Source organism: Stieleria sedimenti, from assembly GCF_025060895.1.
GTDB classification, from domain to species: domain Bacteria; phylum Planctomycetota; class Planctomycetia; order Pirellulales; family Pirellulaceae; genus Stieleria; species Stieleria sedimenti.
This window is the reverse complement of sequence record NZ_JANZKV010000062.1, coordinates 81,275-136,626: the sequence shown is the minus strand read 5'-3', so window position 1 is coordinate 136,626 and position 55,352 is coordinate 81,275. Positions and strand designations below refer to the sequence as shown.

45 protein-coding genes and 1 pseudogene (1 of these 46 cut by a window edge) are annotated in these 55,352 nt (G+C 57.2%); 24 read left to right on the top strand and 22 right to left on the bottom strand.

The window, feature by feature from the left end; genetic code table 11:
• The first annotated feature begins 382 nt into the window (after positions 1–382).
• The gene (locus NZK35_RS09855; protein WP_259632365.1) at positions 383–1,651 is read left to right on the top strand and encodes a XylR family transcriptional regulator; all 1,269 of its coding nucleotides are present in this window, start codon (positions 383–385) and stop codon (positions 1,649–1,651) included.
• Positions 1,652–1,713: 62 nt separating this feature from the next.
• Here the strand turns inward: NZK35_RS09855 and NZK35_RS09850 are convergent, their stop codons facing one another.
• The 5 genes from NZK35_RS09850 to NZK35_RS09830 all read right to left on the bottom strand — a co-directional run bounded on the left by NZK35_RS09850 (position 1,714) and on the right by NZK35_RS09830 (position 5,473).
• Positions 1,714–2,259 (bottom strand): mechanosensitive ion channel family protein, encoded by a 546-nt coding sequence (locus NZK35_RS09850; RefSeq protein ID WP_259632364.1) that lies wholly within the window; start codon positions 2,257–2,259, stop codon positions 1,714–1,716.
• Positions 2,260–2,273: 14 nt separating this feature from the next.
• A complete protein-coding gene (locus NZK35_RS09845; protein WP_259632363.1) occupies positions 2,274–2,414 on the bottom strand; it encodes a hypothetical protein in 141 nt (46 codons plus the stop codon).
• A 376-nt stretch (positions 2,415–2,790) separates the two neighbouring features.
• A complete protein-coding gene (locus NZK35_RS09840) occupies positions 2,791–3,171 on the bottom strand; it encodes a sulfatase-like hydrolase/transferase (protein WP_259632362.1) in 381 nt (126 codons plus the stop codon).
• 397 nt (positions 3,172–3,568) lie between these two features.
• Positions 3,569–5,083, bottom strand: coding sequence for a leucine-rich repeat domain-containing protein (locus tag NZK35_RS09835; protein ID WP_259632361.1), 1,515 nt, complete (start codon positions 5,081–5,083; stop codon positions 3,569–3,571).
• Between the two features lie 12 nt (positions 5,084–5,095).
• Complete coding sequence (locus tag NZK35_RS09830) at positions 5,096–5,473, bottom strand: BlaI/MecI/CopY family transcriptional regulator (protein ID WP_259632360.1); 378 nt, start codon at positions 5,471–5,473, stop codon at positions 5,096–5,098.
• Between the two features lie 91 nt (positions 5,474–5,564).
• Here NZK35_RS09830 and NZK35_RS09825 point away from each other — a divergent pair, with 91 nt between their 5' ends.
• Entirely contained in the window at positions 5,565–6,125 is a 561-nt protein-coding gene (locus NZK35_RS09825) for a DUF1587 domain-containing protein (protein ID WP_259632359.1), read from the top strand.
• 161 nt (positions 6,126–6,286) lie between these two features.
• Entirely contained in the window at positions 6,287–6,943 is a 657-nt protein-coding gene (locus tag NZK35_RS09820) for a DUF1552 domain-containing protein (protein ID WP_259632358.1), read from the top strand.
• A 13-nt stretch (positions 6,944–6,956) separates the two neighbouring features.
• On the opposite strand, the gene NZK35_RS09815 is transcribed toward NZK35_RS09820, so the two are convergent.
• Positions 6,957–16,328 (bottom strand): VCBS domain-containing protein, encoded by a 9,372-nt coding sequence (locus NZK35_RS09815; RefSeq protein WP_259632357.1) that lies wholly within the window; start codon positions 16,326–16,328, stop codon positions 6,957–6,959.
• A 738-nt stretch (positions 16,329–17,066) separates the two neighbouring features.
• Here NZK35_RS09815 and NZK35_RS09810 point away from each other — a divergent pair.
• Positions 17,067–17,246: pseudogene (locus NZK35_RS09810) on the top strand (ECF-type sigma factor); the annotation flags it as partial.
• A 19-nt stretch (positions 17,247–17,265) separates the two neighbouring features.
• Here NZK35_RS09810 and NZK35_RS09805 read toward each other — a convergent pair.
• Positions 17,266–18,264 (bottom strand): ADP-ribosylglycohydrolase family protein, encoded by a 999-nt coding sequence (locus NZK35_RS09805; RefSeq protein ID WP_259632356.1) that lies wholly within the window; start codon positions 18,262–18,264, stop codon positions 17,266–17,268.
• A gap of 314 nt (positions 18,265–18,578) precedes the next feature.
• On the opposite strand from NZK35_RS09805, the gene NZK35_RS09800 reads away from it, so the two are divergent.
• The 4 genes from NZK35_RS09800 to NZK35_RS09785 all read left to right on the top strand — a co-directional run bounded on the left by NZK35_RS09800 (position 18,579) and on the right by NZK35_RS09785 (position 23,373).
• Positions 18,579–18,788, top strand: coding sequence for a hypothetical protein (locus tag NZK35_RS09800; RefSeq protein ID WP_259632355.1), 210 nt, complete (start codon positions 18,579–18,581; stop codon positions 18,786–18,788).
• Positions 18,789–19,389: 601 nt separating this feature from the next.
• Entirely contained in the window at positions 19,390–19,983 is a 594-nt protein-coding gene (locus NZK35_RS09795; protein WP_259632354.1) for a hypothetical protein, read from the top strand.
• Positions 19,984–20,607: 624 nt separating this feature from the next.
• Positions 20,608–21,774 carry a glycosyltransferase gene (locus NZK35_RS09790; protein WP_323379629.1) on the top strand — a complete coding sequence of 389 codons (1,167 nt, stop codon included), beginning with the start codon at positions 20,608–20,610 and terminating at the stop codon, positions 21,772–21,774.
• Positions 21,775–21,954: 180 nt separating this feature from the next.
• Positions 21,955–23,373, top strand: coding sequence for a DUF3160 domain-containing protein (locus tag NZK35_RS09785; protein ID WP_259632352.1), 1,419 nt, complete (start codon positions 21,955–21,957; stop codon positions 23,371–23,373).
• A 275-nt stretch (positions 23,374–23,648) separates the two neighbouring features.
• Here NZK35_RS09785 and NZK35_RS09780 read toward each other — a convergent pair whose 3' ends face one another.
• The gene (locus NZK35_RS09780; RefSeq protein ID WP_259632351.1) at positions 23,649–24,371 is read right to left on the bottom strand and encodes a hypothetical protein; all 723 of its coding nucleotides are present in this window, start codon (positions 24,369–24,371) and stop codon (positions 23,649–23,651) included.
• 347 nt (positions 24,372–24,718) lie between these two features.
• Here NZK35_RS09780 and NZK35_RS09775 point away from each other — a divergent pair, with 347 nt between their 5' ends.
• Entirely contained in the window at positions 24,719–25,087 is a 369-nt protein-coding gene (locus NZK35_RS09775) for a hypothetical protein (protein WP_259632350.1), read from the top strand.
• 93 nt (positions 25,088–25,180) lie between these two features.
• Positions 25,181–26,785, top strand: a complete 1,605-nt coding sequence (locus NZK35_RS09770; protein WP_259632349.1) for a hypothetical protein — start codon at positions 25,181–25,183, stop codon at positions 26,783–26,785.
• A 1,033-nt stretch (positions 26,786–27,818) separates the two neighbouring features.
• Here NZK35_RS09770 and NZK35_RS09765 read toward each other — a convergent pair.
• Complete coding sequence (locus tag NZK35_RS09765; RefSeq protein WP_259632348.1) at positions 27,819–28,373, bottom strand: phosphoribosyltransferase domain-containing protein; 555 nt, start codon at positions 28,371–28,373, stop codon at positions 27,819–27,821.
• A 133-nt stretch (positions 28,374–28,506) separates the two neighbouring features.
• Between NZK35_RS09765 and NZK35_RS09760 the strand changes: the two genes are divergently transcribed.
• Positions 28,507–29,133 (top strand): metallophosphoesterase family protein, encoded by a 627-nt coding sequence (locus NZK35_RS09760; protein WP_259632347.1) that lies wholly within the window; start codon positions 28,507–28,509, stop codon positions 29,131–29,133.
• A gap of 272 nt (positions 29,134–29,405) precedes the next feature.
• A complete protein-coding gene (locus NZK35_RS09755; protein WP_259632346.1) occupies positions 29,406–29,618 on the top strand; it encodes a hypothetical protein in 213 nt (70 codons plus the stop codon).
• A 92-nt stretch (positions 29,619–29,710) separates the two neighbouring features.
• Here the strand turns inward: NZK35_RS09755 and NZK35_RS34900 are convergent, their stop codons facing one another.
• Positions 29,711–30,187, bottom strand: coding sequence for an LVIVD repeat-containing protein (locus NZK35_RS34900; RefSeq protein WP_407699785.1), 477 nt, complete (start codon positions 30,185–30,187; stop codon positions 29,711–29,713).
• Between the two features lie 1,002 nt (positions 30,188–31,189).
• Positions 31,190–32,470 (bottom strand): CARDB domain-containing protein, encoded by a 1,281-nt coding sequence (locus NZK35_RS09750; RefSeq protein ID WP_259632345.1) that lies wholly within the window; start codon positions 32,468–32,470, stop codon positions 31,190–31,192.
• A gap of 422 nt (positions 32,471–32,892) precedes the next feature.
• On the opposite strand from NZK35_RS09750, the gene NZK35_RS09745 reads away from it, so the two are divergent.
• Complete coding sequence (locus NZK35_RS09745) at positions 32,893–33,573, top strand: hypothetical protein (protein WP_259632344.1); 681 nt, start codon at positions 32,893–32,895, stop codon at positions 33,571–33,573.
• A 55-nt stretch (positions 33,574–33,628) separates the two neighbouring features.
• On the opposite strand, the gene NZK35_RS09740 is transcribed toward NZK35_RS09745, so the two are convergent.
• From NZK35_RS09740 to NZK35_RS09730, 3 genes are all read right to left on the bottom strand, one after another.
• The gene (locus tag NZK35_RS09740) at positions 33,629–34,033 is read right to left on the bottom strand and encodes a hypothetical protein (protein ID WP_259632343.1); all 405 of its coding nucleotides are present in this window, start codon (positions 34,031–34,033) and stop codon (positions 33,629–33,631) included.
• A 2-nt stretch (positions 34,034–34,035) separates the two neighbouring features.
• The gene (locus NZK35_RS09735) at positions 34,036–34,824 is read right to left on the bottom strand and encodes a hypothetical protein (protein ID WP_259632342.1); all 789 of its coding nucleotides are present in this window, start codon (positions 34,822–34,824) and stop codon (positions 34,036–34,038) included.
• Positions 34,825–35,146: 322 nt separating this feature from the next.
• Entirely contained in the window at positions 35,147–35,686 is a 540-nt protein-coding gene (locus tag NZK35_RS09730; protein WP_259632341.1) for a Uma2 family endonuclease, read from the bottom strand.
• Between the two features lie 345 nt (positions 35,687–36,031).
• On the opposite strand from NZK35_RS09730, the gene NZK35_RS09725 reads away from it, so the two are divergent.
• Complete coding sequence (locus NZK35_RS09725) at positions 36,032–36,586, top strand: ester cyclase (RefSeq protein WP_259632340.1); 555 nt, start codon at positions 36,032–36,034, stop codon at positions 36,584–36,586.
• Positions 36,587–36,708: 122 nt separating this feature from the next.
• Entirely contained in the window at positions 36,709–38,202 is a 1,494-nt protein-coding gene (locus NZK35_RS09720) for a serine/threonine protein kinase (RefSeq protein ID WP_259632339.1), read from the top strand.
• 55 nt (positions 38,203–38,257) lie between these two features.
• Here the strand turns inward: NZK35_RS09720 and NZK35_RS09715 are convergent, their stop codons facing one another.
• From NZK35_RS09715 to NZK35_RS09700, 4 genes are all read right to left on the bottom strand, one after another.
• The gene (locus tag NZK35_RS09715; protein WP_259632338.1) at positions 38,258–38,845 is read right to left on the bottom strand and encodes a hypothetical protein; all 588 of its coding nucleotides are present in this window, start codon (positions 38,843–38,845) and stop codon (positions 38,258–38,260) included.
• The gene (locus NZK35_RS09710; protein ID WP_259632337.1) at positions 38,818–40,665 is read right to left on the bottom strand and encodes an OPT family oligopeptide transporter; all 1,848 of its coding nucleotides are present in this window, start codon (positions 40,663–40,665) and stop codon (positions 38,818–38,820) included. The genes NZK35_RS09715 and NZK35_RS09710 overlap by 28 nt, the downstream gene beginning before the upstream one ends.
• 73 nt (positions 40,666–40,738) lie before the next feature.
• On the bottom strand, positions 40,739–41,941 hold the full coding sequence (locus NZK35_RS09705) for a PP2C family protein-serine/threonine phosphatase (protein ID WP_259632336.1): 1,203 nt from the start codon (positions 41,939–41,941) through the stop codon (positions 40,739–40,741).
• On the bottom strand, positions 41,938–44,958 hold the full coding sequence (locus tag NZK35_RS09700) for a protein kinase domain-containing protein (RefSeq protein ID WP_259632335.1): 3,021 nt from the start codon (positions 44,956–44,958) through the stop codon (positions 41,938–41,940). Before NZK35_RS09700 ends, NZK35_RS09705 begins: the two co-directional genes overlap by 4 nt.
• Positions 44,959–45,112: 154 nt before the next feature.
• On the opposite strand from NZK35_RS09700, the gene NZK35_RS09695 reads away from it, so the two are divergent.
• A complete protein-coding gene (locus NZK35_RS09695) occupies positions 45,113–45,433 on the top strand; it encodes a cupin domain-containing protein (protein ID WP_259632334.1) in 321 nt (106 codons plus the stop codon).
• 42 nt (positions 45,434–45,475) lie between these two features.
• Positions 45,476–45,637 (top strand): DUF2256 domain-containing protein, encoded by a 162-nt coding sequence (locus NZK35_RS34895; protein ID WP_407699784.1) that lies wholly within the window; start codon positions 45,476–45,478, stop codon positions 45,635–45,637.
• Here the strand turns inward: NZK35_RS34895 and NZK35_RS09690 are convergent.
• On the bottom strand, positions 45,615–45,830 hold the full coding sequence (locus NZK35_RS09690) for a hypothetical protein (protein ID WP_259632333.1): 216 nt from the start codon (positions 45,828–45,830) through the stop codon (positions 45,615–45,617). The two genes, NZK35_RS34895 and NZK35_RS09690, sit on opposite strands and share 23 nt — an antisense overlap.
• Before the next feature lie 317 nt (positions 45,831–46,147).
• On the opposite strand from NZK35_RS09690, the gene NZK35_RS09685 reads away from it, so the two are divergent.
• Positions 46,148–47,695, top strand: a complete 1,548-nt coding sequence (locus NZK35_RS09685) for a right-handed parallel beta-helix repeat-containing protein (protein ID WP_259632332.1) — start codon at positions 46,148–46,150, stop codon at positions 47,693–47,695.
• Positions 47,696–47,849: 154 nt separating this feature from the next.
• Here NZK35_RS09685 and NZK35_RS09680 read toward each other — a convergent pair whose 3' ends face one another.
• The gene (locus tag NZK35_RS09680; protein ID WP_259632331.1) at positions 47,850–48,428 is read right to left on the bottom strand and encodes a hypothetical protein; all 579 of its coding nucleotides are present in this window, start codon (positions 48,426–48,428) and stop codon (positions 47,850–47,852) included.
• 366 nt (positions 48,429–48,794) lie between these two features.
• Here NZK35_RS09680 and NZK35_RS09675 point away from each other — a divergent pair, with 366 nt between their 5' ends.
• The 4 genes from NZK35_RS09675 to NZK35_RS09660 all read left to right on the top strand — a co-directional run bounded on the left by NZK35_RS09675 (position 48,795) and on the right by NZK35_RS09660 (position 51,849).
• Positions 48,795–49,403, top strand: coding sequence for a hypothetical protein (locus NZK35_RS09675; RefSeq protein WP_259632330.1), 609 nt, complete (start codon positions 48,795–48,797; stop codon positions 49,401–49,403).
• Positions 49,404–49,607: 204 nt separating this feature from the next.
• Positions 49,608–49,955, top strand: a complete 348-nt coding sequence (locus NZK35_RS09670; RefSeq protein ID WP_259632329.1) for a hypothetical protein — start codon at positions 49,608–49,610, stop codon at positions 49,953–49,955.
• A gap of 6 nt (positions 49,956–49,961) precedes the next feature.
• Positions 49,962–50,537, top strand: a complete 576-nt coding sequence (locus NZK35_RS09665) for a nitroreductase family protein (RefSeq protein WP_259632328.1) — start codon at positions 49,962–49,964, stop codon at positions 50,535–50,537.
• 22 nt (positions 50,538–50,559) lie between these two features.
• Positions 50,560–51,849 carry an alpha/beta hydrolase family protein gene (locus NZK35_RS09660; RefSeq protein ID WP_259632327.1) on the top strand — a complete coding sequence of 430 codons (1,290 nt, stop codon included), beginning with the start codon at positions 50,560–50,562 and terminating at the stop codon, positions 51,847–51,849.
• 84 nt (positions 51,850–51,933) lie between these two features.
• Here NZK35_RS09660 and NZK35_RS09655 read toward each other — a convergent pair whose 3' ends face one another.
• On the bottom strand, positions 51,934–52,269 hold the full coding sequence (locus tag NZK35_RS09655; protein WP_259632326.1) for a YunC family protein: 336 nt from the start codon (positions 52,267–52,269) through the stop codon (positions 51,934–51,936).
• Positions 52,266–52,733: a VOC family protein gene (locus NZK35_RS09650; protein WP_259632325.1), complete on the bottom strand. Its 468-nt coding sequence runs from the start codon at positions 52,731–52,733 to the stop codon at positions 52,266–52,268. Before NZK35_RS09650 ends, NZK35_RS09655 begins: the two co-directional genes overlap by 4 nt.
• Positions 52,734–53,191: 458 nt before the next feature.
• Between NZK35_RS09650 and NZK35_RS09645 the strand changes: the two genes are divergently transcribed.
• Both NZK35_RS09645 and NZK35_RS09640 read left to right on the top strand, forming a co-directional pair.
• Complete coding sequence (locus NZK35_RS09645) at positions 53,192–55,060, top strand: pentapeptide repeat-containing protein (RefSeq protein ID WP_259632324.1); 1,869 nt, start codon at positions 53,192–53,194, stop codon at positions 55,058–55,060.
• Between the two features lie 5 nt (positions 55,061–55,065).
• Positions 55,066–55,352 carry the 5' portion of a hypothetical protein gene (locus tag NZK35_RS09640; RefSeq protein WP_259632323.1) on the top strand. It continues 856 nt past the right edge of the window, so 287 of the gene's 1,143 nt are visible here — the first part of the coding sequence; it begins with the start codon at positions 55,066–55,068; its stop codon lies off the right edge, out of view.

Below are 55,352 nucleotides of genomic sequence, written 5' to 3'. Positions count from 1 at the left end.
CCTACCGCGACAATGATGGGTGGCGGAATGATGGGGGCAAGACGATAGATGGCAGCCGGGGTTCCGCAGGTCTTGTTCCGATCGATCGCTCCGCCCCAGTCTCCTTGTCTCCCAGCCTCCCTCTTCATCATTCTGCCCCGAATCATTCTGCCTTCCTTCCCATCCACCTCCCGCAACAAAGCACTCAAAGAATTGTTCCCAATCCTGCCGAGGCGGATTTCTTCAGGAACAAGCGAAAAAACCGATTGTTTATCGCTTCGTCGGCGGACAAAACGATTGCGTCGGGGGCTGAATTGAGAGATATTCCGCAGAGAAAGGATCTGCTCGGGCCAGAAATCCCCGTCCGTTTTGCAACTCTGATTCACCGATATCCGGCTCCGCGATGCCCGTCCCGCCTTCCAACGCCGCAGCAAACGGCCTCCCCAAACACAGGGCCTCTGAGGCCGGCAAGGTCTCGGGCAGCGGCCAAGCACGCCCCAAGGTTTTGTTGCTGGTCGAAACGACGATGGCGTTCGGACGCAGCGTCTTGGAAGGGATCAGCCGTTACCGCATCGAACGACAACCCTGGTCGGTGCAACTGGACTTGCGCGAATTGATGGCCGGACCGCCGGCCTGGTTCCGCTCTTGGGACGGCGACGGCATCATCACCCGCGACACGACTCCCGAGATGATCGAGATCATTCGCGAGACGGGGATTCCGACGGTGAATCTGGGTGACATCCGTGACGACCAAAGTCTGCCTTCGGTGATCAATGACCACGAAGCGATCGGCCGACTCGCCGCATCGCATCTGGCCGACAAGGGAATCGAGCATTTCGCGTTTGCGGGATTCAGCGACCACCATTGGTCGTCTCAGCGACTGACCGGATTCCTCGCCGGACTTGCCGAACGAGGCGTCGAGGATCCGGAGCGGGTGCACGTGCATCAATCCGGATGGTCCTCGGCCAGCCAAGGCGGATGGCAGCAGCAACAAGACCAGATCGTCGCCTGGGTCAAGAGTCTGCCGCGTCCGATCGGGATCCTGGCCTGCAACGACTTTCGCGGGCAACACATCCTGGAAGCCTGTCAAACGGCCAAGGTGTCGGTTCCTGATGAGATCGCCGTGCTGGGCGTCGACAACGACCATGTCCTGTGCGATTTCTGCGACCCGCCGCTTTCGAGCATCATCCCGGCGGCCGAACGCATCGGCTATCAAGCGGCCGTGATGCTGGACCAAATGATGCGTGGGCAGACGCCGGACAAACCACACGTCCAGATCGCACCGTTGGGGATCGCCGAGCGGTTGAGCACCGATGTGATGGCGATCGACGATGAAGACGTGGCCGCAGCGATTCAAATGATTCGTTTCCGAGCCTGCGAAGGTCTAACGGTCTCGGATATTTTGGCCGAAGTTCCGATCGCGCGCAGTAGTCTCGAGCGTCGCTTTCGCCAATACCTGGGGCGTTCACCGCAAGCGGAGATCCGTCGCGTTCAAATCAAACGCGCCTGCCAGTTATTGCGTGACACCGAACTGAGCCTGGTCAAGATCTCACGTCTGACGGGCTTCAAGCACGCCGAGTACTTCAGCGTCGTCTTCAAACGCGAAGTCAATCAGACGCCAGGCCGCTACCGAGACGCCAGCCGCGCGAAAGCCAGGAAACCGTTCGGATGATCGTGACAATTTCAAAAAGCGAAGTTCAGCATGCCTGTTCTGCGCCGCCGTCCTGCTCGTTTTCATTCGTCCGGTCCGCGCCGAGACGGTTGATGAGTCGACGATCCGGCCGTTGATTCAGAAATATTGTTTCGGCTGCCATGGCGGCGATATTGGCCGGGGGACCTGCCTATGTTATTGGCAACCTTTGAACCCTGCGTCTGCCCCTCGTCGTGCGGTTCACTGATCGTGGACAGCCTGGCATCGAGATCGGGCAGGTAGGCTCGCAAGACCATGGTCACAGAACTGTCGGCGAATTGCTCGAATGTTGCTATGGGAGCGGGATCGTCCAATACGTTGTTATGATCTTTGGCCACTGCCAAAAGGATCTCTCGAGCGTGCTCGGTATCACTGCCGTAGGCAATGCCAACCGGAATCACGATGCGGTTCAGCGGGGCACTCAATGTCCAATTCAGCAGTGTGTTGGTGATCAGCGTTCGATTCGGGACCACAAACTCCTGGCGGTCCCAATTGGTGATCGTGGTCGCACGCAGGTGGATCTTTTTCACGGTCCCGGTGGTCGATTCGACGGTGACAATGTCCCCCGCGCGGATTGGACGCTCGAGCAACAGGATCAGTCCACTTACACCACATCGGCAAACGCAATGATTCCAATCGCGATGGCGACGTATTGACAGAGCGTATAAATGGCCAGTCGAGTTCCCGGTTGGACATTGTTGGATCGAAAGACGACCAATTCGAGAAATCCAGGGAGATTCTTCACCACGACGAACGAGACTGCCAAAACCAAGTTGGCAAGCAACAGGGCGGCACCGCAAGCGAGGCTTCAAACGCGTGACTTTGGCTCGATCACAAGGCCTGCCAAGCCGGCATAAGCCAAGGTTAGGATAATCTTGCACTACACGTTCGCGTCAAGGTGTTGGCGGAACGCTCCTGAAACCGTCTGATCAATCACCAGAGGAATTCATTGATGAAACAGGAGGAGCTTTTTGCGTCCCGAAGTTGCCCTGCAGGTCGCCCAGCGCTGTCGCGGGTTCGGTGTTCAGTCCTTCGGGGCCAAATTGTTGGAAAGAAATCCCACGCCGCGCAAAGATGATCGGATTCTCTACCGGCCGGAACGACCGTCGGCCAGTAGGCGATCAGGGGCGAACGCTGCCTCCTTCATAGAGATCACGTTTCCCACCCCGCAAATCCCCGTTGCTGTTGAAAAACTCCGTCACCGGGTGGCCTCGCATCGGACCATTGTCGCTGCAAAACAGAATCAAGGTCTTGTCTTCGATTCCGGCCGACTTGATTGCTTTCACGATCTCTCCGATTCCCGCATCCAGATAGGAGATCATGGCCGCGTAGTCCTTCTGCTCCTTGGTCCAGGGTTTGTCGGCATAAACCCCTTGGCTTGGAACCTCAAACTTCATGTCCTTCAGTTGTTCCCCGTTTTCATGGGGGATCGTCAATGGCAGGTACAGGAAGAACGGCTTGGGTTGCTCAGCGGCATTGACTCCGGTCAGAAAAGTGTGCACCGCGTGGTGCCCACACTCCTTCGCTTTCGGGAATCAACAACAAGGAACGTGGATCGATCACCGTGCTGGGAGATTCACGTTCACCAGGCTGAGCAAATCGCACGTCACCGTGAAGACCTTCGATTCCAAATGAGCTTTTCCACGTCTGCTGGAACGGCGTTGTGTCGTACGAGATCGATTCCCGTGGCGTCCCGCCTGCTTGGCTGAGCCGCACGGCGCTACCCGTGACGACGCGCTGCCGCAACTCGCGATCGCCAAGCTCGACTTCGCCCTCAAACACAGTGACCCAGGACTCCCGACACGTTCGACAGATTGAACTCCATCGCCTTGTGTTCCGCATCCCAAGTAACGCCCTAATCCGCTGCAAAGTGCGTCCCCGACGCAGAATGGTACATGGTCATTTCGTAGGTCCGCCCCGTGAACACAAAAGCGTCGCTGGGATTCTTGCTGTTTTGCGAGATGATCTGGCAAAAGAAGGACAGCTTTCGTTCCTCGTCGGACGAATTCTGGATTTTGATGACTGCGTGCAAAGGAGCCCACCTTCCATGCACCGGTTTCCGTTACGTCGCAGCGTCCAACTATCTTCTGTTAGTGTGATCGTTTCATCTTCTCCGAATTCACTTGGCTTTCCTTCATAAGTCGCTGACACGTATTCCCACGTCCCCAAAAGTTTCAAAATTTCCTTTGGGTCATTCCTCTTGCTGAGGGCCGGCGAACTCACTGCCCGTTCCTCCAAATCGTTCAACTTGTCGAGGTGCTTGAGGCCTTCAGCAGTGAAGTGGTCGGATGCGATCGAAAGAGACTTCAGTTTCTTGCATCGATCTGCGATGAGTCGAAGTGATTCGTCCGTCAGTTCCGCCGAATTTAGGGACAGGACTTCTAAGTTGGACAGACCCTCGGTGATTTTCGCGACAAACTTGTCCGTGAACTGCCCATCGTGGATCACCAGGCTTCGAAGTGTCTTTACGGAGCGAAGATGTTCGGCGCAGCGATCCGTGCAAATTGGTGCTCCGTCATACCCATTGTCCGCGTTGAATTCGAGAGTGTGGATCTTGGGTAATAGGGCGATGAATTTGAGGTCATCGTCATTGATTCCGTCTTTGTTTAAATGGACGTCCTTCAGGTTTTTCAATCGCCCAAGCTTCAGAAGATCGCCTTCAATGGTGACGTATTCGGAGTCGACTCCCACATATCCCATAACGATTCGAGTGAGGCTCGTACAGTTGGAGAGTCGATCGACCTCCCTGGCCGTCAATTCCGTCCCGTAATCGAATGTGACGCTCTCAGGTTTTTCGTTCTTGAACGTCCACGCTCCCTTGGAGAGGGGGTGCTGTGAAAAGGCCGTCGGTGACTGGTTTACTAGCTTGATTTTTGCAACCTTCAACATGACTGATTTCTCGCCTTCTTGGGGCGCCTCATAAAAGCTGGCCCAGAGGTGCCCGTCATGTTCAGCCATGCCCACCGGCTGTCTGATGCCGCCGGTCGGAAATCGCAGAAGCTCGGTCATTTGACCCGTCGATGGGTCAATCCGACAAAGCACGCTATGCGCTTCGTCACCTTCGATGAATACGGACGAAACAACACTCGCGTCTTTCAGAACCAGGAGGTTGGGATAACCAAATTTCAGGTTGGTTGGCGTCCATGTCCACTCGGTATAGGGAGCCTTCGAAACACCGATTCTCCCCGTGGCATACTTTCCGCTCGGGATCAACCAACGGCGCACCTTATCGAAGTTGTAGGCCTTGAAGCTGAGCAGGCAGAACGCTCGGTCCTTGGTAACCACAAGCTGCGATTCGCGTGGCCCTGTTAGCCGAGACCGCAGCAGTCGCTGCAAAAGCAGGACGACCAGCACCAGAAGCGACGCTCGAATTGAGGAAGCGAGAACCCAGCTGAAGATTGGAATCATTGACATGCCCGCTCACGCTTAGGATTTGAGTGATTCGTCGAGGGTTCGCTTTAGCTCCGCAACTTCTTCCGCTGTGAGGCGGCTGTTTTGAGCAAAATGCATGATGAGAGGTTTGGCCGCTCCCCCGAAGATGCGCTGAGCGAATGAATCGCTCTCAGCTTTGACGCATTTCTCTCGCGAGATAGAGGGCCGAAACGTCTGCGTGCCGGACTTATTTTTGCCGATCTTCAATGCCCGCTTTCTCACCAGTCGGGTGAGGAGCGTGCGCACGGTGTTTTCGGCCCAGTTGGTGGATGGACTCAGAGCTCGAGTGACCTCGGACGCTGTCTGTGGCGAGGCTTCCCAGAGCACCTCCATGACTGCCCATTCGGATTCAGAGATATTTGGCTCGTTCATGAAAAACATACTACATGTGTAGTGGTTGCGAGTCAACTACGCTTGTAGTGGACATTGAAAGAACGCTGTTGTGAGACACCCATTCGGACCGGTGACTGCCGGTTATGGTGAAGGCGTGAGTTGCCCCAAAGAAAGACTGACGTCCTCCGTTGAGAGTCAGTCACCTTGGAACTGTATGTCACGATGGACTGATGCTGGCTCATCCTGGGCCGAAACCAGTAAGCCCTTCCGTTTTGCAGTCTTGTCGCGGGATTTGCGCGGGTATCCAACGAGATACGAATATGCGAATGCGATGCGTGATCTGTTGGGAGTCGATCTGGACTTCGCCCGCAACCTGCCACCGGATCCGATCTCGCCGAAAGGATTTCTGAATGATGGTGCGACCCTGGAAATGTCGCCTACGCAAATCGAGATGTACCTGGACATTGCCCGCCGCTCGTTAGCGGAAGCCATTGTGATAGGCGAACGTCCAAAATTGCACGAATTCTCCCAGACGACGACGGCTATCGGCGATTTACCGAAGAAGAAAGTCGCTGGTCACCAACCGGTTAAGCCGGAGTTCATTTTGGACTTGAAGGAATTTCCTCGACACGGTGAGTTTGAACTGAAAACAACGGCTTCCTCTCGCACGCGGAAGCGTGAAGGACCGTAACCACGTCATGAAAAAATCCTGGCAACTCAGTCGGCGCAGCGTGTTCCGAGCAGCGGGAGTCAGCATGGCGCTGCCGTGGCTGGAGGCAATGGGCGCACCCAGTTCTGCTGAGCAGCGACTGCTGCCCCGGCGGATGTGCGCTATCCTGTTTCCTTTCGGAGTTGCGATGCCGAACGACGACGCTTTCATACACCGATAAGGGGCAACCCATACCCGCGCTGTCGGATCCCAAACAGGTCTTTGAACGCTTATTTGGCCAGGATGGTGCCAGCAAACAAGACCGAAGCAAACTGCAGAACTCCGAGAGCATTCTCGACTTGGTGATGGATCAATCGAAATCCCTGCGTCACAAGCTGGGCGTCGCTGACCAGCGGAAGATGTCCGAGTTCGAAACATCCGTGCGAGAGGTGGAACATCGCATCCAGCGGTCAAGCAGTTGGCTGGACATTCCGCTTCCACACGTCGACCGTGATTCCATCGCGCTCGATGCGACCGTCGATGCACCCAAAGAATATTTGAAAGCGATCTACGACCTTCAGTTCCTCGCCTTCCAGACCGATTTGACGCGGATTTCCACGTATCAAATTGGAAGCTATGGTCCGTCGCGCGCAAGAGCGTTTCCTGGTGTCCTGGGGTTAAAACCCGACTGGCACGGATTGGCGCACGCCGCGGGAAAGAAAGGTGGTCCCGAGAATATTGGTCGCTTTGACCAGTTCCTCGTGGAAAACCTGGCACGATTCCTGACGAGATTGAAAGACACTCCCAAGGGGGACGTAACCCGACGCTTCGGCTTAGCACCGAACGCGGCAATCGCGTAGGCCCGTTCCAAAATTAGTTACTTGCGAACCATTGCAACTCGAGATCGGTGAATACCTCGTCCTTGCTTGAATGAATGGAATCTTCGTCCTCGCTGGCGAGGAACCAATCCATTCCACCTCCACCGACAAGCATATCTCGTTCGTTATCACGAAAGGCCGTGTTCTCACTCAAAACGACATTGCCGTTCAAGCCACCACCGTTCCTAAGATGGTTGACGCGTAGGGCGTAGTCTGTCGATGAAAGCCATTCGGCCATGATGCGATTGACCGCTGCGACGTTGGGATCGTGGACGGTTCGTCCCGCAATCAAGATGTCGTCGTCGTTGTTGCCGAGAATCTTATCGGCTCCGACCCCACCCACGAGCAAGTCACGACCGATATGGCCGGCGACATGATCATTTCCGGCCCCGCCAAAGATCACGTCGTCACCGGCGCCGCCGCGGATTTGGTCATCTCCGTCGCCGCCGTAAATCCAGGCCGGGACCGTTGTGTTCGCAAGCACTTTAATCTTGTCATCGCCTGACAACCCCAAGACATAGAATCGCGTGATGGCGGCATCGATCTGAAAACTTTGGTTGGCGGCCCCATCGGAAGCAAGGTCAATCCTGAACAGCCCCTCGCTGTCGATTCGAATGTCGATCTCATCACCGACTTCGGTTCCTTTGACCACGGCGGCTTGGCCGACCACGCCCCGGTCGAAGTAGGATACGCGGTTGACGGTGCCATTTGCCTGCTGTTGGACCGTCACGGTGACCCTGCCAATCGACGTGAGACCCGAATCATCCACGACTTGATACTCAAAGCTATCGATTCCGCTAAATCCCACCTCCGGAAGGTAAACAAAGCTGCCATCGCTCGCGAGTGCCAGGGTCCCGAAGGACGGAGGCGAAACGGGGGCCTGATCGACTGATAAAGTTCCTCCGCTGTCTGGATCCAGGTCGTTCGCTAACAACCCAGCGGACGCATCGATGACCAAGGCGCCAAGTTCATCCACGGTGAAAGCGTCCGCAACCGCCTGCGGTTGATCGGCCCGGCCGTTGATCCAGATCGTTACTTGGGATGCCGAGCCGTCAACTGACTTGATCGTGTACACGTCACTCACTTGATCCAAAGCATTCAAGTTTTGGACGGATGGCAAGTCGAGTGCAAATGTCCATTGGCCGCTAGCCGCCAAACTGAATAGGCCAAACGCCCCCACGCTGTTCGTTTGCGCGATGAATACCGATTCCCCTTCATCCGGGTCGGCGACGGTGAGTTGGCCGGTGATTGCCTCCGATGAATCTTCATTCGTGGTTCCCGTTGTCACTCCGCCGATCACTGCGGCGTCGTTACGCCCTGCAATTTGAATCAGAACTTGTTGCGTGGCGGTACCGTCGAATGACCGGGCGACAAATGCATCTGTCACCTGATCGCCTGCATTGAGGGTCTGGACGGCCACGGGATCAAGGGAAAAGCTCCATGTGCCATTCTCCGCGATGCTGAAACGTCCGAACGAACCCGCAACGTCCACCTGAGGTTCGAATTCTGACTCGCCATCATCGGGGTCAGCAACGATCAGAATGCCGTTAACCGGTGCGTCGCTGTCTTCATTGGTTGATCCGGAAGAGATTCCACTGACCGTGGCAACATCGTTACGACCGTGGATTCGAATCACGACACTCTGTGTTAGTTGACCGTCGACCGAGGCGACTGCGAACGTGTCCTGTACCTGATCACCCGCATTGAGATCTTGCAGGACGGATGCATTCACGGTGTAAATCCACTCGCCATTCGCTGAGAGAGTGAAGAAGCCAAAGTCGCCCCCCACATCGGTTTGCGGAGAGAACGCGATATCGAGTTGATTGCCGCTGGCGTCCACGACAATCAGTTCTCCGAAGACTTGGCTCGCGTCTTCGTTTGTTGTTCCGGTCGGCCCCAAGAAAACGTTGGTTCCCCCACCTTCGACAAAGGTATCCGTTCCCGAGGGATCGACGACATCGTTGATTCCACCGCCGTCTACCAACGTGTCATCACCCTCGCCGCCGATCAGTGTGTTGGATCCGGCACCTCCGATCAACTCGTCGTCACCGGCCCCGCCGTCGATGCGAGTGACGCCTCCGCCGCCCTGGATGATGTCCTGGCCGTCACCCCCTGACAATTCAGTGGTATTGGTGACCGATGCATCAATCGTGATCACATCGTCGCTGCCTTCGCCGTTGACTTGAATCAACGCCAGGTTGGGCAGATGAATCGTCGCAAAGATGGCGTTTTGGAAAGCGACTTCAACGAGACCGCCGGAGGAGGGCGAGGTCAACGAGATTTGATCTTCACCCTCGGTGCCGCGAAGGCTCAGTTCATCGCCCGTAAAGGTCGGCGAACCTGCGTCTTGAGATAAGTTGACGCCAAGATCAATTCGAATCGCGCCAGAGGCGGTCGCTTCGATCACTCCGGAACCGACCGTTTGGATGAAATTGCTACCGGAATCGGTGACGATCAGATCGGTTCCCGCATCGAGCACGACCTTTCCATTTCCTCCGGTGGTCAAAATCGAAGCATTAATCAGCAGGTCATCGTCTTGCCCACCATCATTGGTGGAGACCAAGCGAATGTCTCCGCCCCCGGTCTCGCCGACGTTGGCCAGTACTGAAAGCGGACTGTGTGTGACGGTCGTGATGCCACCACCATTGGTCGTGATCCCCTCGATACCGTTGACCGTGCCGATGGTCAGTGGACCGTTGTTTTCGAGGGTAAATCCAGCGTCCGCGCCCGTTACCTGCGCCGCGACGACTTGAATCGAGTTGCCGCTGCCACTCGTGGCGTTGTCGAGAACGACAGAATCGACCGATCGAATTCCAAGGCTCGGGACAATCAAAGCTCCGGCTGGCCCGTCATTGATCCCGGAGGCAGTGCGCAAGCTGAGTGTATCGATGCCGGTGGGCGCCATCACGTCGCTGATCTGAATCTCGCCCGTGCCAAAGCGACCCACTTCGACCAGCGGTGCGACCACGCGGTTCAATTCTGCGTTGGAGATCTCTAAGACGTCGGACTGGGTATCACCCGTCGCGCCAAGGTCGACCGCGTCGAGCGTGCGAAAGTTTACGGCAGAACTGGCGTGTACGTTGCCCATCAATTCCACATCATCGATCCTAAAATCGATCACGTTACCACGAATCACCGCTCCCGCATCGAGCGTCAACGATGCATCGTTCTGGAGCCCGATGAAGAGGATCGTCTGTGATGCGGAGACGTCGTCGGCTGCCGAAGTATTGGTGACGGTAATGACACCGGTGTTGGCAATCAGTGAGACGCTGCCAGCAGTCGAAACGCCGGCTTGGCCAGCCACTTCGCCCACGGTGAAACTCGTGCCGTTGGCAAGATTGACGTTTCCGCCCGAGCTGTGAAGGGAGATCGTGCCAACTTGATTGGCTCCCGAACCCAATGCGATATCACCTCCCGCTTCAATGGCAAGACGATCTTGTTGAACCCCACTTCCAGTTTGTGTTACGGAACCGCCAGTGCGAAGCCGCAGATTCTGGACACTGTTGGCCGAGATCTGATCACTGATCGAGATCGATGCGTTTGAGGAGCGTCCAAATTCAACAACCGGTGCAGTCACGCGATTCAGTTCGTCGTTGGAGAACTCAAGCACGCCCGCCGTCGTGTCACCGACCGCGCCGAGATCGATCGAATCGTTGGTACGGAAGTTGACCTGAGTTCCCGCGACTACCGACCCGGCCAGTTCCACTTCGTCGATTCTAAAGTCGACGACATCGCCCGACACCCGCGCGGAAGCGGCGATCGTGGCGGTGGCATTGTCACCGCTTCCCGTCAGGATGACCGTCGAGCCTGAATCGACGTCATTCAGGGCGGATGAGTTGTCGATCGTGAGGTTCCCGGAGAAGGCCGTCAACGCCACGCCTCCTGACGCGGAGGCGCCGGCCACGCCAGCGACTTCCCCGACCGCAAAGCTCTGGCCGTTGCCAAAATTGACGTTACCGGATGCACTGCGCAGCGCTACAACATCCACACGATTGGCAGAAGCACCGAGTTGGATTTCACCGCCGGCATCAATGGCCACGCGATCCTGAAGCAGCCGCCCCGCTCCCGTCCGAGTCACCGTACCGCCGGCCTGTAGTAGCAGCTCTTGAACTGTTGCCGAACGAACCGTTTCGCCAATCACAAAGGATCCGGCAGTCGTGTCGCCCAGCCGTACCTTGGCCGCGGTGATTCGATCCAAATCCGCATCGCCAACCGCAAAGCCGGTGGCCGATCCCAATGTCATGTCGGCACCGGCCATCCACGGTCCAAACCAGGCGGTACCGGTCCCAAGATCGGTCGCGGCACTGACGTCCACGTCGTCACTGGCAACGTTGAGGTCGGCGTCGTAGCCGCTGCCGACTCCTTGGATGGTGACCACGTCGCCGCCGCCACCCGCGTTGACAATTAAAGCGGAAGTCGGATTCAGGAAATTTATCGTTGCGCCGGCCCCCGAGGAAATCGACGTTTTGCCAATTCCACCGTCGCCGACCACGACGGAATCCGCTGCACCCCCGTAGTTGAAGCTTAAAGAACCGATGGCAAAAGCAGTCTCGATCGGTTCGACATCCACAAACTCAATCGGTCCGTAGCCGTCGATGGTGAGAATGCCGGCTGATGGGGTTGTCAGGTCGAAGCTTGCGGTGGCGACCGTGCCGGCACCTTCGACGAAAAGCTGGTCTCCCACTCCACCGACCGATTGGGAGCCTCCGTCCACGCGGACGGGGAACGGCAGGTCGCCGCCGGCGAGATCGACGGTGAGCGCATCATCTCCGCCGAGCAGATCGAAAACGATGGAACCGGTAATCCCCGGGTTTTGCGACGGGCTGATCGTCACGGAATTCGTACTGCCGCCGGTACCGACCACCGACGAATCCAACTGAATGATCTCGCTCGGACTGCTGATCACGAGATCGCTGCCGTGCTTCTGGACTCGCAGGTCGTTGTTGCTGGCACTGCCGCCTGTCTCGGTGACAAGAAGATCGGCACCATCGAGACGCACGATCAGTCCTGGCTGGATGGCGGGGGCACCTGGATCGGTGATGGTGCCGTTGGCCGTCAGGTCGCTGTCGCCGCGCTGGCCATCAACGTAGTGCAGGGTGATCTGTTGGCCGTTGATGACGGCGCCGGTCTGACCGTCAAAGGCGAATTCGTACCAATGCGGGGTCGGATTGTCGGGAGTCGCACCGTAGTTGTACCAAGTGCTCGCAGTGGTGCCCGTCGGCAAAAAGACGGTCACCGTGGTTGATGTCGTACCCGGAGCCAGCTGAACATTGAAGTCGAAGAAACCGACTGGAAACTGCGCGGTTGGAGGTGCATCGGCCGGGGATGGGTTCGGCTGAGCTAAGACAGATTCGAGTGTCGTTCCGGGTTCCGAGGCCAGTGTCACGTACTGCGCATTTTCCGAATTGGGCAGCGAGGCGACATTCTCCTGGTCGCTGTCAAGGATGCCATCGTTGTTACCATCACCCGAATTGGGAGCTCCCGATTCCACGTCGTCGCTCAAGCCGTCCGCATCGTCGTCGCCCGGTCGGTTGTGGTTCATTGCGACGGCAAAATCGAATCCCGTTGGTCCGTTGCTGGAACTTGTACCAACGGTGATCAACTTGCCCGATAAGTGCTGCAGGATGCGACCACCATACACGGAAACACCGCGGGTCCCGAATTCCGTGTCGGGAGTGCCGTCCTGGAAGTAACGCTTGATCAAGTTCGGAGAGGAACCGCGTAAGGCGACGATGCGATCATCGAAGACTTCAACATCGAGGACCTGGCCAAAGGTCGAAGTATCGGTCAGGACGCCCCCCGCCGCGAACGTTGTGTCCAGTGTGCCGTCATTCAAGTAGCGGGCAATCAAAGGACCGCCGCCCACAAGAATCCGGCCCTCGGTATCCAGGGTCACGGCTGTTCCGCCAAGTGAGGCCTGACCCAACCCATCTGTCACCTTGCCACCGGAGGCGAAGGACGTGTCGAGAGCACCTGTGTCCAGGACGCGAGCCAGGGCCAACTGCTGTATGCCGCTGTTCACAGAGAGACCAACGGCAACGATCCGGCCGGTACTGTCCATTGCCAGGTCCACAAGCTGGTCGGTGCCGCCAAAATCGATGCGTGCCGTTCCGCCACTGCCAAATCCCGAATCCAGGTCGCCGTTGGGCAGCAGCCGCACCACGGCGAAGTCGTAATTCCCGGTGGCCCCTTCGCGATAGGTCTGCCCCACAACGAGACGGCCAGCAGTATCCAGACGGGCTCGAGCCAAATCCGCACTCGAAAAGCTAAGCGAATGCTGGGCCAAGCCGGCATTGCCGTAGCTTGCATCGAGGGTGCCGTCCTGCAGTAACTTGATGACGCGTAAAGCACCGCTCGAACCACCGACGATCAGCAATCCGCCGTCAGGTGTCCGAAGAACCTCATTGGCTTCCTCGCCGTCGCCCGAGTCGAACACAACCCGGCCCCCAACGCCGAAGCTCGGATCGAGCGTCCCGTCAGCCTGATAGCGGGCTACGGCAAAATCTTCGAAGGGTGAGGGTCCAGAGCTGCCGGCGACCACCATTTTGCCGTCGGGTAGAGCCAATCCGGCATTTCCAATATTACGTCCGGGCGACTGGATATCCGTGACGACTTTCCCGCCGTCCCCAAAATCGGGGCTCAATTGCCCCGTACTATCCAGTTGGGCCAACACAAAGTCCTGAGAGAAGGTGTCCCCGGCGACGGTAATCGTCCCGGAGCCATCGACGAGAATCGCGTTGCCACGGTCATTCGAAGCGCCAAAATCAATCGTCTGAATGCCGTCGGCGTCAAAGCTCGGGTCAGGCGCCCCATCGTCCTGCAGGCGAAGGACGGGCAGATCCGATGGCCCCAAGCCGACCAGCACCAGATCGGTCCCGTCAAAAGCAACATCGGTGGCGATATCGAACGATGACCCAACATCAATGGTCAAAAGACCGCTCGATCCAAATGTCGCGTCTGGATTTCCGGCCGCATCCATGCGGAGAACGGCAAAATCGGTGGAGGAGGCACTTTCCGCTCGTCCGGCAATCACGAGCCTGTCGGAGGCGTCCACCGCAACCGTTCGCGCTTCGTCGTTGCCGAATCCAAAGTCAACGACCTTGGTGCCGTCGCCGTCGAACGTAGAATCGAGTTCCCCGTTGCTGGAGAGCCGTGCGATGGCGAAATCATCGTTGGATCCGGAAACCAGCTCCTTCGTGCGGCCGACGACGACGATTGCATTGTTTGCTCCAATCGCCACGGCGGTCGGTTGATCAAAACCGTTATTGAAATCCACCGAAACCAGGCCGGAGCCGTGGGGACTCGCCGATCCGAAGGTCGGGTCCAGATCGCCGTTTGTGCCGAGGAAGCGTGCGACAAAGAAGTCGAGGCTCGTGGGAGCGGACGAGTTCGATGTTCTTGCTAAGACCGCGAGGTTGCCCGCCCCGTCAATGGCCATGTCCACGCCGAATAGGCGGTTGGAACTGCCGGGACCAGCCGAGACAAGTCCGCCGTCGCCAAAAGATGTATCGGGCGCGCCGTTGGGCAACAACCGCAGCACCGCAATCTTGTTGGCTTGACTACCAGCGACGAGAATCTTGCCGTCCGCTTGAATCGCGACCGCTTCGGCCCAATGCGTCCCGGGCAGATCCGGAATCACAATGCCGCCCTGTCCAAAACTCGAATCGAGCGTGCCGTCGGGTAGATAACGCGTCACGACCATATTGCGAAGCGTGGCATTCGTTTCACCGACGAGCACGATTTTGCCGTCGGGCTGTCGCGCGATGTCGGGGCTGAGATCACGATTCGACGACAGAAAATCGGTCTGTACCAGCCCGTTTGGGCCGAATAGCTCGTAGGGATCTCCGGCCGTGAACGCAGGCGGATCCGTGATGGTCAGTGCAGCGGTCGCGTCACTGAATTTGCCGTCGGGATCGGTGACGCGGACTCCGATCGTGAAATTTCCGTCCGCCGCGATGCCGTTCTGGACCAAGGTCGACCAGGATAGCCCGAGTGAAGCTCCTCCGGCGTCGTCGTAATCGTTGTCGCCATCCAGTTCCCAGCCATACGTGATCGCGTCGCCGTTGGAATCGGTAGAGGCTGCGGCATCGAGAAACAGCGTATCGCCTTCGTACATGGCGTACGGACCGCCTGCTTGAGCCTCAGGCGTCCCGCCTATAAACCGTCGTAGGATGAAGTCGGCACCGAACAACGCGGTCACAAAATTCCCGTCGGGCAGGAGGACGATTGCTTGGGCTTGCAACTCGGTCCCGTCTTCAAAGTAGCCTCCGTCGCGGAATCTCGTGTCCAGGCTGCCGTCCGTGTTATAGCGCGCGATAGCCGGGCCGCTGCCTCGACCAGCCGCCAAGATTTTGCTGTCCTTCTGAAGCACGATTTCCTGAATTTCGAATCCTACTCCATTCAGAGCGACCCCGTCGCCTCCGCCGAAGGACGCATCGAGCTCACCGCCCGCCGTCAGCCGCCCGACGACAAACTCCGAAGACGTACCCGTGCGCGCCCGACCGCCGAACACGATGCGACCTGCGTCGTCCAAGGCGAGGTCCAGAATTTTATCGCCGGTCAGCCCGCCTCCGGCGAAATCGATGATGGACTTCCCGCCATCGCCGAATTGGGAATCGACGGTCCCATTCGGCAACAGGCGAGCGACGAGGCCGTCGGCTTCGGAGCCGATGTGGCCCCCTACCAAGATCTTGCCGTCGGCCTGGATGGCGACGGCGTCCGCGACTTCACTACTCCCGAAATCGATGGCCGCCTGCCCCAGCGACGACCCGAAACTCCAATCGACCGCACCGTTGGATTCGAGGCGGGCCACGAGCAGGTCGTTGAAATTGGTGCCAGCGACGATGATTTTCCCGTCGGTCTGAATGGCAACATCACGAATAGAGCTGCTACTCCCAAGTGGCGAGACCAACGCAATCCCGTCACCGTCAAACGACGTATCGGGCGTCCCATTTGCGTTAAACCGCGCGACAGCGATACGATTTCCAGAGAAACCGGCCGCTACAATCTTGCCGTCGGTTTGCACAACTCCCGCCTCGAAGCCCCCGCCTCCAGGCACTCCGAAATCGGTGGAGACGATACCGCCTGTCCCGAAGGAGCCGTCGAGCGTCCCGTCCGCATTGTGTCGCGTGAGACTGAATTGCACGGCGCTCCCAACCACCGAGGTACCGACCGTGACCAGTTTTCCGTCCACCTGCCGCACGAGATCTTTCGCCTGATCGCCAGAGATAACGTCGGTCGCCACGGTCCCCCCCGTTCCGAAACCGAGATCAAGGTCGCCATCACCGGCCAACAGTCTCCGGCACTCAAGGGCCTCGAATGCGTGCAATCGGTTGTACTTCCGCCGCCGGCGTTGCAGCTTTTTCATGCTCATCTCTCAGGTAGATCTCCGTGCTCACTTTGCGGCCCAACGCGAGCCACTGCGAAACCGTGAGGACGGCGCAAGGACTGTTGCAGTCAGTTGTTCAGCAAAAACGGAAATGAGAACCCAAACAGCCCGTGTAACCACTTTGAAAACGGAACTGGCTAACGATCGGACGCCGAGGCGAGACCCGGACGCGGATCGAAGCGATTCCAGCGGACCGACGTCGTCGGTCAGTGGAGGCACGCTCGGCGAGCACGTTATCCGTACTTGGCCCGAAAGTGCCACCTACCGCTCCGCAACGAATTCACCGCATTCACCTTTAAAAGCGAGAAAGGCCGGAGCGATGCCTCAGTGAAAATGCTTTTTTTATTCGGCAGCGAAACCGGGTGGTAGACTTTGTTTTTTGTTTGGGTCTTCCGCAGAATCTGTGGGTGACTTCACTCGTTTTCCATCGGTTCCACACTTCCACCAGCGATGTCAGCGATGTCCAAGATCATGAATCCAGAGTGGTGGATTTTCTTAGGCCTTCGAATGAAACCCAGCGTATCGCAGGTCGCAAACCGTGGCAGGGTCCTGGGGCGTGAAGTGGCACGTGTAGCAGGACGTTTTGATCGTGGGATATTCGATCGGTACGGGTTCGCTTCGACAAAGGAAGACGCAGAGGAGCTTCGGAGGAAAGAACTAGTCGAGCAATGCGACGAATTGATCGAGAGCTTAGAAGCCGATGTCCTACCCGGGAACTTGCCAGGCAGAAGTTTTGTCCGCACTCCGGGAAATCATCAACAAGGAGAAACGAAGTATGAAGCCGCCGACGAACTCCTACCGCTCGTTGATGAAGAACTCCGTAGGCTCGCGGCGAACAAGCTGGCCAAAGAGCGGTCAGATCATTCACTGCAAGCGACGGCTCTGGTGCACGAAGCAGGTGAACCTGGCTGGAGAGTCAACGTCCGGCAGAGAGTTCAAAACACCTGTGCGAAAGCGACACCAAGGCTTTGTAGCCCCAAGTGCCGCGATCATGGACGCGTTCTGCCAAGTGTGCAGGCAGTGCATCCAGCCCCAAATAGGCTCCACTGATTGCTCCCGTCATGGCGGCCGTCGTGTCCACGTCTCCCCCGACGCGAATCGCCGTGCTGACAGCCGCCGCGTAGTCGTCAGGCGATTTCAAGAATGCATAAAGACTCCAGATCACGCTGGGAACGACAAAGGGTGAGATGCGGTCCCAGTCGCTTTTTGCTCCTGGCTCCTGCCCCAGCACCGCAATTCGATCGACAGCCTCCTCCACGGAAAGCTCCCAAAAATCCGACAGTTGTCGCAGGCTTTCCGCGAAGCCCTTATCAATCGTCGCCGTGAATTCCGCCAGTTGGGAAACAAAGGCTGGTGGGTCGATTGTTTTCGATCGCAGAGCCAGATGAACGGCAATGGCAATCGCTACCGCACCGGCCGAGGCCCGCGGATCCTGGTGCGTGATTCGACCCTGATCGCAGGCAGCTTGAATCACGTGACGCACGTCCCCAAACATCAGCCCAATCGGGCCGGCCCGCATGGCACTGCCGTTGCCAGCTGCTGGCGCCGGCGTTCCGGCTTCGTCCCAAGACAGACCGGCCGCCAGACGCATCGCGGCATGATGGGTCGTCATCCCGCGACCGACGATCCGGTCCTCCACGAAGATCGCGGCGATCCGCTTGGCGTAATCCGCCGGATTGAATTCGCCGCAGTCGACGAAACTCTGCATCAGTTCGCGAGCCAGCTGTGAGTCGTCTGTGTACTGTCCCGACCAAGCGTTCTCGTCCAGTTGTCCCTGCAGCCATGACCGCAACGGGCCGGCAACATAGACCTCACAGTCCTCCCGTGGCCAGCCTTCACGGAGAACCCCCAGCGCGTCGCCCAGGCACTGACCGATGACGCAGCCGCTAAAGTGATTCTTGTGGGGACGATGCATGAATGCTCTCTCCATGCGGTAGGGAGGGTGGCTCTACTTTCAGTCTATCCGACCGAAACGAAGTCTCCGATCTGAAACCCAACGACGGTTCGCGTAGCCGATGATCTTTTCACCGGCTTTCTTGTCTTACCCTGGCCAGGGTGCAATCACCGTGACATCACTTGACCACCGTCCCACCATGAGCTCTCCAAACTCGCGAAACTCTTCAGGTGTGGAAGTCGTATCAATTCGTTCAAAGCGAGCATCAATCGTAACACGCTTCCCGTCTTGGTCTTTGCCTTCGAAATGCGTCACCATTAAATCAGGTCTGAGATTTGGCGAAGCATGCAGCGAAGCGTTTTAGCGAACTCGCGTCGGTCGATGCAACCGACTGCGCGAAGAAATTGCGTTTTCTCTGTTCGGTGCGATCGCTCGGCACGTTTGTGGATTTGACCGACGCGCCAAGGGGCGGTGCTCAAACCTCGCCGGTCGATGAAATGAAACGCGTCTGCTGCCGCCGCAGTCTGAAAAACCGCAACACCTAATCCGCTTCCCAACCAAGCGCACTTTCGGCTTCCATGCGTGCGGAAATGCACATCCGCATCGACGGGTTCGTTCAGGTGTAGGAGTAAGACGCAACACTGCCGACAAACGGGCGGACCGAAAAGACTGGACCGCAGCCATTCAAAGAACTTGCGCTTGCTTTCGATCTGTGTGCTGGACCGTTCGTCAGCACAAAGGTCGTTCGCCGAGCCTAGTGCTTTGTTCCATTTCAATGTTCGGGTCGATGAGAGATTCGCGAAAAGGGGTCAGACCCCAATAGCCGGAACGGCCCGAAGGGTGCTTCGCACTATTGGGGTCTGACCCCTTTTCGCTGGCCAACCCTAATTGCAAATTGGAACAAAGCACTAGGATGATTTTCCGATGGCCTGCGTTTCACCCACAACGATTTGATTCGTCTGTTTCGCCTCGGTATCCTCTTGCCATCGGCCGGATCCAATACGCGGCCGAGAAACCGACGTGAATCGAGGAACAAAGCCGTGCACCTGAACGCTCGGTCGAATCCACTTGTTGAGATCAAAATCAACCGCTCACGCCGTGTGACGGAGATCGTTCGGCACCGACAACCTATTTTGGGAGACTGAAATGACACGAACGCTGATGTGCTTGATTGGATCGATCTTTCTGGTTGGTCATGCGTTCGCACGCGAGCCGGGGCCTGACTACGAACAGCTGAAAGCGATGCAGTGGATGATTGGTGACTGGGAGGGCAGCTGGCAGGTTCAATCAGGAGCAATGCTCAGCGAAGCTTATCCGGTGGGTGCGAAAGTTCGGACCACGAATGCATACTCGTGGATGCAGAACAAGAACTACATTCGCCTTAAGTTTCGCGACGAAATTGGTGGCAAGACCGTTCACGAGGGGCTTGAGATGATTGGTCGTGATCCAAAAACCAAAAAGACCATTCACTGGCTCTTTAGTGTCATTGGCGGGTCTGGCACCGGCGAATGGCAAAAAGAACGCGACGCATGGGTCCTTACGTGGTCCTACACAGCGGGCGATGGAACAATGCTGGAAGGCGTTTCGTACTTGAATGTCATTGACGAGGACACGCATACATGGCAAATGAAGAAGATGAAAGAGAATGGCAAAGACATTCCAGACACACCTTTGATCAGATTTCATCGAGTGAATCGCAAGGGTCAATCAACGGCAAAAGCGGATGCGCCGAAGAAATAAGGTTGCGACTTCACTTCGTACGACAATTGCGTCTGGGTTTTCCACCCGGACGCGACGTGTTGAAGATTGGTCATGCGCTGCGCTCTGATCGGAGACCTTCGCACGGTGTTGCTTTGAATGGACAGCAATCCAGTTTCCGAAGCTGATCGATTTCCGTTTTTGTCGCCAATTCCGATCGCGGTGTTGGTGACTGAGAATCGTTTCCAGGGGATGGGTGATGTCTTCATGAATTCGGGAAGAGCTCAGAGGGCGGAAGTTGGCAGGTCCAATTCGATCCTACTGATTTCAGCGTCTTGAAGGGCAAAGCGAAATGACAGGCCGTGTTCGGCTGTCCGCAGGGGCAGACCGGTGGTGCACGTTGTGGATCCACGACGGCTGGCTTCGTCTGCCACGGATTCGCTTGCCACGCATCGTGCTTTAAAATCATGTATCATCTGATCGGCATCGCGGCCCAACGGCGGCAGCGTTTCGCCCGGTGGCCGTCCGCCGAATGCCGCCTTCTTTGACAGATCATCAGCGCAGGGGCATGATGTGAGCAAGATTGGGATCGTAACATTTTCGTCTCCGGGACACATCAATCCCTCGATTACGCTGGCGAAAGAGTTGGAGCGACGAGGTCATCGGGTGACGTTCTACACGCTCGTCAACGGAGTGGCGAAGATCGAAGCGGCCGGCTTTCGAGTGCGTCCCTATGGATTGCATGAACTGGGCGAGGAATCGATTGCGGAAAGCTATCGCGAACTCGGAACTCTGACGGGGTTGCGGGCGGTGCGGTTCACCGTCGAACTGCTGAAACGCCGGATCACCATTGGGCTGAGTGAACTTCCGATGTGCTTTCGGGAAGATCAAGTCGATGGGCTGGTCATTGACCAGGTTGTACCCGCCGGCGCCGTGATTGCTCGTTCCGAACGCATTCCGTTTGTGACATTGTCGAATGCACTGCCGATGAATCTCGACGCGATCGTCCCTCCGGTGTTCAGCCACCGTGGGCCGGCTGGTGGTCCGTTGGACCGGCTCGGGATTCGCTTGCTCAACGGTCTACAAAATCAACTGGCAAAACCGCTTGTCGCAATCGCAAACCAATACCAGCGGGCGAATCGCTTGCCGAACTACAGGTCGATTACGGAGCTGCGATCAGAGTTGGCCCAGGTGACCCAGCTTCCGTCACAGTTTGACTTTCGCCGAAGTCAGATCGACGAAACGTTACACTACACCGGTCCATTTCATAGTCGAGAGTCGCGTCCGCCGGTGGACTTTCCCTGGGACCGTTTGTCGGACGACGTTCCATTGATCTACGCCTCGATGGGGACGTTACAAAACCAAATTCGCCGGGTCTTCGAGATGATTGCCGAGGCTTGCCGGGAGCTGCCGGTGCAGTTGGTCATTTCGCTCGGTGCAAAGGTCACTCCCGACGAGTATGCGCACCTGCCGGGGAACCCGATCACCGTCGGCTACGCCCCACAACTTGAGCTGTTGCAGAAGGCCTCGGTGTGCATCACACACGCGGGGCTGAACACGGCGCTCGAGTCCATCGCTCATGGTGTCCCGATGTTGGCCATCCCCATCACCAACGACCAACCCGGCGTCGCCGCGCGGATTCGACATCACGGTTTGGGCCGCGTCATCGGGCTGCAGAAACTGACGGTGCCGAAGATCCGCACGACTCTGCAGACGTTGTTGCAAGACCCACAATACAGCGAAAAAGCCAACGCCTTTCAAGCGACGATTGCCTCGGTCGACGGCGTCAGCGAGGCTGCAAAAATCATCGAAACGGTGTTCAAAGCCGAATAAAGGTGTCCGACACCTTGTGGAGTTGAAAGCCGGAAAAAAAGTCCTGAATCTTTGCCTCAAGCACGTGCAATTGAAGAAGGTGGGGCTGCAGGCAGACCAGCGACGAGCCAGTTGGCCGGTGGTCCGCGCCGTCCGTTCCGTTCAACTTCCCCAAGACACGCAAGCAGTGGTGGATCGCTGATGATAAACGAAAGTATCGACCGGAAGGCCAACAACAAACTGCGATGGCTGTTGATCGGCATCTCGGGCGTGCTCGCCGTCGTCGGGTTGCTGTTGTGGTTCGGCAGCATCAGTGTCTTCGGTCCACCTCCGCGACATTTGCGAGAACGCTGGGAAGCCGGTCATTTCGATCTTCCAGATGACGAACGACAACGACTTCGAGGAATCTCGGTCGAGTTCGATCCCTCCAACGACAAATACGCAGACCGTGCGATTGAGCAGACCGCGTTGGTCAGTTCGTATGTGATGAAACGGGACGAACCGGTGAAGCGTCGCGAGCAACTTGCCGTCTTTCAGGCAGATCCGTCGCGCAAAGTCGCCGTGACGTCGGAAGCGTTCCGACACTTCTATCAAGCGTACGCCAATCAAGACCATCCGGTATTCATCACATCCGACTCAATCCTGAATGCGTTTCATCGGATTCTCGAAGACTCGATTCTCAAACTGGAATTTCGCCAGGTTGAACAGTTGGAAAGACTGCTGCCGATGCTTGACGAGCGTCTTGCTGTGACGCGTCGGTCCGCTGATTCCGAAGTGGCCCGATCGGCCCGTCGTCGCGCACAAACCGTCATCGGCGTTGCTCGTCAGCTGATCGATCCGAGCTATGAACCCAATTCCGAGATTCGCCGGATCGTTCAAGAGGAGACGGCGCGCGTGGAAAGCGGAACGGGGCAATCCATGTCCGACTGGCTCGGCGAACCAAGACCGTCGTTTCTCGGCATCGACTATTCGCGTTTCACGCCAGAGGGACTCCACACACGCAGTGATAAACTTCGACGTCACTACCGGTCGGTCCGATGGTTGCAAACCATTCCGTTTGATGTGGGCGATGACGAACATCTGCTTTCGCTCAGCCTGATCGGTGAGGCGGCCAAGGACACGAGCTGGGCTTCATTCGCAGAGGCGTATCGCGACTTCTTCGGTGGTGCCGATGACTGGAGTTTACAGACTTTGAACTCGCTTCATCCAGACAGCAACGATTTGCCGGACTCGATCGACACGCTGCGCACCAAGCTCATGCAACAGTCGCTCACTGCCGAAGACGAGCAATTCATCACAAACTACGGCGAAAAACTTGCTGCTCTACTGAACTACGAATTGCATTCAGCCTCGGATCCGCTCGACGATGCGATGCGCTGCGTGAGCGTACTGACGCAGGCCAATGGCAATCACGTGCACATCGCGGTGGCACGCCCCCAGGCAATCTACGTGTTGTACCCAGATCACGGCCAAGGACTGCTTTGCCGTGGAGCTGTGTTCCCGTACTTTGAATTCAGCGACGACTCGGTTGTCGACGATCAGGCATGGAAGACACGAGTCGATTCGGTAACTTCCCCACATCGTCCACGTTGGCTTGAGCCGCTGTTCACGGACGAATAGAACCGGTCTTCTTAGAGGGGAAAGTGTGTCAGCGGATGCAAGATCCGGGTCAGGAATGACGCGAAACGCGACTTAGACCCACGATCTCGTCGATGGAGTGCGATACGGTCAGCGGATGGTGGTACGACGCCCTTTCGAGGTCGTCGGGGCGAGCCCTACGGGCGACGGCTCGGAAGGGGCCATCGTACGTCCGAAAAGCGGTCGCCTGAAGCTGGACGGTCCCTCAAGTTTGCACATGAACACTCACGCCCGTGCCGTTGCGTCATCCACTGTTTCTAGTCACCGGTCCGTTGTTTTCCGCCGGCGACCGCCACGAGCAGTGTGGACACGGCGAAACCCAAGACCGATCCTTGGAAAAGGAAATCAGAACGCAGGATGCCGTTGATGCTTCCCGCCAAAGCACTCGGCTCCACCGATTTTCGCGCGAGGATCTCTGAGAATGGGAGTATCGATGCCTGACCCCAATACACCATCATCAAAAGAACGGCGAAGCTGACCGCACCGATCATTACCGAGCGTCGCGCGAGTCGCCCCTTGTCTGTCATCATGGTCGCTGCCGTAGCGATGCCAGTCGTCGCGACCAGCAGTAGAGCATAGCCGACCAACATCGGAATTTTGGCCGAGACAAACGAACTCACAAAGCCTTCGGAGTCGATACTCTCGGCAGTTGCCAAATCGCGGAACGCGGACATCATCAACCAGTCTCCGAATGCGTTGGATGCCGCGCCGACGACCATCAATAACGCTGCGAATCCAAGTAACGTCCGGGCGACGATTTTGGGTTTTCGCCGTAAGAGCGTTAGGAACATCATGCCCAGACCAAACATCACCGCACCGAGTCCACCCACCGGCGCCATCCAGGTCACGTTCGAGACACGCGATTCGGGCTGCATCATTTCACCCATCAACGACATCATCCGAAACGGAGTCAACGACGTGAACAACAGCATCAGAAGGCAGCCAAGCGGCGCGAGAAACACGAAAAATGGTCTGATCATGGATTCGAAAACTGCGGATCGGCGGGTGACGAAAAGAACGGCTCGAGCATTTTTCTAGCCTCAGTTTAGCGTGTCGTCGCAGGATCTGGTGGCCGCCCAGGCATCTGGCATGGGCGAACACGCGGTTACCTCGGTCGACTGCGGCGCGCGAAGTCGCTCCGGCGCGCACTTCGTGAAATCGAAGAGAGCGACAACCGGAAATGCACAAAAAGACGAAGGATGGAGGGGGCGAGGTCAAGCTTCGCCCGCGCGAGCAACTAAACTGGGTCGATTCGCCTCCATCATGCAATTCCGCCTCATGAGACTTGGAACCTTCCTCGCGATCACCCTCGTGGTGGCGTTCACCAGTGCAGAAGAGATTCGTTCTGCTGTACCGTGTCTACCTGGGCACTGGCGACGCGCGCTATGCGGAGACGGCCCGATTCCTGCTCCACAGCACCCGCCGACACGTCGACATCGACGGCTCACTGGGCTATGGCCAACCGGGGTTATGCACCGGAGCCCTCAACTTGAGCATCGACCACGTTCGCCGCCACGGCGTCGATGTTTGGCTTCGGTGGCTGAGCTATCAGATGATCAAGCCGATCGTTCGTCTTCAAGAAACCTACGGGATCAGCGATACGCCGGTGCTCGGCGAACGCGCCTTCCAGGCGATGCAAGTCAAGGACAGCGGCTTTGCCCACCGTCGCGGATTTGGCTTGACTGAAGTCAAATGACGCAGCTGGACGATGATCGTTCCCTCTATGATTCGGTTGCCGCCTGCGTCTGTCCGCCCTAGACTCCTGTTTCTCCCCGGAATGTCGCTTCCAATGACAAATTGCAAAGTCGCCCACACCTGCCGCCCGATTGCAACGCTGGTGTGCGTTGTTTTTCACTGCGTCGTGATGATCGATGGCTTGGCCCAGACGCCGGAGATCAAGCCACAGTCGCTGCAGTTTTCTCGGCAAGCCGTGCGACGAATGGTCTTTGACACGCCCCAACAGATTCCTCTTGCCGCATTGGCCCCGGCCACGATCGTCGGTTTGGACCTGATGCATCCGGTCGTGGGAGACGCAACAGGCGCGTCTCTCGTTTCGATCGACGACGGCAGGCTGAAACTCTCGACCGCAAACGGCGCGTCGTCGGCGCGCTGGATCGGAGGTTTCAATCCCTTTGCGACTTACGAACTTGGTCTGCACCGGTTCGCTGGCAGCGGGCGAATCGGATTGCTGTTTCGTGACAGGCATCAGCACAACCACCTTTCCGCAGCCGTCGTTGTCAACAACGGCGAGTACGAGGCGATCGAATGGGTGGTGACGAAAGCGGGGCAAGAAGTGGACCGGCAGAGATTTGCATGGCCCCAAGGCGTGAACACGACGGGGACGGTTCGGCTGCGCGTGCAGATGTTGGCTGTTGGCGCGAACCTTTACATCGAGTCGGAAGGAACGTCGCATTTGGTCGGGTATCCCGATTTCAACCAACATCTCGAACTCCGCCGCAAGGAATTGATTCGTCGTTTTGAGTTTTGTTTGTCCAGCGATTTGGAGCCGCATTCATCGGTTGAAATCGACGAGGTGATTTCGGCGTTGACGCCTGGCTGCGGCCAAGCCGACATTCGTGCCATCACCACGCGAGACGGCACGCCGCTGCTGGATCAGGGTCGGGTGTGGCTGACCATGACCGTGCGGGGGCGAGCGTTGCCGCATCCGCTACAGGGCGTGTTTTCCCTGAACCCGTCGGTGTTTGATCTCCGCTTCGAGGGAATCATTGTTTTTGACATGGGCGACGGTCTCTGGCGCAATGAACTCGCTTCGCATTTGTTTTTTGACGAGCCGTCGGGGCAATGGCGAGGCTGGACCACTGGATTCAGCGCGCTCGGTACGACATCGCAAAAAGAAGAAAAAGCGATCCTGGCGGTCTGGAGTGATCGCGATCCTCGCCAGGGCTTTTCCATCATGCACGCCCGACCGATCGGGCTGCAGGGAGAACACGAAGACCCGCACGGCGTGTATGACTCACAGGCCGACAAGTGGCGGTTATTGCTGTCCGAGCGTGCCGGAAAGTATCGCGCGGGAATGTGGGAATCCGATCAGTGGGACCGCGGGTATCAGCGTTTGGCTGGCCCCGTGGAAATGGACAGCACGGGGACGTTGATCCAAAAGGTTGGCAAGTCACGCTACGTATTTTTCGGCAGTGCCGATCGCAAAGTTTACATCCGTTCTTATCCCGATCTGAAGCCGGTTGGCGAATTGAACATGCACTTGCCGCCATGGAACGAAAACACGGGCACACGGATTTGGCCGAACATCATCCCGCTGCCCGATGGGTACCCTGCGCCGTACATCGCGTTGATGATGGATCGCCAGAACTATCCCAAGATGCCGGCGCGCAATTGGACGTACGGCGCGATGTATCTCTTCTACGCCCATCCTTGATGGCGCGTCATGCAGAGCGAGTTGACCGCATCCCGCGTTTTCGCCACCGAGCGGTTCTGCCACTCGCGAAGGCGTCGATCCACCGATCGATGAAACCGGAGCATTTTCGGATCTGCCCGTTTCGGCGCGTCGGTGTTTCTGTTTTTCCAGACACCGATGCGTTTTCGGCGGGGTGCTCCGCCGCTTCGGTCGATGCAACCTCGGCGCCGGCGGTTTTGCTTGAAGCTTGCCGTCCGGGGCAACGATCGTGCAATGGGACCAATAGGACACATAGGACGTATGGGTCCCATCTGTCCGATTGGTCCTATCGACCGCGATTCCTTTCGGCGCTTCGGTTGGACCAACCTCAGCATTCCAGGCGATCCTCGAACTGCAGGAGGTGCTAGACACCGACGCGAGATTCCGGCATGACGAATCACGCCCCGGTGGCCGACATCGTTGCATGCTCGGATTTGGTCCGATCTCGCGTGGTGAATCCGAGAAAGTTTCCGATCAACAGAATGCAACCAATCGAGGGTCCAAACAGTTTACCCGGAATTCGTCACTTCGTGCTCATATGAAACGGAACTCCGTTGCGCTACAGTTTGGGCCCTCATCGAATTCGATTGGCCGAGGAAACCATGTCAAAAATTGAGCAAGCAGCCACGCAGAAAGACGCTCCCTCGGCGGGATCCGAACACACTGTCGACACACACTGTCGACACACACTGTCGACACACACTGTCGACACACACTGTCGACACACACTGTCGACACACACGGCGAAGATCAAATCACCGATTCTGGATAAAGTCGGCAGGCCACCCCGCCTGCATCGTGTGGAGGTGTGTCGGCATCACAACGGCAACTATCGGGTCAACATCTGGGAGAGATTGGAGCCAACAGGGGACACCGCTTTCGATCAGTCTCGCTGGTTCCTTTTCCCGTAGGCGTAAGCAAGGTGCCACGCGGCGCCGCTCGCTTAGCAACGCACGGAAAATAAGTGGAAGCCTCTCCCACTTCAAGAGATCCGACACTTCGATTCCGCTCGTTGCTAAGATTCGCCGGGGGAAGCGAACGCTCGCACGAAATCGGCTTCATCGATCGTCTGTTGCCCTTCGTGCAGGAGGTCCTCGGCTAGAGAGGTTTTCCCGATGCGAGAATCGATGTGTTCCAGGATCTGCTGATGCCTTGGACGCCCGAGAAAAAGATCGACAGACTTGGGCGAGACGTCTTGGATCGCATCCAAAACGACCCGAAGTGTGGTCCCACTCGCGACGTCGTCTTCAAGGATGAGAACGCGACGTCCCCGAATGCCAGAGAGGTCGTCAAGGATCAAGCACTCGCGTGGGGGATAGCCCACATGAACGCTGAGCACGCTCGCTCCCCAATACTCAAAAAAGAATCCGTAAACATGCCCCTCAGGTGCAACTGCGATGAAGGCATCGTGGTCCCGCTCCGTCACCAGTCGTCGCGCCGCGGCGAAGGCAGACACGCTGTCGACGGGAGAAAATGGATTGACGAACGATTCCTCCTCAAATCCTTTGGAGTTGCGCACATGGATCTCGACGCGTGCCGCTACATCCCGCAGTAGTTCTTGATCGATCATCTTCAGTCCGTCAGACAGTCATGGACGTGTTCTCAACAACCAACAACAGCGTCTTGTATATTAGCGTGAGAAGTGAAACGCCGGGTGAGCGGCGCGGCTCGATACGTTTCATCGTGTGGCGTCCCCGACTTCCATGACTCAACGAGAGGGAGCCTTGATGCGACTTGGGCTGCTGGCCGATATTCACGGCGATGTTGATCAACTGGCCAAAGCGATTGAACGGCTTCGGCGGGACTCGGTTGACAAATTCGTTCTCCTGGGCGACGTCATCTACGACCGTCGCCATGCGGACGAGATCGTGGAGTTGCTACGATCGTGCGGTGCCATTGGCGTGTGGGGGAACCACGAATTGGGACTTTGCGTCGATCCCGACGCCGAGATGCGGCAATGGTACTCCGAATCGGTCATGGAGTTTTTCAGCACACTTCAGCCAAGACTTGAGCTGGAAGATGTCCTTGTCTCACACACGTTTCCGACGGAAGACGCACGAGACGTTCTGTCCTTTTACGTTGGCGTCCCCGAAGAAACAGGCATGATCGAGAACTGCTTTGCCAGACTTCCGCAGCGCATCATGATCAGCGGGCACTTTCATCGATGGTTTGCGGCTACACCGTCAGGAAAACTAGACTGGAGAGGCGAAGGGCCATTGGATCTGGCTTCCGAAGACCGATACTTCATCGTCGTTGACGCGGTGATGAACGGCTTTGCGGCGATGTTGGACTTAGAACGGAACATCCTTGTCCCGATAGAACTCTCGTAAACGCAATGAACGAAGGCGACAGAAAAATCGGTGACAGGAAAATGTGGCGTATCGCTGACCGGTTTGCGTTCGCCGGATCTCGTCGATCCACCGGTCGATGAAGCTGGAACATTGCGACCAGCATCCGGTGTCGGGCACCGGCGCTCGCAAGCAATCGCGGGAACCGCGTCGGTGTGCAGCACCGACAGCATCAAGCTCGCGGAGGATGCATCGCCTGGGCCGATGGGGTGCTGATTCGTTTGACGCGGTTTCCTTTCCAACGAGCTCCGCGGTTGAAGACGGACTCCCGGGAAACCAACAACCTGATTCTCAAGCCGGACCAGCACGCCCGCGTCAATCGCATGCGGCGCGAGCTGCATCAGCGGCTGCAGGAGTCGGGCGGACTCGCCATCCCGATCGGATTCAAACCCAACCACGGCTCCAGTCTGCGCAGCCCAAAGGGATCGAAACGATCGCGTTTTCCAGAGCACATGATCTCGCCGTGATGATATGAAATCCAGGATTGGGGGGCCTGGAGCAACGTCATGTGCGGGCGATTCTTCAGCACCCTTCAGCGACGCCGTGACTTGCCGAGCGATCATCGAGGTTCACGTAGCGGCTTGGGGAGATAACGAATCACTTGCAATGTTCTCGCTCCCGAGTCGCCATCAACGGAGACTAACGCCAGCTCTCCGAAGATGTCCACCTTGCTCGAACGCCCCTTCGTTCGGAAATAACCGACACGTCGTACGTTCTGAGGCTCCGAAAGGTCAAGCACGACGATGCCCGCCGCGCGATCGGCAAGGACCGCCACGTCCCCGGAGACGGAGACGTCCTGCGCTCCACCCGTCGATCTGTAGATTCCTATCTGAACCGGAGCCATGGGGTCGGATACATCGATGATCTGCAACCAGGAGGCATCACCATGCATCGAAGTTGCGATGTAAGCGGTTGACCCGACAACGTGGACCCCTCGTACCCAATGCCCCTCGCCCTCAAAATTGCCTAGCGTTTCGAGCGTTTGTGGATTTGCCGATTCAGCAATTCGAAGTCCACTCGCGTTTGCCAGATACACTTTCGAACCCGAGACAGCGAGGTCGTGGCTGACGTGAGTCGACGGACATCACCCACGTTCCAGCGATTTCCGAAGGTTTCACTGCACGGAGCGAATTGGGGGACAGGGCTATCGTCGCGACTGCCAGGTAGCGATGGAGCGTTGAGCGACTCGCAAAAGGAAGAGCCATCATTCGCATCTCCATTCCGAGGGAAGGCGGGCAAGGTCATTTCATCATAGCGATTCCACAGTCAACCACGGCACGCTGGCGAATTGCCGCTGCCCAGATGCCCCCTTTCCTCGTTGGTACCAGGGATCGGTCTCATTGAGACAAAGGGGACCAATGACCGAAGGCAAAGGCCAGAAACGTCAGGACGAAGCCGACAAACGAATTGGTCGCGGACCAAAGCTCGCTCTCTAGTCCTAGCCAACGTCTCACTTCGCCAAGCCAAGGCGACAATTAGTCAAGGGCGTCGCGTAGGAACTCGTTAACTTGCCATAGCTTGATGCTAACGGGGCCCACGCTAGCCAAAATCCTACCGTCGGGGGAAAAGAGAATGTCGGTCGACGATTCATGCGGAAGCTCGATCAGCTTGCTCCCGGTGCGAGTGTCCCAAACATCAACCCCAGCGACGGACGACGTTCTCTTGGCTTGTAAATACCCTCGACGATGGCGGACTAGTCTCGTCGATCGAGGCACGTTTCTTTGCGTCGCAAACACTTCGCCCCCAGGGCTAAATTGAATTGCCGCACGCTCAGGCTGTTCCTTGACGGGATTAACAAACTCCGCAATAGGTTCGCCGTCACTTGCGTCCGATCAATGTGGACAATACTATCGTCCAGACCCGACTTGAATCGAACGACCAAACGCGCGCTCCGCAGTCGCTCGGGCATGGGCGCTCGGGCATGGGCGCTCGGTTCTGATCATCGACGGCCAACCGGTCCAAAGGCACCTCGATTTGGCGGCCGTCGTTGGTAACGATCGTCATGAGTGAAAAAAACGAGATTCGCAGATTGACTGTCTTACTCATCCTGCTGACCCTCCCACGTGTCGAATACGTACGTGTTATTGTCTTCAGAGAGCTCTCGAATTTTGTTCTTCGCGTCGACGACAAAGATCAAGTACCGTCTGTTTGCGTCACGCGGTCCGCGGTAAAACCCCCAGTCCTTCGATACTGATTCACCTGGTGCAAGTTTGCCTAAGGAGGCGATGAATCCGTGGGCCGGTCGGTCGATGGATTTGTCGTAAACACGATCTTTGCTGTAGTAAGCCTGCCAGGTCACGGACGCTGAAAACGTTTTCTTGCCCATGTTTTTAACGGTGTACGTGTAGGGTATTTTCGTGCCTCTTTTGGGTTGCGCCTGTACATCAGCGATGACAAGATCGGGTAAACCAGGATCACCTTCTTCGCTATCCTTCGAGTTGTCGGGCTTGGCCACGTTCGCAGCCGGTCGTTTTCCCATGAGCAATGGTTCAACGTCGCCCATTGCGAAGGGCGTCAACACGTAGTCTTTCGCGGCGCCTCGCGGGCGCGACTCGACAATCTGGTAGACGCGAGCACGAAGCAATCGATTGGTAGGTGATCTTCGATTTCGATCCAGATGCGTTTCCGGGAGCTGATTAACGAAATCGGCCTTCAGAATCATCAGATCCGGACGAGAAATTGTGGTGGTGTGCCAGTTGTTGCGTGCGCCGGGGAGCTCGTTGATGTGTCGATGCTCATAAAAGCTAATGCTGATTTTGCGTTCATCGCCTTCCGGCTTGGAGCGAATCGTAAATTGCAAGTCATTATCAAGAGTGCCGATCTGTCCGACACGAAAGTCTTTCGGCGAGAGGGTGGGAGTGAAGGCAGCGCCCGACTTCAGCAACACAAGGCGTTTTCCAAGGTGTTTCGCAAGCGTCTTGGCTTGTTGACCAACGGGATGGTTCACGTCGCGAGAGCCCGACCGGAGCTCTTTTCTCAAAGCCTCGAGGCGTTTTTCGATCCGACGAATCTCCACTGGCCGCGATAAGTCCACCGCTTGCTTAAATGTGCGAAGCGCTGGCGGGACTCCGGGAGCAATTTGGGGATCATCGATTTGCGTCCAGATGTATTCTCGATCGGCCACGCTGAGGCGATCGATTGGCACTTTTGCGCGATTGCCATCGGCCTTTTGAATCTCGACGACGAAACCATCAAATCCGACCAACTCCGCCTGCACCTTGAAGTTGCCGTCACGACTTACCCACTGACGGGCCACAGCCGTAGCGTCAAGAAGTGGGCTGAGACTCAGCGTGAGTAACATGAAGGAATGCAGGTTCATGAGACAATGTGCAATTTTAGAGAGGTAATCGAGCTCGCTTTTGGAGCGTGCTGCCCCAACATTAAGGTCATCCTGATATGTTAGGTGGACGTTCGAGGTAATGTACTAGGAAGCAAGACTTCCACCTTCGACCGCGCTGAATTGAGGGAGTTGAGAAATTCTTGTGGCCGATTCGGGGATGAAAGTTGCCTAGGAACACTGCAAACTTGCCAATTTCGGCAATCTTCACGCGTCCGAGGACCAAGGTGCCCATAAATGCCCTCGCCGCATGCCTAGGGTGCCGATTGGACGCAGCAGTCCATCACCTCCACTGTCTTTCCGTGCCTGCCATTGTGGGGCGGCGGGAACACCCCTAGTCTGTGTTGCGCAATGCCGGTCAAACGGCGCCATTGAGACGGCCGCTCAACTCTTGGGAGAGAACAGTGAAAGACGATGCGATACGGATTCTTCGCCTTCTGCTGGCAGTCTTTGCGTTGACCACCTCCGCGTCTATCTTGCACGCCGACCCCGATCCCGTGGCGAACATCGTTTCCGGCAGCGTGGCGGATATCAACCACACAACGCACGTGATGGGCCGGGCATTCAGGGTCCAATTCAAAGAGATCAAGTACGGCGGAACACTGAAGAGCGTCGAGGTTCTCGATGACGCGTCCATACAGGCCGATGTGTCCGTGCAAACCATCGTTCAAGTTCGATTGAGTGACGTCAAACTCATGATCAATCGCACAAGCGTCCAGGGTGCGCGCCAGCATGCATCCTGTGGGCCGATTGAAATGAAACTCGGTACGATTCGCGATCTCGTGGTTGAGTTTGAAGTCAAGCGAAACAAGGATGCTGAACTCACCTTGGTCGACTCCAAACTGAAGCTGGATTCCGACAACCTGCAAATCGGGTCACCGCGTTGGGTCCAAGCTCAAGGAATCGGCATGAACAACAGTAACGTTGCCAATGGGTTACGCAGCGGACTGAATTCCAATCTTCCGCTGCTCAAGCGGTTGCTGTCAGCTGAACTTCCCAATGTGTTTCGCCAAATCGAAGATCAGATCGAGGGCAAAGTCAGTGCCATCGAAGTCGCGAACGTCGCCGAGCTGTCGACTCCCTAGCGGCAACACCGAGAATGATTTTTACTTGCGCCTGACGAGGGACGATTACAACCGTTCAATCGTCCGTGCCAACATTGCCGCCGTAGTCTGCGAAGATTGTTTTCACATGGGCCGCCAAGGTGTCGACGAGCGCCGGATCATCGGGCGACAGTGGCGTGTTCCGATCAAGCTGTCCGTTCCGAGCAGCGAGCACGATGGCGGCCAACACGTGCTCCACATCGACGGGCAGATTCGTCGGTTCTTCCAGCTTGATTGCCAAGTCGAATAGCACATCTGCGACGGACGGGGCGACGGTCGCTTGCCCCGAAGCGGTGATGGAGATCCCCGGCACAAGCTGATGTTGGTTGGACACCACGATTGCTGAATCCGATTTTTCTGCCGACCCTTTTTCTGTCATCTTTCGACCGTTGTCGCCCGAGCGCTGTGTCAACGTGAAATCGTCGGGTTGCGTTTGTCGCACCACTAGCGTTCGAACTCGGGTTTGGGGCGTCGTTCCACCGCCCCCCAGAAATGCGGTTTTCCGTTCTGGCCGAATGAGCCGTCCGGGGAATTCCAAGTTTTGCCGTCGGGTAGATCGACCTGGATTTGGTAATCGCTGAATGGCGCCAGCGCATAGTACCAAGTACGTTCGTCATCCACCTGTCGTGCTTCGACGGCAACCAGCAATTCCGTGTCGGTTCCCTGGCAGAAGCCAAAGACTGCGCCGTATTGGATCCCCGAATCGACGTCGGTGTATTCGTAGAACGGCTTCGGCACGGATCGTAATTCCCAGCTCTGGCCTTCCGTCGTCGTCGTCTTGACGTTCAATCGGCGGGGGAACTGTCTGGCTTGAAGCTTCAACCGTCGAAGGTCTGAAGCGGGGGCGGGAAGGTTGTCCGCGCGATTCCACTGTAGCCCCGCATCAGGACAGTCCCATGTCGGTTGTCCCGCGGCTTGGCGTCGGATTGGCCCGTTGTAGAACGAATGAAACTCTTCCATCACGTTTCGCATCCGCCCTTGGGACCAGGCAAAGAAAACGCCGATCGCCGCTGGACGCTGCGAAGCAGGAGCGGTCCAGAGAAAGACTGCCCCGATATCGTCGCCGCGGACCGATTGGGTGTGCCGAAAGATCGCCTGTTCGTGAAGCTTGAATGGTTTGGCTGGCGCACTCGGGTCAAACAGGCGTTGCCGCTTGGCAACCTCTTCGGCAACCCCAAGCCAGTGGCTGGTCGTCTTGCGATTGCGGTCCTCGATGGGCTCTTCGGACCGCAAGTCGGAAGATCCGGCTATCAAAAGAGCGATAACAATGAGGCAGGCAATTTGTCGATCCATGATGTTGCGAGTGGTTGAGAGAAGAGAAGCCATTGCCGAAAGGAACCGTCAATTCTGACAAATTGTCTAGAGTTTGCAAGTCAGTTTGCCGCAAAATCCATTTCAGCCGGGCTTTGCATGCTCTCGATCGCTTGGCGTCCGAACAAGTCTAAAGGGGTTAGGTCTCTTTTTCGCCCCACGAGTTGGGGCGGAAGTTGAGAATTTTGCGCACCTGTTTGATCTCTTGAGGTTTCAATCGCATTGTTGCGGTTGATGAATCGGGTCAGCGAAACAACGATGCTTTGGAAAGTCTCAGGTGACAGTCGCCGCAGATTGAGAATTCGATCGTGTCGGTGATCATTTCGTGTTTCCAATCCTGCTCACCGGTTTTGCGGTAGGCCTCGAACGTTTCCTGATCCGGATCGATCAGCAGATAAATTCCGACGCCCTGGTCTTGGTACAGATCCCGCTTTGCTTCCCGGTCACGCTCGACGGTTGAAGCCGATTGGATTTCGGCAATCAATGGGGGCGGGCTTTCGACGTGTTTTTCAGGTGCCGCTCCGCAAACCACAATCACGTCGGGACGGACCACGGTATCGCGTGAAACGATCCAGTCGATCTCATAAAGCACATTTGCTTGACAGCCCAGCTCCCGAATCTTCACGTCAAGCTCGACGACAAGATTTCTGGCGACGCGCTGATGCGAACCGAAAGGGCTGGGAGTCATTGATACGGCGATCCCTTGCCAGAGTTCCCAATCGCCTTCCCAGCGTTGCAAATCCTCAACGGTGTAGTGCGGCAGATAGCGACCAGCGGTTGGCATGGTAAGCGGTCATCAGCAGGAAAGTTTTATGTGTCGATAGATCATTCTACCCGACAATCAGTACCTTTCGACGGTGGATGCGAAGCAAAAATGGGTCAAGTGGACAGGTCATTCCGTGTGTCCCAGGTATTCCGTGGTCTATCAAGACTGTTGATGCGGATTCTATTTGGACCTCACGCAGCGATTCAGTAGGCTAGAATCCATGTTAAAATGGGATCCATGCAAAACGCTGCGGCACGCTAGATTCAAAACGATTCGCCCGGCGACCGGCCGGTGACGCTACCGATGACCGTTCGAGTCGAAGCAAGGGGCCAGACTGAGTTCATTCATGGAAGGATCGTACACATGAACCCCCAGGGACCGGAGCACGCCGACCCCGTCGATTCTCTTGCCGAATGGAGTATCGAGCAAGTCAAACGACACGACACTCTCCGATGGGAAGCCATGGATAACGCATCCAATTCATCCGAAGCGCTGAATAAAACACGCGTCACCGAATTCATCGAGAAGGTGCTTCGATCCGGACAGGATGAGTTGTTGTCTGAATATGTGTCGCCGACGCACGTCGACCACAACAACAAGTCGCCGACGGATCAGCCGATCGAGGACCTCCGTAAGCACATCCGGGGTTTTCGGCGCGCGTATCCCGACCTGGAGGTCTCCATCGATTTTCAGATCGCCGAAGGTGACTTGGTGATGAGCCGGCTGACTTACATCGGCACGCAAACGCTCGGCTATCTCGGATTCGGTCCGACCGGAAAACGGATGCGAATGGTCGGCGCAAAAATCATGCGACTCTCCGGCGGACTGATCACCGAGACTTGGGGTTATTTCAACACGCTTGAGGCATTTGACGAATTCGGTGCCTTGCGTCCGGGAGAGTCCGCGGACGAAAGCTAACGTCGCTCGGCCCGACCTGATTGCGACGATCTCGATCGACAAGGAAACAGGCCAAATCCGCCTGGCCAGTCTTTTCTACGCCACCCTTTCGGGGTACAGTCGAAACTTCCGGAGGGGAAAAAATGATCGTACGATGCCCGCATTGCAAACAGCGGAACGAGGTCAACGACGAGGAGCGGCTTGAGGATTCTTGGTGTGAAGTCTGCGGCAGCTCCTTGAATCTTCAACAGGACCCCGACGCGACCGTCGGCAGCGAAAGCGTTTCCGAACGGTTCGGCCACTTCCAACTGATCAACGTCCTGGGCAACGGGGCCTTCGGTACTGTTTGGAAGGCGATCGACGAACAGCTCGATCGCACCGTCGCGCTGAAATTGCCCCGACAGAGAACGCTCGGCCGCGCCGAGGTGACGCGATTTCTGCGGGAAGCTCGCGCCGCGGCGCAATTGAAACACCCCAACATCGTTTCTGTTCACGAAGTCGGAGAGTGCGATGGCGTACCCTACATCGTCAGCGACTACATCGACGGCATCAACCTGAAGGACTGGTTTCTCATCCATCGCCCCTCGCTCGACCACGTTGTGACGATCTGCGAAACGGTCTGCAGAGCGGTGCATGAGGCTCACGAACATGGGATCGTCCACCGTGATCTCAAGCCGAGCAACATCATGGTCGATCTGAAAGGCAATCCACACGTGATGGATTTTGGCTTGGCGAAACGTGATTCTCCCGACGCGACGATGACGGTCGAGGGCGCGATTCTTGGGACTCCCTCTTACATGCCACCCGAGCAAGCCCAGGGAAAAGCGCATTCGGCCGATGGTCGAGCCGATGTCTACTCCTTGGGAGTCTGCCTGTTTGAGATGCTAACGGGCGAGTTACCGTTCCGCGGCACACGTGCCACGGTGCTGTACCAAATCATCGCGGAAACACCGCCGAGTCCCCGCAGCCTGAACGCAAGCCTGCCGTCGGATGTGGAAACCATTTGCCTGCGGTGCTTGGAGAAAGAGCCTGAGCGACGCTACCAGTCTTGCCTGGAACTGGCCGACGAACTGAAACGATTTCGATCGGGTTTTCCGATCGCCGCACGACCGGTCGGAACGCTCGGTCGAGTTTGGCGTTGGTATTGCAGGAACCCCAAAGCTTCAATCCTAACGGCGGCTGGCTGCATGCTCTGCATCATGATCGTGTTGGTCATCTGGGGCGCCGTCGGGGTCTTGTTTCTCGCATCCGGATTGCACCCGGTCGAAAGGCCCTGGCGTGGTGTTGCCGAATTGCTGAGCTTTGCACTTGTGCTTTACGCACCAGGGATCGTGTGCTCGGTGAAAGTCTTGAACGGGAAGTTCAAGGCGACCTGGGTCAACGTGGTGGTGCTGCTCATCTCCGGAGCGATCGTGTCGGCCATCTTTGCCGGCGTCAATCCGGAGTTGGAAGTGCTGCAAGCCGCCAAAGACAGCGTCTACACTCGGTATCAATTGGCTTCATTATTGGGGACGATTGTCTTGCTCGGTTTGGTGCTGCATGTCGTTGCCTTGTTCAGCCTGCGAAGACTCGATTCGCTTCCTGCCGTTGATCAGACGGACTCTTGCTCGTTCGACTTCGATCAGACGGCGTGCTGAAACGCATCACGAGCGCAAAACCGGAGGGAGGTTTTGGGACCGGCCGGGGACGGTGTTACACGTTCTGCTCGGCCTTGGAGATCAATTCTTTGGCGTTGGTGAGGTGTTGATGGGCGCGTCGGATGCTCTTGTCGACTTCGTCGACGTATCCGTCGGCCGCTGCCGACCAAGATCGATTGACGTAGCGTTCGGCCGACGCGAATTCGGTCATCACATCGGCATAGACGGTCATTCCGAATCGTTTGACCAGTGCCTGACGTGAATCGGCGAATTCAGCCAGCGGCTCGGCACAGCGGTCGTCGATGAATTGGAGTGTGTCCGCGGGCGGGTGCTGGGTGTTCTGGCAGAGTATTTCCACGGCGCTGGAAAGTTCGGCCAGGCTACTCGTGATGACCGAATACTCGGCATCTGTCTTGTCATGATCGTGATGGTCTTCGCGTTTGGCACGACGCAACAACACAATTCCAACGACCCCAACTCCCATCGACGCCGCGTACCAGAGCCAGGGGACCGTTGCCCACTTGTCGGCTTGCAGTTCCAACTGCGACACCGAAGCGAACGCACCGCCGAGAAAGCCGAACCACATCAGTATTTGCCCGAGTGCACGCATCACAATCACATCCACCTGGAAAGATGTTGGCAACCGAGCATCGCCGTTTCCGCGACTTCGGGTGCGGCGAAAAAGACCTGGTAGAGCGCATTGCCGACCCCCACCAAGGCTTCGCCGACGATCAAGCCGGCTGCGATCGGAATGCCGACCTCGTGACCGAATTTGGTGCCGAGCGATTTGTCGGAGACGATTCGCAGCACGTTGCCGATGGTGTAGGTCAAAGCGATCTGGAACGGCATGTAGAACCCCAGCGCGATCAACACGCCGATGCCGCCCAGTCCGCTCATCGCGAGCAGCAACCCCAGGCCCGCACCGGCGGTGTAGCGATAGGCCGGAACGTTGTCGTTCAAGATGCCTTCGGTCACCGACGCCAATGCTTGGGCCTGCGGCGCCGGCAACTTGTCCGAACCGATTTGGTACTGGTTGTTCAACAGGAACATCAACGAGATCACGATCACCGGCCCCAACCAGGCACCGACGAACTGCGCATACTGCTGGCGTCTGGGAATGGCTCCGACGAGATAGCCGCTCTTCAAGTCCAACATCATGTCGCTGGCCTGGGAGATTGCCAGGCAGATCGCCGCTCCCACGACCATCGAACTGGTGATCGTCGCGGCGGAATCGAGGCCTCCCTTGGCGACCAAAATCAAAATCGTGACGGCGATCAAGGTCATCCCTGACAACGGCGACCAGTTTGTCCGCCCGATGCACTCGGCGACGACGACGCCAGCGACCCAGACCCAAAGCGTCCCCAGGACCGCCATCGCAACCGCCCGGCCCAATGTCATCTCCGGCACCGACTCGAAGGCGATGAACACCATCACCAGCAGCCCGATTCCAATGGCCGAGTACAAGAACCGGATCGGCATCTCATCATTGTAGGCATTGACTCCCGCGTCCATTTGCTGGCCGGCCGCATGCATCGATTTGAACGCGCTGGCGATCAACGGAAACGCTGCGATGATCCCGCCGACGGCGGCACCGACCAGCATGCCGATCCCGAGCGGCTTGTAGAGCACACCGCGCATTTCATTGGGCGAGGACACCATCGCCGCAACGCCTTCGCTGCCGAACTGGCTCAACAGGGGTGAAAGCAAAAAGTAACAGATGAACCCACCGCAGCCGAACCAGAAGCCGCCTTTGCCGGAAAGATAACCCACACCGATCGTCATCACGGACAAGTACAAACTGATGTTCAGCATCGCGGGCAATCCGAACTGGCTGCCGGCATGCCAGTCGTGGTCTTCGCCCATGAAGGCCAGGACCAACAGATGGGCGACGCCGGACAGCAACGCCCCGCCGAGCAACAGGACGGCTTTGCGAACCCCCGCACCCGGCGATTTCAGAATCGTCGCGACGGCGATGCCGCCCGGATACGCCAGCCGATCAAAATCGATCATCTGTTTCCGCAGCGGAATCACAAACGCCAAACCGAGCACGCAGCCGGTGACGCAGGCCAAGATCATCAGCGGCGTGTTAAAATTCGCAACCGACTCAAAGCCCGGAGTGCGGCTGAGAATAAACAGCGCCGGGACGGAAAACATGATGCCCGATGAGGCACCGTTGACCGCCGATGCGATGGTTTGGTTGATGTTGTTTTCGACGATGCTGGTGCGACGCATCACGCCGCGTAAGACCCCCCAGCCGAGAATCGCGGCCAACTCGGACCCTTCGATCGCAAACCCCAGGATCAACGCGGCGTAGCCGATCGAAACCGCGATCAGTGCACCGATCGCCCAGCCGACGAGAACAGCGGTCCAAGTGAACTCGGGATAGGGCCCGTGACGCACCGGGATCGACCCTTCCGCACTGGGAATCGACTGCGGGGCGTGTTGAGAATCAGAGTCCGACATCGGCCAGCACAACTCCTGGGGCGGCATGAAGTGGCATCAGCCTATTGCAATCTGATTGGTGTCGCAAGCTGTGTCATTCATCAAGAAGTTGCATGGCGAGCAGCGAAATGTCGTCGTCAGGCGTGCGACCTCCGCACCAACTGACAAGTTGATTGTTGAGCGACTGAACGTCCTCGTTCAAAGATTCGCGTCGTTCGTTAACCGCCGCAATCAGCCGGTCTTCACCGAAATGCTCGCCGTCGGTGTTCTGACAATCGAGCACGCCATCGGAATAGAGCATGACGCGATCGCCAGGGGCTAAACTCAAGTGCCGATCAGCATACTCTGGCTGATCGACGAGTCCGATCGGATACCCTTCCACTTGGACGATTCGTGGAGCGTCGTTGGCAGGGATCACGACGGGGCCGGGGTGCCCAGCGGCGACATATTGCATCTCTCGCGTGCAAAGGTTTAGGCATCCATAGAGCAAGGTAAAGTACTGCTGGCCAATTCCGTCCATCGGGAACTGTTCGTTGAGTGCGGATGCCACTTTACTGGGTGACAAAAACGGTGTGTCGGAGGCCACGTTGGGAAACAGGGCAGATGAGGAGGTCGAGGGAGAAATGAAGCGACTTAACGTGACCGATAACAGGGCCGCTGGCAGCCCGTGCCCGACGACATCGAGCAAGTAGAACCCGATGTTGTCCTCGTCGAGCTGGAACACATTAAAAATGTCCCCCGCCAGTTCATCGCACGGCCGAAAAATCCACGCGAAGTCAACGACATCGTTTTGCGGCAACTCTCGGGGAAGCAGTGACTTCTGAATTCTCGCAGCCTCATCGAGATCACGCTTTATCCGTTGACTTGTCCGCTCAATCTCTTGGTTGGATCTTGCCAATTCTTCGTTCTTGGCTTTGAGCGAACGCTCGAGATTGATCACCCGTTCGCCGGCGCGAATCCGCACATCCAACTCATCGCGATCGTAGGGTTTGGACAAAAAGTCATCGGCACCACGAAGCATCCCCGTGATCAGGTCTGTCCGTTCGGATTTGCCGGTCAGCAAGATGATGTACACGTACCCCGATTCCGGATGCGTCCGGATGCGACGGACCAATTCTAACCCGTCGACATCGGGCATCATCCAGTCCGTGATCACCATCGAGAATCGCTCTTGCTGCATGGCGCCCCAAGCATGTGAACCACTCGACACCGCGACGACATTATGGCCGAGGCTCTCGAGTTGTGCCTGCAACAAATTCCTTGAGAATTCTTCATCTTCGGCGATCAGGATTTTCATTCGATCTGGCCCGTTGAGTAGGCAAGGAGTTCGTTCTTGAGACGCAGCACTGTCTTCTCCAGATCCAAGATAACATCGTCCGCCTTTTCGATGTCGCCCCGTTCGGCCATGGATTTCAAGGCAAGCAGTTCTGGTATTCCCCCGGTCCCCACAAGATTCTCGACGGCTCCCTTGAGGCAATGAACGGCCTCCCGCAATCCGGCGGAATCGTTTTGCTGTGCTGAATCAACCACGCTCTCGATCAAACCGGGAACACAAGCCAGGAAGCTGGAAATCAACTGGCATGCCGACGCCTGATCAACACCCACGCGATTCTGAAACTCCGTCAACGAGAAGAGGGGCGGTTCGTGGTCGCCGGATTCGATGAGGACGCGTTGGAGTTCCTGACAAAGTGCACTCCACACCACAGGTTTGCTCGCGTATCCGTCCATCCCTTTTGTCAAGCACCACTCCCGGCTGTCCTTCATCGCATGAGCGGTTAGCGCAACGATCGGTGTGCGATGTTGGGTGTTGGCCAGTGATTCGCGAATCCTTCGGGTCGCTTCGAATCCGTCCATGCCCGGCAACTGGATGTCCATCAAGATGACGTCAAATCGTTCTTGTTCGATGGCACGCAGCGCGTCGCCCCCACTTGCAACCGTGACGACCGAGTGGCCTCGATCTTCGAGGAGGTGCTGCAACGTCAAACGGTTCGGTTCGACATCGTCGACGACCAACACGCGGAGCGGTTTCAGCGGAACCGTGTCTCGTTGCTGATCAGCAAGCGGTTTTCCCTCCGTCGAAACGCTTTCCTTAGGCTCGCTGATGGTTGGAAATGTCGCATCAAAGTAGAATCGGCTTCCCTCCCCGACGCGACTCGTGACGGCGAGTGATCCTCCCATCAGTTCGACGATCTTTGAGGCGATCGCCAACCCCAGTCCCGTTCCGCTTTGGTCCCGCGACAGAGAGGAATCGGCTTGTTCAAAGGGCTGAAAGATACGTTCGAGCTGATTTTTGGGAATCCCGATACCGGTATCAGCGACCTCGAACCGCAACACGCATCGGTCCGGGAAGGCGTCCTCGCAACGGACGCGGAGTTCAACACTTCCTTGCGAGGTAAACTTGATGGCGTTGCCGATCAGGTTGACCAACACCCGCCGCAACCTGGCGGCATCTCCAATCAGCCGCTTCGGGATATCGCTTGAGAACAGCGCGGCCAGCTGGACTTCTTTCTGCCTTGCTTCTTCGCGGAGCATCTTGACCACTTTGTCGCAGGTTTCGACGAGGCAGAATTCCGCCGGTTCCAACTCGATCTTCCCGGCGTCGATCTTCGAAAAATCGAGGATGTCGTTGATGACTTCAAGAAGTGACTGCGACGCATCCGCAATCGCACGGGTGCACTCGAGTTGCTTGTCCGTTAGCGGAGTCGTCGCCAACACTTGATTCATGCCCATGATCGCCGTCATCGGCGTGCGGATCTCGTGACTCATCCGGGCGAGGAATTCGCCTTTGGCTAGGTTTGCCGCTACCGCGACTTCCTTCTCGTCACGCAACGCCTGTTCCATTTCGGCATGCGCCGAAACGTCATACATGATGCCTTGAATCCCAACGGTCCGGCCACTCATGTTGCGAACAGGAGAGCGGGCAACATCAAAGACCAGCGTGCGATCGCCGACTTGATATTGCTCGGTCGATTCATAGACGCTTCCGGTCGTCAGGATCTTGTTGTCCGCTGCTTCCCACATGGCGGCCGCTTGATGATCCAAAATCTCTCTGACGCGACGACCGACGACCTCGGATCTTGGCCGGCCGACGAACTGGCAAAAATACTCGTTGGCAAACACAATCCGGTCGTCCAAATCCTTCCGAAATGCCCCCAGTGATCGGCTTTCGACCAGGTTGCGGTACACGTCATACTCCGTCTTGGTTGCCAACAATGCCCGTGTCCGTCGTTCGAGCATTTGCTCCAAATCGACGCAGCGGGAATGCAGGGCGACATAAGCCCTCGAATGCTCGAAGGATTCAACTTCGTCCAGTCCTGTCGGCTGAATCGATGCACCGCGTTGGTCCCCCAGAACCGATTGGATTGAATCGACAAGCTCTCGCGCAGTGGAGTATCGATCACTGGCGTCTTTCTGAAGGCATCGAACGCATATGCTGGAGAGGTCTGGGGAGATCGACGGGGCGATGTCGCGCGGTGTTCGGATTGGCCCTTCAAACAGCCTCTGAATCAAATTCGGTCCAGGCTCAAAAGGTTTCTTGGCGGTCAACAGTTCATAAAAAATGACACCAATCGCATAGATGTCCACGCGATGGTCGATCTGCTCCGGCTGTCCTCGAATTTGTTCAGGTGCCATGTAAATTGGCGTTCCCACCGTCAGTTGAGCCCCGTCAATCGCATGATCCATTCCCATTGATGCGAGTCCGAAATCGATGACGTGGGGAATGCTTCGTTCGTCCATCAAAACGTTCTGGCAGCTGAGATCGCGATGAATGACATCCTGGCGGTGCGCATGATCCATCGCATCCGCGATTCGCATGGTGATTTCGGCTGCTTGCCAAGGCGAGGGCGCACGGTTGACAAGCCATCGTGACAGCGGCTGGCCTTCGATGTAGTCCGTCGCGAGATAGCTACGCCGGTTGGCAATTCCGTGTGAAGATAAGCTCACTATGTTCGAGTGATTCAACTTTGATAGAATCTCTGCTTCACGCGAGTAATGGCCGATCCGATCACTCTCCTGCTCTTCATAGTGCGAAACCTTCAGGGCGACCGTCCGCCCCTGCTCGATCTCAACCGCCTTCCAAACGTCGCTGCGACACCCCTTGAACAAGTTGCGGACAAGCGAAAAGCCGGCCAGCTCCATGCCGCCTTGCAGCGATTCCAGATGCGAACTTGATACGTGCGGATGGTCGGAGTCCAGCGTTTCGTCAAATGGGATCTCAAAACGCCCGCCGCACGAAGGACAAATGATGCCCGCAAGGTCGGCGTTCGGATCCAGTTCGACGATCTCAAAGCAATGGATACACTTGACCTTCACGGCGTTCACTCTCCAATGAGTTGCGTAGGCGGATGGTGCAACGTTGCCATGGACACACTAACCAGATTGTATGGCGCACGAAGTCACTTTTGCGGTAGACTTCCAACACAACCGATCCCCTTACACTGAAAATCTTACTGCAACCACCTCTCCCATGAGCTACAACTTCACGCACCTGGCCGATCTGGCCAAAGAGGTCGAACCACCTGAAGATGGCATTTTAACTCGCACGTTGCACAACGATGGCGACGTGAAAGCTGTGATCTTCGGGTTTGGCAAGGACCAGGAACTGTCCGAACACACCGCATCGATGCCGGCGATTTTACATTTCATCCAAGGCGAAGCCACGCTGACGCTCGGTGAGGAAACGGTCCAGGCGCAACCGGGAGGTTGGGTTCACATGGCCCCTGGTTTGAAACACAGCGTCCAGGCCAAGACGCCGGTGATCATGTTGCTGCTGTTGCTGAAGCAATAGACGGGGAACTCGCCCGCAATTGGGCATGATGACCTGACAAACATGTCTCACAAAAAACCGAACTTGCCCGAGAAAATCTGTGCGTGCTGCGGAAGAGCCTTCACGTGGCGGAAGAAGTGGTCCAAGTGCTGGGAGCAAGTGAAGTACTGCAGCGAGAAGTGCCGTCGTCGTGGCCTGCCCACTACCGCGTCAACATCCGAATGACCTTGGCGATCAGCAGCAGCCAAGGCGTCGCGTGAAGCACAAGATCAAATAGATCGAGCGGCCGCCGCAACGTCCCGGCGACCAACATCTTTAGTTTTTCCCAAAGGTGCGGCTCCGGCACAAAGGGAGCCAATCCCAAGGTCAGGGCCGCCGCAACAAACAGTAGCAGCGGCATTCGGTCTATCCAGCTCATTTTGCTCTCGTAGGTCATTGAATCGCCACCCCACCCTGTAACGCTGTGAAGCATTTTTCCCCTGTTTTTCGTTAGGTTTTAGCGGCAGGGTGCGAGCCCTCCGGTTCCTCATCTTTACCGAAACACCGGAGGGCTCGCGCCCTACCGCTAAAAAATGCTTCACAGCGTAGCCCACCCTGGTGGGACAGTGGGGGTAGAAAGTGACAGGATTTTACTGTGCGACCATTTGAAGCTGGCACGATCCGTTGCCGGTGGAATTCGGTACAAATTGGCCGACGGTCTGCAATGTCTATCTGCAAGGACTCTACAATATCACCATGCGTCACGTGACACTTCTCCTGCTCGCAGCCGCGGCGGCTCAAACCACCATCGCTGCCACGATTCACGTTCCACTGCATCACGGCACCATCCAAGCCGCCATTGATGCAGCGGAGCCGGGCGACACCATCCGTGTCGCTCCCGGCACCTATCAGGAACAGATTCGTTTGAAGCCGGGCATCACGATTCGCAGCGATGGAGACAATCGTGAAGGCACCGATGGCCTAAAGCGAACCGAGGCGACGATCATCGATGGTGGCAGCGAATCTGGCGATCAACCCGGCGTGATGATGGCGGAAGCCAGCACCCTGGACGGTTTCACGGTCACCCATGTCGGCGTCTACGACGAGGCGTTATGGAAACAACACTTCGACTCCAAAGGCGAAGAACTGGGCGATGCAGAAGGATCCGTTCAAGCGGAAGGGACTCGCCCAGCAATCAGCATTCAAGGCGTGAGCTGCACCGTCACCCACTGCATCGTTCACCATAACGGCGATGTCGGCATCGGTGTTCTTGGCAAGGGCGGAACCACCACCGCACCCCACATCACAGACAACTTCGTGTTTCGCAATATGGGTGGCGGAATTGGTGTCGCAGACGGTGCCGAACCGATCATCCGCAACAACACCTGCAAGGAAAACCTGCGCGCCGGAATCGGCTGCCGCAAAGCAAATCCGATCATCATCAACAACCTGTCGTTTCAAAATATCCGAGCGGGCATCGGTTGCCGGGAAGGATCGAAGCCCTTGATACGAGGAAACAAGTGCTTCCTAAACCGACGTGCCGGAATCGGCATTCGCATGAGAGACACGGCACCGGTCGTGGAAAACAATGATTGCTATGAAAACGAGATGGCCGGAATCGGATGCCGAGACGGTGCAAGCCCGATTCTACGATACAACATCTGCTCAAAGAACAAAATGGCCGGAATCGGCTGTCGAGACGGTGCCGCGCCGCTGATCGTTGGCAATGAGTGTCGACAGAACGAATTGGCTGGAATTGGAGTGCAGCATCAGGCGAGTGCGATTCTGCGCGAGAACACATGCGTCGACAATAAGCTGGTGGCCGTCGGTGTGACTGCGGAATCCTCGGCCGTGATCACGGGAAATGATTTTTCACGCGTCGGCGGTCTGCCTCCGATCATTGCGGTGAAAGAGGATTCGACGGCCACGATTGGTCACAATCGCATCACCGGCGGTGGCGTGGCGGCGATCTTGGTCCAGGGCCGAGCCACAATCACCGGCAACACGTTCACCGGAATCGGAGCAGCACAAGGAAACGCCGTCTGGGTCTGGGCAAATTCCACGGCAGCGATTTCGGACAATTCCTTTAACGGATACCGGACTGCGGTGAACGCCACGAAAGCCACCGTGACAATCACCGGTAACCAAGTCAGCCAGTTTCAAGGGGCGGCGTTTGTCGTCAAAGAGAGCCCGGCGTCGGCTCATGTTTACGGAAACACAGCGCTGTCGGACGATCCCGACGCAAACTTGATTGATTTACAAGACGCCTCCGGAACCGTTGAACAGAACGTTTTGAAGAAATAAGTGCGGCGAGACGAGCAAGACGAAACGAATGAAAACGTCGTTTGGCCCGTCATCGGCGCACACCGCTCGCCTTTGCCTTTGGGTTTGCGATTCATGTCGTCGTGTTTCAGCAGGCATTCGAGCCGACCGACAACGCAAAGGCTTTCCGGTTCGGCTACCTGAGTGTTCTGGTATTGGAAAACGTAAGCGTGTGGATCGGCACGATCTTGGTGATGTGGGGCACGCCGAATTCGTTGGACCAGTATTCGATCTCATCGGCAAAGTCTTCCGCTTGCGCACGCTTGGGGAACGTGGCCTCGTAGGTCCACTGCGGCTGGACGGCTTGTTCGATGATTTCATAGTCGGTGATTTTGCCGTCGTCGATCTGGTTTTCGGCCGCGTTGCGGGCGCTCCACCAAGTGGTGAACTTCCAAACGCCCCTGTCGGACCATGAACCGTGGTCCACGCTGCCGGTCCACTGAAAGCGGTGAATAAAGTCCCAGGTGCCGGTGTCAGCGTCGCGGCCGACGATGACAAATTCGGTTTGCCCGGTGACATCCGGAGCCGAATAGACTTCGTAGTCGTACATCATGTCCAGGAAAGCGGTCCTGGAGATCGTGGGCTCGGCGGCGATCACGTCTGGCTTGACCGTGGTGATCGGCTGGGTGGAGTCGCCCCGCGGGGCTTCGGCGTGAGCCATCGAGCCAAGGCAGGTCAGGATCACAGCAAACGATATGGAGAGAAAGGGTTTCATGGTCACTGCTCGTGGTTCGGGTTTTGGAAAGACGGACGCCCTGTCCTGAACTCCAAGCGAAACAGCGGCGGCGCTGTTACAGAAACCCGCGTCGTTCTCAGTCGTTATCTGATTGACAACATTTGTAGTCAAAGAGGTGTCGTCTCGTCGGTGGTGATGTGTGGTCGATTTGACTTCATTGCGATTGACCTGGTGTGTTTCTTGATGAATCGTTTTTTTTTGAAACACCGTGAAACACCGGGTGAAACCTCGGTTTTGCCTGCATTTCTGGGCTTCCGATCGGTTCCCGGCACGCCGGCTGCGTTTGTCTGATCCCAGCGGAAATTGGTTCCGCTGGTTTGGACACTTTTCACGGAGCCCCCTTCAATGACCCTTCTCTCAAAAACGTTTGCCACTTTCGGATTGCTCGCCGCGTTCGTTTCCCCGTCCGCGTTCGCCGACACCTACCGGCACATCGACGACTTGGCCAGTGACATCGAACGAAAGTCGCGTCAGATCGAGAAGGAAGTGCGGCACTATCGCCATACGCCAGAGTACCGGCATCTGGTCGAGGACGCGCGTGACATGCGTCGCTTGGCTGATCATATGCACGACGTCGCCCATGACCATGGAAGTCTGGCGCACCTGGAATCGGACTTGCGGGAGCTGGATGCCAAGTTCCATCACTTGGAATCGGTGTTTGACCGTGTCGAGCGTCGGGCCTATCACGGTCATGGCCACATTCATGGCGAAACCTCTCATGTGAAGCAATTACTTCATGCGATCGAGGACGACATCCATCACCTGCAAGACGATCTTCGTTCGCTGCGAACGCCTGATTGTCGTTACTCCCGCGAGCTGGTTTCGCGTCCGCCCGTTTTCTCCGCCCCACCGGCCAGGCACTGGGACGACCATCGCTCGCGCTCGAGCGGCTACGGTTACGGTCGCGGTATCACGATCGGCGGCGGAAGCTCACGCTTCACGATTCGCTGGTAGTCGCAGTTCATCGCACGATTGACCCACGACGGGCGGAAAAGGCTGACCGGCCTTTTCCGCCCTGTTTCGTTTTCTTCGCGGCGGACGCTTCCGTTGGGGATGCATTTTCGTCACCATAGATCGCCCACACAGGCGCCCGCCGCGGCGCCGTCCCCATCTGCGGCACAATGCTCTGTCGCCGGCACGATCGCACTCGAAGTCTCCATGGCCAAAAAACAACGCATCCCCCACAAGTTCTTGCCCTGGATCGATGCCCGCAAGAAGTTTCGATTGTCCAACGCCCACATTCAAATGGCCCGTGAATTGGGGCTCAGTCCCAAGCGTTTCGGCGATTACGCCGACACCACGGACCAACCCTGGAAGGTGCCACTGCCGCAATTCATCGAGAACCAGTATGAAAAGCAATTCGGCAAGGAACGTCCGGATGTCGTGATGTCGATCGAAGAGATCGCGGCGGCCCACGTCGCCAAGCGTGCTCAGCGCAAAGCGGAAAAGCTGAAAGCCCGTCAGAACGAATCACCGCAAGACCTACCTCCAAACTCACTCGATTGAGATCGCATGGATCCCACCTTGATTACCGAAGTGATTCGCAACCGGCGTACGGTCAAGCCGGGGCAGATGTCTGATCGACCGATCGACCGCGACATCATCGAAGAGATATTGCAAAACGCGAACTGGGCCCCGACGCATGGCATGACGCAGCCGTGGCGGTTCAAGGTCTACCAGGGGCAATCGCGACACGAATTGGCGAACTTCCTGGCCGCGACCTACAAGGCGATCACACCGCCGGAGTCCTTCAAGCAGGCCAAGTATGACAAGTTCTGCGTCAACCCGACACGTGCCGGAGCCGTGATCGCCGTCGGCATGAAACGGCAGGAGAGCGGGAAAATTACCGAGCTGGATGAGATCATGGCCGTCGCTTGCGCGGTGCAGAACATGCACCTGACCGCCACCGCCCATGGCGTGGGAGGCTTCTGGTCCACCAACGTCGCTGCGATCAGCGATGAAATGCGCGACTGCATGGGCCTTGCCCCCAACGACCGAGCCTTGGGGTTATTCTACTTGGGGTATCTGAGCGGCGATTGGCCGTCGAGTGCACGAGAAGACATCGCGACCAAGGTCACGTGGGCGTAACACGCACCCGGGGGAGTTTGCCATGAGCGAGCGAAAAACAACGGGCGTTGCGGCGTCCGGCAAAACGTGGGCGGTCCGACGTCTGGTGACGGCAGCGACGCAACCGCGGACCGTCTTGCTTTGCTCGCTGCTATTCGGGCTGAGCTACACCCTCGTTGAGCCGACTTCGATACGTCGGATCGTCGGCGAGTGGACGTTGTCGCGTTCTCAAGTTCCTATCGCAAGACAGGGTTCGGCATCGAACGTGGGGCGGCCATTGGATGTCACGCTGGTGGTCGACGCTGTCCAAGCCAGGTTGCCGCGTGAAAACTTATTGCTGTATCGCGGTCCGCACGGCCAGCCGGTTCCCGTCCAAACCCCAGACGACTGGTCCAAGCGCCGGCGAGCAATTGTGGAGGGGATGCAATCAGTGATGGGGCAACTGCCCGGTGCGGAGAAACGATGCGCGCTGAACATGCAAGTCGTCTCAGCCGTCCAGCGGCCGGGATACTTGGAGCAGCTGATCACGTACCAGTCCGAGCCCGGCTCGCGGGTCCCCGCCTACCTGTTGATCCCCGACTCGATTCGCAAGCAACCGGCCGGCAAGACGCCCGCCGTCTTGTGCTTGCACCCGACCGACAACCGGATCGGGCACCGCGTCGTCATCGACAGCGACGCCAGGCCGAATCGCCAGTACGCCAGTGAGTTGGCCGAGCGGGGGTATGTAACGCTTGCGCCGAGCTATCCGTTGCTGGCCAACTACCAACCCGATCTCCAATCGCTGGGGTGGGAAAGCGGCACGTTGAAGGCGGTCTGGGACAACATACGTGGATTAGACTTGTTGGAATCACTGCCGTTCGTCGATGCCCGCGGATTCGGTTGCATCGGTCATTCACTCGGCGGACACAACGCTGTTTACACCGCGGTGTTCGACGACAGCATCAAAGTGATCGTTTCTAGCTGCGGTCTGGATTCGTATCTCGATTATTACGGCGGCGATGAGGCGCGTTGGCTGCCCGAACAGGGCTGGTGTCAAACCCGCTACATGCCCCGGCTGGCCGACTATCGTGGTCGGCTGGAACAGATCCCATTCGACTTTCATGAGATGATCGGTGCACTCGCTCCCCGACATGTCATGATCTCCGCTCCACTGCATGACGGCAATTTTCAGGCCGCCAGCGTGGATCGAATCGCCAAAGCGGCCGGCGCGGTCTACACGTTGCTGGGCCATCCCGATCGGCTTCGCGTCGAGCATCCTGATTGTGACCACGACTTCCCGATCGCAATCCGGCAACGGGCCTACCAACTGTTCGACGAAGTGCTGCGGCGTTGATCCCATGTGGCGGACGCTCCCAGCTTGGGTCGGGTTTCCAGCTGGCGGCTGACTGCTGTGGCAAGCAAGATGCTTACCCGACGTTCACTCCGCGGCAAGCATTTTTTCGACGGCCTGGCGGCCGGTCATTCCGATTTCAATTCCGAGCGCTTTGGCTTGTGGCGTCGCGTCCACGATGGTTGCATCGAACAGGTCTTCGGGTTCGACCAGGGGGGCGCTGGGGGTTCCCTTGGCGATGGCGATAGCTTGATTGAACTCGGTGGGTGTCGCCATGTCGTAGATGCCGCATCCGACGATGCCTCGACGCGTGAGGATCGAACAATACTGACCGTTCTCCCAGCGATTGCTGATACCGATTGCCGAACCGTTGCGGAAGGTCAATTCACGCGAGGTTGATCGGGGAAGCTTTTCATCGTTCATCGCTGCTGCCTCGACTCAGGCGTAGAGCCGGTGCGATCGAAAACCTCGACGCAATGCCCGTCGGGATCGTAGAACCAGAGTTGCATGCATCCATCGGGCCGCTTTCGCGGACCGCCTTGGATCCGCACACCGGCTGCTAGCAGGATTTGATGTGCCAGCTCCGCGTCGTCCACTTCGAACGCAAAATGGTGGGTCAATCCCGAGGCGACTTGGTCCGGATCGAGCCCGCCCCCCGGCTCGGAGCTGCCCTCCATGGTCTCGATCAAGTGGACTTGGGTCGCACCGGCTTGCAGCCAGTGTCCCGGAAAGCCGAAATCTGGCCGATCGACTTCCACCATCCCGAGCAGGTCTCGATAAAAATCGCGGCTGCGTGACAGGTCATCCACGACGATCGTCACGTGGTCAATCGCTTTGACACGGATCACGGATGCCGCGTTGTTCGTTGAAGTCGATGAGATCATCATGAATCACGAGGAAATAAAAACCGAGGAGAAGTGAAACCAGGGACGCCTGACGCCTTTTCGGCGGCACGCTCAATCTGAAAGTTGGCGGAGCAGTAGGTACTTTAAACGATCGGGGAAGCCGTGTGCTCAATCTCGCCGGATGGTTCCCATTTGAATGCAGGTGGCATCACGGCCTGTCGATTGAATCAGCCGTTTGGCGCGAGCCTACGGGCCCTAGTGCTTTTTCTTCGTGCTACAGGCCCGTACGCTCGCGCGAAACGGCTGATCCCATGTGTGGTCGGATTGGATCGACAGGCCGGGCAACGATCCGGGAGGGGTTTCCCGCCATGCCAATGCACCGAACACCGGTCGTTGCCTCTTTCGATGGGACTGCTGACCAGAAAACTTGCCGTTGTCACCGCAAAATCCTTGCTCTGCTGGAACCGAGTCCGGACAATGACTGGTCCTTCGGAGGTGTCATGATCCAGCCCATCCCGTCGCCCGTCGCCCCGCGCGTTGTCTCGCCCATCAGCGGAGACGTTACGCCGCTGGTCGATCAGATCGAAGGCTTGTTAACGCGCGAAAAACCGATTCGCGTCCGACTGGAGGGCGAAGGAAGGACGGAGGCGTTGAAGCATCTGGCCGCGGCGTTTCCCGAACCCATTGCAGCGGACAGGCTGCATCTGGATGATGAATCCCAACCTTTCGAGTTGGGCGATGCAGTGGTCACGGTCGTGACGAGTAAGCTGATCGTCTGTGACCTGGTCTTAAGCCTCTGTGCATGGTCGCGGGATGATTTCATCGAGTATCTGTTGGCCGTGCACCCCGACCAGTGTTGCAGCGTGATGAGCCGACTGAAAGATGCGAATCTGCGATACGCATCGGGGTCGCCCGCGGTTTGGCGATTGATTCTCGACCGGATGGCTGCGGATCCGATGGTCTGTGAGATCGAGTCGGTCGTCGTCGATGAAGTGCATCGCAGGATCGGCGATCAGATTCGCTCCAGAGCACTTGCGGACATGATGTTGATGCACTCGGCCGAGGCATTCGGGATGTTTCCGCTGGCCGGTGTCTTGCCCGCGTCGGTTGGCCAGGTTCTCAGCCAAGCCGATGTCGCAATGGCGTTTACGAATGAGCGTTTTGTGGGGCGTCTGCGTTCGTCCGATGTGGCGGAGGTGCAAGCATTGATGTCGTATCGCTGGCCTTGGGAGCGATTACAGTCGATTGCGAAGTTGATTGACAAGAGTGATCAAATCACTCTCAATCTGAGTAAGGCCTTTGCCGACGGACGGTCTTCGTCCGCGGCAATGTCTGCCACGTTGCTGTGTCTCTGCGATCCGCAATGGAAGCCCTCCGGCCAGCAGCTGTGTCTGTGCGGAGGACGGTTCGACAATGCGGTTTGGCCGGAGATTGATTTGCGTTCGGCAGATCTAAATGGTGCCAGGTTTTGTAACGCAAACTTGACTCGCGCCAAGTTCGATGGGGCATGCCTGCGGTCGGTCGACTTTTCCGGTGCGGTGTTGCGTCATGCCGATTTTAGCCAACCGTCCCGCAATCCGGATCATTCTGTGGCAACGCGAGTTGAGGACCGCGAAAAGAGGCATCGTCAGCGGAAAGGCACGGAAAAGGTCCGTCCCGCCGTTCTGGATATCGTCACGGGCAGTTTCCGCAATACGGACCTGTCTGATGCGAATTTGTCGGGCCGTTGTTTCCGTCATTGCGATTTGATCGACGCCGATCTGACCGGTGTCCGCGCGCACGGCGTCCTGTTTGAAGAGGCTGCCATCGATGGGGCGGACGTTCGCGGCGGGGATTTTTCTGATTCACGGTTTCTGAAGATGGACTTTCAAAACACAACGATCGATGACGCGAACTTTTATTGCTCAGAGTTCTTGCAATTGAACTTGGACGCCGTGACCGCATCGAAGGTTAGTTTCCAGCACTGCGGATTGTCCTACGCATCGATGACGGCGTCGACGTTGACCGCATGCAACTTTCACGACGCGACACTCATCAACGCCAAGCTGGCGGAAATCAGTTGGCAGGACTGCGACCTTCGCGATGCCGATTTGCGCGGCTCTACGTTTCATCTCGGATCCACACGTTGCGGTATGGTCGGCAGCCCGTATCCGTCGCACGGTACACGGACGGGGTTCTATACCGACGACTTTGACGAGCAATACTTCAAGAGCCCCGAGACGATCCGAAAAGCCAATTTGTGTGGTTCGGATCTGCGGGGGGCAGACATTTCCGGCGTCGATTTCTATCTTGTCGATTTGCGGGGCGCGACGTTTGATCCCGATCAACGCAAACAATTCGTCGCCAGCGGCGCGATCTTGGATGACTAAGTGACATGCCAACTGAGAAGGGTTCGGCCGGATTCAGCCTCAAAGACCAGCTGTTCAATCGGGAACGCATCGAGTATCTCGCCGGCTTGTTTGCCGCTGCGGATTCCCGGTTTGACTCCGACCGTTTTGTCCGCGAGTCGATGAAGGGGCTTTCGCGGTTGGAGTTGAAAGAACGCATCGTCCACCTCGCCGAGCGGCTGGAAAAACATCTTTCGCCGGATTTCGCGGTCGCCGCACAACAGATCACCGACGCAATGCCGCCGCCGTTGGATCCCCGCAAAACGGACGATGA

Excerpts from the sequence above, each read along its gene's own strand:
- NZK35_RS09855 (WP_259632365.1), top strand. The coding sequence starts at position 383 with ATGCCCGTCCCGCCTTCCAACGCCGCAGCAAACGGCCTCCCCAAACAC.
- NZK35_RS09835 (WP_259632361.1), bottom strand. The coding sequence starts at position 5,083 with ATGTCAATGATTCCAATCTTCAGCTGGGTTCTCGCTTCCTCAATTCGA.
- NZK35_RS09830 (WP_259632360.1), bottom strand. The coding sequence starts at position 5,473 with ATGAACGAGCCAAATATCTCTGAATCCGAATGGGCAGTCATGGAGGTG.
- NZK35_RS09815 (WP_259632357.1), bottom strand. The coding sequence starts at position 16,328 with ATGAAAAAGCTGCAACGCCGGCGGCGGAAGTACAACCGATTGCACGCA.
- NZK35_RS09805 (WP_259632356.1), bottom strand. The coding sequence starts at position 18,264 with ATGCATCGTCCCCACAAGAATCACTTTAGCGGCTGCGTCATCGGTCAG.
- NZK35_RS09795 (WP_259632354.1), top strand. The coding sequence starts at position 19,390 with ATGACACGAACGCTGATGTGCTTGATTGGATCGATCTTTCTGGTTGGT.
- NZK35_RS09785 (WP_259632352.1), top strand. The coding sequence starts at position 21,955 with ATGATAAACGAAAGTATCGACCGGAAGGCCAACAACAAACTGCGATGG.
- NZK35_RS09780 (WP_259632351.1), bottom strand. The coding sequence starts at position 24,371 with ATGATCAGACCATTTTTCGTGTTTCTCGCGCCGCTTGGCTGCCTTCTG.
- NZK35_RS09770 (WP_259632349.1), top strand. The coding sequence starts at position 25,181 with ATGACAAATTGCAAAGTCGCCCACACCTGCCGCCCGATTGCAACGCTG.
- NZK35_RS09765 (WP_259632348.1), bottom strand. The coding sequence starts at position 28,373 with ATGATCGATCAAGAACTACTGCGGGATGTAGCGGCACGCGTCGAGATC.
- NZK35_RS09760 (WP_259632347.1), top strand. The coding sequence starts at position 28,507 with ATGACTCAACGAGAGGGAGCCTTGATGCGACTTGGGCTGCTGGCCGAT.
- NZK35_RS09750 (WP_259632345.1), bottom strand. The coding sequence starts at position 32,470 with ATGAACCTGCATTCCTTCATGTTACTCACGCTGAGTCTCAGCCCACTT.
- NZK35_RS09730 (WP_259632341.1), bottom strand. The coding sequence starts at position 35,686 with ATGCCAACCGCTGGTCGCTATCTGCCGCACTACACCGTTGAGGATTTG.
- NZK35_RS09725 (WP_259632340.1), top strand. The coding sequence starts at position 36,032 with ATGAACCCCCAGGGACCGGAGCACGCCGACCCCGTCGATTCTCTTGCC.
- NZK35_RS09720 (WP_259632339.1), top strand. The coding sequence starts at position 36,709 with ATGATCGTACGATGCCCGCATTGCAAACAGCGGAACGAGGTCAACGAC.
- NZK35_RS09710 (WP_259632337.1), bottom strand. The coding sequence starts at position 40,665 with ATGTCGGACTCTGATTCTCAACACGCCCCGCAGTCGATTCCCAGTGCG.
- NZK35_RS09705 (WP_259632336.1), bottom strand. The coding sequence starts at position 41,941 with ATGAAAATCCTGATCGCCGAAGATGAAGAATTCTCAAGGAATTTGTTG.
- NZK35_RS09695 (WP_259632334.1), top strand. The coding sequence starts at position 45,113 with ATGAGCTACAACTTCACGCACCTGGCCGATCTGGCCAAAGAGGTCGAA.
- NZK35_RS34895 (WP_407699784.1), top strand. The coding sequence starts at position 45,476 with ATGTCTCACAAAAAACCGAACTTGCCCGAGAAAATCTGTGCGTGCTGC.
- NZK35_RS09690 (WP_259632333.1), bottom strand. The coding sequence starts at position 45,830 with ATGAGCTGGATAGACCGAATGCCGCTGCTACTGTTTGTTGCGGCGGCC.
- NZK35_RS09685 (WP_259632332.1), top strand. The coding sequence starts at position 46,148 with ATGCGTCACGTGACACTTCTCCTGCTCGCAGCCGCGGCGGCTCAAACC.
- NZK35_RS09680 (WP_259632331.1), bottom strand. The coding sequence starts at position 48,428 with ATGAAACCCTTTCTCTCCATATCGTTTGCTGTGATCCTGACCTGCCTT.
- NZK35_RS09675 (WP_259632330.1), top strand. The coding sequence starts at position 48,795 with ATGACCCTTCTCTCAAAAACGTTTGCCACTTTCGGATTGCTCGCCGCG.
- NZK35_RS09670 (WP_259632329.1), top strand. The coding sequence starts at position 49,608 with ATGGCCAAAAAACAACGCATCCCCCACAAGTTCTTGCCCTGGATCGAT.
- NZK35_RS09665 (WP_259632328.1), top strand. The coding sequence starts at position 49,962 with ATGGATCCCACCTTGATTACCGAAGTGATTCGCAACCGGCGTACGGTC.
- NZK35_RS09660 (WP_259632327.1), top strand. The coding sequence starts at position 50,560 with ATGAGCGAGCGAAAAACAACGGGCGTTGCGGCGTCCGGCAAAACGTGG.
- NZK35_RS09655 (WP_259632326.1), bottom strand. The coding sequence starts at position 52,269 with ATGAACGATGAAAAGCTTCCCCGATCAACCTCGCGTGAATTGACCTTC.
- NZK35_RS09650 (WP_259632325.1), bottom strand. The coding sequence starts at position 52,733 with ATGATGATCTCATCGACTTCAACGAACAACGCGGCATCCGTGATCCGT.
- NZK35_RS09645 (WP_259632324.1), top strand. The coding sequence starts at position 53,192 with ATGATCCAGCCCATCCCGTCGCCCGTCGCCCCGCGCGTTGTCTCGCCC.